Below are 56,118 nucleotides of genomic sequence, written 5' to 3'. Positions count from 1 at the left end.
ATCGGCGCGCTGTTGCTGGCGCTGGCACTGCTTTGCACCGGCATGGCCGGGCGGCTGTTCGGCTTCGCCCGCGCCGACCGCATCACGCTGGTGTTCTGCGGCTCCAAGAAGAGCCTGGCCAGCGGCGTGCCAATGGCGAAGGTCCTGTTCGCCTCACAGGCCGGCGGGCTGGGCGCCTTGCTGCTGCCGTTGATGATTTTCCACCAGGTGCAGTTGATGGTTTGTGCGATGCTGGCGCGGCGGTATGCCGCTCGCACGGTGACGGGGCACCCATCCCCACCCGGACCCTCCCCTTGAAGGGAAGGGCCTGAAGGCGCGATGCCCCGATTTTCGCGCTTTCCTTCAAGCTCAGGGCCGGGGTGGGGATGGGTTTTCATCACCGCAGCAGATCACTGCACCTTGACCGCCACGTCGTCCACCACGAACGAGGTCTGCAGGCTGCCGTCCTCGACACCGTAGAAGTTCACCTGCACCGTCTGGCCCTTGTAGCCGTTCAGGCTGAGGGTGTGGTGCTGGTAACCGCCGGCGGCGTCCTTGTTGGAGTAGGTGGCCAGCGTGATGTACTTGCCGGTGGAGGTGATCACCTGCACCTGCAGCGTGTCGTAGGCGTTGCCGGTGCCTTCGGCGCTGTCGATGTGCAGGTAGAAGTCCAGCGTGGCGCTGCTCACGGTCGAGGGGATGCTTACCTGCTGCCGCACGTAGTCGGTGTGGCTGCTGCCGTAGCCGTCCAGCCACGCCTTCCAGCTGCCCGCGTGGGCTGCCTCGCTGCTGTCGCTGGTGATCACGCCGCTGGTCTGCGTCCAGGCGGTGACGCCGCTCTCGAAGCCGCCGTTGCTCAGCAACTGGCTGCTACCGCCGCCGCTCCCATTGGCGACGCTGAAGCCCACGCCGGTGCTGCTGCCGACGTTGCCGGCCGCGTCGTAGGCCCTGGCGACGAGCGTATGCGAGCCGTCGGCGAGCGTGGTGGAGTCGAGGCTGGCCTGGTAGGGCGAGCTGCTGTCGGTGGCCTTGAGCGCGCCGTCGACGTAGAACTCCACCCGACTGACGCCGACGTTGTCGCTGGCCGTCGCGGCGAGCGTGATCGTACCGGCGCTGCCGCTTTCCGAGGCACTGACCGTCGGCGGCGTGGTATCGCCGCTACCCCCGCCGCTGCCCTGGCTCACCCAGACCGGCGCGGACCACAATCGGTTGCCGTCGGCCTGCGTGATCTTGGCGTAGTAGAAGTGCTCGCCCGCGGTCGGCGTGATCGTGGTGGTCGCGGTTTCGGACAACGACGTCACGGTGCCGTTGCTGCCAGGCACGCCCTGGAACACCTGCACGCGCTGCACGCTGTCGCCGGACGTGCTGGCGTAGTTGACGGTGAGCGTGAGCGGGCCTGAGTTGCTGAAGCGCTCGCCCATGACGTGCCCGTTGGCGGTGAGCACGATCTGGTCGCTCTTGTCCTCGGTCGCGAACACGCGGCGCGCGCGCAGCGCGTCGAGGAAGCTGGCCAGGCTGAGCGCGGTGCCACTGGGGATCAGCACGCCGGTGCGGTTGGTGTAGCTCGCGCCCCAGTTGGCGCAGTGGTTGTCCTGGTCCGAGCTGGGCGCCACGTGGTAACCGCGCTCGAGGATGGTGTTGAAGGCGGTCTCGTAGTTCGGCCGCGAGGTTTCGGTCTCGCTGGTGTTGGCCGAGAAGGCCGAGCTGTTGAGCACCTCGGCCAGCACCATCACCGCGTCGCCGTCGGCGGTGTAGCCGAAGTTGGTGCCGTTGACCACGAACTGGCCGCTGGACGCGGGATGGTTGAACTGCCCGATCCAGCCGTGCTGGCGCATCAGCGTGTACAGCGACGCGTAGTCGCCCTTGGCGATGTAGTAGTCGCCGATCACCTGGCCGGCACTGTTCTTCTCCCACTCGATCAGGCCGTCGGCGTTGATGATGTTCATGTGGCCGCCATTGCTGATCACGCCCCACTCCTGGCCGTACACGGCGAGGAAGTTCGGGTGCGCGGCACGGAACGCGGAGGCCGCCTGCAGGCCGGAGGCAAACAGGTTTTTCGCGGTGGCCGGATCGGCCGAGGTGTTGGTGCCGGTGGAACCGTCGAACATGTGGTTGTGTTCGGAAGTCATGAGCATGTCCAGCCCGCGGTTCATCGCGTACTGGTAGGCGTCGGCCGGACCGTAGGCGCTGCTCTGCGGCGCCTGCTCGCTGTCGCAGGTGCCCAGGTCGCCACCGCCGTCGCTGTGGTTGGTCTGGCTGTGCAGGTTGCCGTAGTAGATCGTGTAGGGCAGCGAGCCGGCACTCACCGATTGCGCCTGCAGCGTGTCGCCATGGCGCGGCAGCGCGCGGAAGGCCGGCACGCGTGCGGGCGCCACGTTACCGACCTGGATGTCGTAGCGCTGTTCCTCGATGCGCCCGGGCGCGCGATCGACGGCCAGGGCCAGCGCGTGGCCAGGCAGGCCGGTACCCAGCTGGCGGATGTTGGCCTCGTCCAGCGCGATCGCGCGCAGGCGCACCGTGTAGTAGCCGGCCGGCAGGGCTTCGCCGTGGCTGTCCTTGCCGTCCCAGCGCAGGCGGGCCGTGGCAGTGCGTGCGTGCAGCGTGCTGTGTCCTTCCCACGCGCGCAGCACACGACCGTCGCGGTCGAGCAGCGCGACCTCCCAGGCGACCGGCGTGCCGGGCGCAGCGCCCGGATAGGCGAAGTGCAGCGCCACGGGCCGTCCGGCGGTCGCCTGGAACGGCACCTGTAGCGACGCCTCGAATTCCTGGTGGTCGGGCAGCGCCGTGGCGGCCCACACGGCCGGCAGGCCGCAGCATCCCAGGCCCGCGAACATCAGTGCGCGAGCCATCAAGAACCTTGCATGCATATGAACCCCTACACGTTGGCAAGGATTCCCCCGACAGGTTTTATAGACCTCGGCCGATGGCGGCGGTATCGCCAAAATTCGTAGGAAAAATTCCCGGATGCTCAGAGCCAGCGGCCGTAGCGCCGGATATACACGCGCTTCACCAGCTGCGTCAGCGCGGCGTAGCAGAGCAGCGTCAACGCCAGCCAGCCGAAGTAGGCCATCGGCAAGCCGGTCATCCCAAGCTTGGCGCCCAGCGGGCTGTAGGGAACGACCAGCCCGATCGCGCCGATCGCGAGCGTCAGCGCAAGCACGGGCGCGGCGGCGATGCTCTGCAGGAAGGGGATCCGCCGCGTGCGGATCATGTGCACGATCAGCGTCTGCGAGAGCAGTCCCTCGACGAACCAGCCGGACTGGAACAGCGCCTGGTGCGCCACGTCGTCTGCGCCGAACAGGTGCCACAACAGCCAGAACGTGGTGAGGTCGAAGATCGAGCTGACCGGCCCCACCCAGGCCATGAAGCGGCCGATGTCGCTGGCATCCCACTGCCGCGGGGACCTCAGGTAATCCTCGTCCATGCGATCGAAAGGAATCGCCAGCTGGGAGATGTCATAGAGCAGGTTCTGCACCAGCAGCTGCAGCGGCAGCATTGGCAGGAACGGCAGGAAGGCGCTGGCCACCAGCACGCTGAACACGTTGCCGAAGTTCGAGCTGGCGGTCATCTTGATGTACTTCATGACGTTGCCGAAGGTGACGCGGCCTTCGATCACGCCCTCCTCCAGCACCATCAGGTTCTTCTCCAGCAGGATGATGTCGGCCGATTCCTTGGCGATGTCGGTGGCGCTGTCCACCGAGATGCCCACGTCGGCCTCGCGCAGGGCGGGCGCGTCGTTGATGCCGTCGCCCAGGAAGCCCACGGTGTGGCCCTGGCGCTGCAGTGACCTGACCACGCGCGCCTTCTGCAGCGGCGACATCTTGGCGAACACGGTGGTGCGCGCGACCAGCGCATCGAGCGCCGGCTCGTCCAGCGGCTCGATGTCGCGGCCCTGCGCGGAGTGCGCCACCTGGAGGCCGACCTCGCGGCAGATCTTGCGCGTCACCGCCTCGTTGTCGCCGGTGATCACCTTCACCGCCACGCCGTGCTCGCGCAAGGCAGCGATCGCGGTGGCGGCCGAATCCTTCGGCGGATCGAGGAAGGCCAGGCAGCCGATGGCGGTCAGGCCCGCCTCGTCGGCCAGGCCATAGGCGCGCCCGCTCGGGTGCTGCCGGCTGATCGCCACCACCAGCACGCGCAGGCCGTCCTCGTTGAGCCGGCGGGTCATGGCGCGGATCTCCGCGCGTCGCGCGTCGTCCAGCGTGGTGTCGATGCCGTCCAGCCGCGCCGCCGTGCAGATGGCGAGCATCTCCTCGACCGCGCCCTTGCACACCAGCAGGTGCTGGCCATCGTCGCCGGCGAGCACCACCGACATGCGGCGGCGCTGGAAATCGAAGGGAATTTCGTCGACCAGCCGGAAGCGCGCGGCCATCGGCTCCAGATCGCGGTGCGTGAGCACCGCCTTGTCCATCAGGTTCTTCAGCCCGGTCTGGAAACGGCTGTTGAGGTAGCCGAATTCGAGCGCCTCGTCGGACGCCTCGCCATCGAGGTCCAGGTGGCGCTCGAGCACGATCCGGTCGAGCGTCAGCGTGCCGGTCTTGTCGGTGCACAGCACGTCCATCGCGCCGAAGTTCTGGATGGCGTTGAGGCGCTTGACCACCACCTTGCGCCGGGACATCGCCATGGCGCCCTTGCCCAGGTTCGCGGTAACGATCAGCGGCAGCATCTCCGGCGTGAGGCCCACCGCCACCGAGAGCGCGAACAGGAAGGCCTGCAGCCAGTCGTGCTTGTCCAGCCCGTTGATGACGAACACCACCGGCACCATCACCGCCATGAAGCGGATCAGCAGCCAGCTGACCGAGCGCACGCCGCGGTCGAAGCTGGTCTGCACACGCTGGCCCGAGAGCGTGTGCGCCAGGGAACCGAGATAGCTGCGCGAGCCGGTCGCCACCACCACCGCGGTCGCGGTGCCGCTGACCACGTTGGTGCCCATGTAGCAGACGCTGGGCAGGTCCAGTGGATTGGCATGGCCCTCGACCAGGTCGCGCGCCATCGGCGCGGCCTTCTCCACCGGCAGCGATTCGCCGGTCAGGATCGCCTGGCTGATGAACAGGTCCTTGGCCGAAAGCAGGCGCAGGTCCGCGGGCACCATGTCGCCGGCGGCCAGGTGCACGATGTCGCCCGCCACCAGTTCGCCCACCGGCACCTCGATGCGCTCGCTGTGGCCGTCGGCCGCACGGCGGGTCACGCTGGCGGTGTTGCGCACCATCGCCTTGAGCTGCTCGGCGGCCCGCGAGGAACGGTATTCCTGGGTGAAGCTGAGCAGCACGCTGATGCCGACCATCACGGCGATGATCAGCGGCCCGGTGAGGTCCTGGCGGTCGGTCGCCAGCTGCACGATCGCCAGCAACACCAGCACCGCGATGAACGGGTTGCGGCAGGCGCGCAGCAGCTGGCGCGACCAGTGCGGCGGCTTCTCGTGCGAGACCTCGTTGGGGCCGTCGCGGTGCAGGCGTGCGGCGATGCGCTCGGCATCCAGGCCTGCGGTGCCGGTGTCGAGACCGGCCAGCAGTTCGTCGTTGCGCAGCCGCGCGTAGCCGGCCGCCACCACGCGCGCCGGCGCCGCGCTCCTGCCGGTCGCCCGGGCCGCGGCGGTCTGGAGAGTCTGCCTGATCATCTGTGCGCTTCCGTCTGTCGCTTCATCGGCCGGCGCTCGCCTTCGACCAGGCGCGACACCGGCTACCGCAGGACCGGCCGCCTGGACGGCCGGATCGGACGCGCTGCTGGCGGAGGCCAGCCCTTGCACGGCGGGCGCAGGTTCATCCGTTCACCACGCGCGGCAGCGGCGCGTGCTGCGTCACCACGACCGGGCGGGACCGCCCGGGCGCGCCGGCATCGCCCAGCGGCGCGGGCACGGTGACGCTGTAGACCGGTCGCGCGGCGCGACGACCCACGCCAACGCAGCGCCACAGGCGCAGCAACGAAAATTCGCGAAGGAGGTTCATGACCCATCTCCTCGTAACGATGCCCATGGCAACGCCGGGAGTGGGCCGGGCGTTCCTAGTCGAGGAAAGCGCCGGCCGACCGCAGGCGGTCGCCGCAGGCGTTCAGCTTGTGATGCGACGCCGGCACCCGATGCAAGCGGATGTCGACGTTGCGACTAGGGTAGACGTCCATATGCCTTGGAAGGTCTTGGGGAATGCCGCAGCGCCTGGCGCGCCGGAGGGCGCGCGCATTCTGGTGCGCGCACGCACGCCTGTCAATCGGGAAACCGCCCGTGCCCTGCCATCCTTCCCATGGCCGTACAGCCAGCGATCAGGCATGCTGCGCACCCCTCTTTCGCCGGACGGGCCAGTGACGGCAACGGCTTCCCCTTCGTTCGAGCATCTGCGCGAACTTGCGCACGCCGCGCTGCGCCAGCGCGATTTCCCCGGCACCTGCGCGCTCGCCGCGCACATGCTCAAGCTGCAGCCCGGGAGCGCCGAGGCCCATTACCTGGCCGGCGTCGGCGCGCTGGAACTGCACCGGACCAGCGTCGCACTGGAGCATCTGCACCGCGCCGCCAGCACCGAGCCGCGGCGGGCCGAATACGCAGTGCAGTTCGCGCGCGCACTGGTGCGCGGCCACCGCCACGGCGACGCGCTGCAGGTGGCCCTTGCCGCCAGTGCGCTGGCGCCCGGCGAACCGCTGCTGCTCGATGCGCTCGGCACCGTGTTCACCCAGTGCCAGGCGCACGAGCGCGCGGCCAACCTGTATCGCCGCGCCGCGGCACTGTTACCGGACAACCCGGTGTGCCGGTTCAACCTCGCCATGTCGCTGGTGTACGCCGGCCGCGCCGACGAGGCCGAGCGCGAACTCGACGCATGCCTCGCGCTGGCGCCCCTGCACTGGGTCGCCCATGGCGTCCTGTCGCGCCTGCGGCGCCAGGAAGCCGGACGCAACCATCTCGATCGGCTCGCCGCGCTGCTGGCGAGCCACGTCGCCGAACCCACGGCCGCGTACCAGCTCAACATGGCGCTGGGCAAGGAGCACGAGGACCTGGGCAACCCTGCGCTGGCATTCGAACACTTCCGCCGCGGCAAGCAGGCCGCCCGCGCGAGGCGCGCCTATGCGCCTGCGCAGGACGCGGCGCTCGTCAACTCCCTCATCGGTGCCTTCCCTGCGCCACCGCCTTCCACCGGCGGCTGCGCGAGCGACGAGCCGATCTTCGTGATGGGCATGCCACGCAGCGGCACCACGCTGGTCGAGCGCATCATCGCCAGCCATCCGCAAGTGCATGCCGCCGGCGAACTGGAAAACTTCAGCGTCTGGCTGCGGCGCCTGGCCGGCGGCACCTCGCCCCTTCCGCTGGATCCTGACGTGGTGGCGCGGGCATCCGGGCTGGACTGGAGCCAGCTGGGCGAGCTTTACCTCGCCAGCACGCGCCCCGCGACGACTTTCAAGCCGCGTTTCGTCGACAAGTTCCCGCACAACTTCCTGTACGCCGGGTTCATCGCCAGGGCGCTGCCGAACGCGAAGCTGATCTGCCTTCGCCGCCATCCGCTGGACACCTGCCTGGGCAATTTCCGCGAGCCGTTCGCCGAGGGTTCGTTCTTCCACGGCTATGCGTTCGACCTGCTCGACATCGGCCGTTACTACGTGCAGTTCGATCGGCTGATGGCGCACTGGCGGCGCGTGCTGCCCGGACGCGTCCTGGAAATCGACTACGAAGCGCTGGTCGAGGCGCCCGAAGCGACCACGCGGCGGCTGCTTGCGCACTGCGAGCTGCCCTGGAACGACGCCTGCCTGCACTTCGAGCGCAACCGCGCCGCCAGCTCGACCGCCAGCGCGCTGCAGGTGCGCGATCCCATCCACAAGGCCGGCGTGGGCCGCTGGAAGCGCTACGCGAGCGAACTTGCCGACCTGCGCGAGTTGCTGCGGGCGGCCGGCATCGAGGCCGTTGGGTGAAGGCGGGCGTCAGGGCCCGACCGGAGCCGCCAGCGGAAGCGCCACGGCGGCGGTCGACTGCAACACCAGCCCCGACCGCTGCGGCGGCGCCATCCAGTGGTCGGCGAGCAGGAAGGCGAAGAGCGCCATCAGGTACACGATCGAGTACTTGAACACGCGCATGGCGAAGAACTCGTCCGGCGGGTTGAGCAGGCGGATCGCGTAATAGAGGAACCCGCCGCCGAGCACCAGCGCGCCGCCGAGGTACACCCCGCCGCTGAACCCCGTCAGCGCCGGCAGCAGGGTCACCAGCACCAGCAGGACGGTATAGAACAGCACCTGCCAGCGGGTGTAGTTCACGCCGTGGGTCACCGGCAACATCGGGATCTGCGCGCGCGCGTAGTCGTCGCGGCGGAAGATCGCGAGCGCCCAGAAGTGCGGTGGCGTCCACACGAAGATGATCAGGCACAGTTGCAGCGCGAACGCATGCAGTTGCCCGGTCACCGCGGTCCAGCCCAGCACCGGCGGGATCGCCCCGGCGAGGCCGCCGATCACGATGTTCTGCGGCGTGGCGCGCTTGAGGTACGCGGTATAGACCAGGGCGTAGCCGATCAGTCCGCCAAAGGTCAGCCACGCGGTCAGCGGGTTGACCAGCAGCGCCAGCACCAGCATCGAGGCGATGCCCAGCAGCACCGCGAAGACCAGCACCTGCCGCGGCTTGAGCTGGCCGGTGGCGAGCGGGCGGCGCTGGGTGCGCGCCATCAGCTTGTCGATGCGTTCGTCGATCAGGTGGTTGAACGCGGCGGCCGATCCCGAGGCCATCCAGATACCCAGCGTGCCGAACACCAGCGCACGCCACGGCGGGATCCCGGGCACGGCCAGGAACATGCCGATGACGGCGCAGAACACCAGCAACGCGACGACGCGTGGCTTGGTCAGTTGGAAGTACTGGGGCAGGTGCAGGGTCACTTGGAAACTTCGCGGGAATGAGTGTGCCTGGCGGCTACGGCGTGTGCTGGGCAAGCTCGCCCACGGCCGTGTCGGCGTAGTCGGCAAACTCCGAATAGGTCAGCCGGTGGTCCCCGTCCAGGTCGAACGTGTCGAAGCGCGAACGCAGGGCCGGCAGGTTCTTGAGCTCCGAACGGCTCAGCCGCAGGTCCTTGTCGTGATCGAGGCTGAGGAACAGGTCGGTGAGCTGCTGCGGCGACAGGGTCGGGCGGGCGTCGTCGCGGCGCTTGAGCTGTTGCTGGACCGAGAGCATGTCCTGGCCGCTGGTCTGGTTCTGGCTGTGCCGTTCCAGTGCACCGACGCTGACGCCTTTCTGCGCTTTTTCCTGCGCGACCGCGGTGCCGGCGGCGAGCGAAGCCACGGCGGCGAGCGCACAACCGAACGAACGGACCGAAGATTTCGCCATGCTCCGACTCCCTGGGTTCAATGTGGGTGGGACGATCCGACAACGACGATCCGCTGGGTCCGCGCCAGCGCGGCCAGCAGGGTGAACAGCAGCAAAGCCGCCACGCCGTTGTGCAAGGTCGCCACCGGCAAGGGTAGCCCGAAATGTACGTTGCTGATGCCGAGCAGCACCTGTGCCACAAGCACCACGCCGATCGCCGCGCCGGCCAGGCGCAGGCCGCGCCTGGCTACGCGGTGGCCGAGCCACATCAGGTAGACGAACACCACCAGCGCGCCAAAGCGGTGCGCGATCTGGATCGCGCTGCGTGCGGCCATGTCCAGGATGCCGCCCTCGTAGTTCACGCCGATGCCGCGCCAAAGCACGAAACCTTCCTTGAAGTCGGTCGGCGGCATCCACTGGCCGAGGCACTTGGGGAAGGCGCCCGGCCCGGTGCCGCAGGCAAGTGCGGCGTAGTTGGAGGAGGTCCAGCCGCCCAGCGCGATCTGGCAGACCAGCAGCACGATGCCGAGCACGATCCACCGGCGCAGCGGCGCGTGGCGCTCGTCCGGGGCGCCGACGCCGGCCAGGCGCAGTGCCGCATAGGCCAGCAGCGCGAACGTCGTGATGCCGCCGAGCAGATGGCCCATCACCACGATCGGCTTGAGCAACAGGGTCACCGTCCACATGCCGAGCATGGCCTGGAAGATGATCACCGCGAGCGCGAGCACGGCGATGCGCCACGCGCCGGGACTGCGCAGGCGGATCGCGGTAGCCAGCGGCAGCGCGATTGCCACCACCGCCAGCAGCGACGACCAGGCGTGCTCGCCGCGCATGTACAGGGTGACGCCAGCGGCCGCGAAGACCGCGCCCAGGATCACCGCCCCACGCGCCCAGCGCGGGCGCCAGGCTGCCAGCAGGGCCAGCACCAGCACCAGCACGCCGAGCGTGCCGGCCAGGAAGCGGTGCACCTGTTCGCGCCAGGCCTTGGTCGCCTCGTAGGGGCGGTCCGGGAAGGCCGCGTCGGCACGCGCCACCGCCTGCTCGTGGTGCGGCCAGGTCACCTGGCCGTAGCAGGTCGGCCAGTCCGGGCACGACAGGCCCGCGTTGGACAGGCGCACGAAGGCACCGAACATCACCACGCCGAAGGCGAACACCGCCGCACACAACGCAAGCCAGCGCATGATCCGCCGCGTCCTGGCCGATGCTTCTCCATCCGCGCGCCGCATGCGGCCGCCGTCCCCACCGTTCATTTGATCACCTTGTGCATGTCACGCAGCAGCCCGGTACCGTCGAAGCCCGCCGGGTAGTACGCCAGCGCCGTGCCGTTGGACTCGACCAGCAGCGCGCTCACGCTGTCGGACGCCTGCGGCCGGAACGCATCGAGCTTGCCGCCCGCGTCGCGACCGAGCGTCCAGAACGACTTCATCGCGTCCAGCCGGCCCGCATCGGCCGGCGGTTCGCCCACGTAAAGCAGGCGCAGGCGCTTCTGGTTGCGGTTGAGCGTGACCCAGGCCTTGGCCATGCCCGTCAGCGTCTCGAAGCATCGCGCGGCACAGTCCGGGCCCGCCAGCGCGACCAGCGTCATGCGCGGCTCTTCGGGGTCACGCCAGGCGTAGTCGTGGCCGTCGGCGAGGGTGACGCGCAGGTGCTCGTCGACGAAATTGCGCTGCGGCTGGATCGGCTGGCCGTAGCCCTTGCCGCTGGGCTGCCAGCCGGTGAAGGTCAGCACGCCGGCGGCGATGATCGGCAGCGCGAAGACCGCCATGATCGCCAGCAGCTTCAGGCGGCTGGCCTTGAGCGAGGGAGGCGTGGGTGTGCTCATCGGTTATCCGTGCGTCGGGGGCGGCGCTTGCGGTGCAGGACCAGGAAGATCGCCACGACCGCGACCGCAAAGCTGAACCACTGGAAGGCGTAGGCCCGGTGCCGCGCGGGCGGCATCGAGGAGAAGTCGAACGCGTGCTCGCGCTGGTAGATCGCGGAGGGGTCCGCGTCGAGCGCGAGTATCCGCGGATACAACGGGCGGCCGAGGTCCTTTGCCACCTGGCCAAGGTCGAGGTAGATGCTGGTCTTGGGCCAGCGCGACTGGCTGGCCAGCGCATCGCCGCCCAGCTCCAGGCCGACGCCCGGCGGCGGCAGGTAGAGCCCGTGCAGGTCGACCTCCCCAGCCGGCAACGGCGGCATGTCTTTGCCGGGGCCGGGCAGGAAGCCGAGGTCTACCAGCAACAGGCGCGGATCGCCGGGCAGCGCCAGCGGCGCGTAGACCTCCACGCCGCCGCGCGCGTCGTGGTGCGGGTTGTCCAGCAGGTAGATGCGGTCCGCCAGCCAGCTGCCGTGCACCGCCACCCGTGGAAAGGCATCCGCAGGCGGCGCCGCCGCCACCTGGCCAAAAGGCACCGGCGGCGCCGAGGCCGCGGCGGCATAACGCCGCACCAGGCTGTCCTTGTAGGCCGCCCGGTCCAGCTGCCACACGCCGAGGCGCACGAACAGCGCCACGGCAGCCACGGTCAGCAGCACGCTCCACCAGGCTGGCCTGCGCCAACGTGTCACGCGGAGGCACCGTCAGCGGTGGCTATACTGCCGGCTCGCAAGTTGATCGGACCGCTCACGTGGAAACCATCTACAAAGTCGCGCTGGTGATCATGTTCCTGGTCGTGGTGTTCAACCTCGGCCAGGCGCTGTACTACATGATGACCGACAAGGACGGCAGCAAACGCACCGCCTGGGCGCTGACCCGGCGCATCGGCCTGTCGATCGTGCTGATCGCCATGATCATGCTGGGCATCTGGATGGGCTGGCTGCAGCCCCACGGCGTCGGCCGCTAATTGTAGCGGTCCCGCGCGAGCGAAGCCCGCAAGCGCGACATTTAGCGCACGCATCGCCCGTATAGAACCCACTTGTGGGCGGTGGTTTGGCCGGAACGCGGAAAAGCATCGCCTGCAAGGGCACTCCCAAAAAAAAGCCCGCCGATCGGCGGGCTTTTCCTTTGTGCGGCTGTCGTCTCAGAGAATGTAGACGAACATGAAAAGACCCAGCCACACCACGTCGACGAAATGCCAGTACCAGGCCACCGCCTCGAAACCGAAGTGGTGCTCGGGGCTGAAGTGGCCCTTGAGCACGCGCAGCCAGATGATCGCCAGCATGATCGTGCCCAGCGTCACGTGCAGGCCGTGGAAGCCGGTCAGCATGAAGAAGGTCGAGCCGTACACGCCCGTGTGCAGCGTGAGGTTGAGCTCCTTGTAGGCCTCCATGTACTCGTGCGCCTGGGCATACACGAAGGTCGCGCCCAGCAGCACGGTCAGGCCCAGGAACACCAGGATCCTGCCGCGGTGGCCGGCCTTCAGCGCGTGGTGCGCGATGGTCACGGTGACGCTCGAGGTGAGCAGGATCAGGGTATTGAGCAGCGGCAGGCCCCAGGGCGCCACCGTCTGGAAATCACCGCCGATGTTGCCCGGCCCGTTGCCGCCGCCGGCACCCCAGGCTGCGGCGTAATCGCTCCACAGGAACTGGTGGGTCAGCACGCCGTGGCCTTCGCCGCCCAGCCAGGGCACGGAGAACATGCGGGTGTAGAAAAGCGCGCCGAAGAACGCGGCGAAGAACATCACCTCGGAGAAGATGAACCACATCATGCCCATGCGGAACGAGCGGTCCACCTGGGCGTCGTACTTGCCGGAGAGCGACTCGTGGATCACCGAGCGGAACCAGCCGAAGAACATCAGCAGGATGCCGATGAAGCCGATCGTGATGACCGTCTTGCCGAAGCCCGCCTCGCCCGGGGGCGCGTTCAGCCAGTGCGCGGCACCAAACACCGTGAGGAACATGACCACCGCGGCCACGATCGGCCATTGGCTTTTGGCCGGTACGAAATACGCTTGCTGCTGACCCATGAGTGATCCCCGTGGATATCTCTTTGTTTGCTTCCATCCCCGCCATGTCGCGCGGGGAACTGCTTGCCGGGCCGCCGCGGCGGACCCGGGGAATACCTGACGCTAGCCGATCTTCACCATACTGAGGATCGAAAGCAGGAACAGCACCACCGCGATCGTCCCGGTGATCCAGAGGGTGCGCCGTACACCCTTCCGGCGTGCCAGCTCCCCATCGTTGCCCTGCCCGTTCATCGCCCGGCGCCCATCCGGCGCACCGGCCAGGGCCGGCGCGCCCGTTGCATCAATCATCCACGTGGCCGTGGGCCAGTTCGTCGTCGTGGATCACCGGCGGCAGCGCGAAGGTGTGGTGGGGCGCCGGCGATGGCACCGTCCACTCCAGGCCGCGTGCGCCTTCCCATACGCGGTCCGCCGCCTTCTTCTTGGAGAAGAACGCGCAATGCACGATCACGCCCAGGAAGATCAGCTGCGAGGCGCCGAACAGGAAGCCGCCGATCGAGCTGATCATGTTGAAGTCGGCGAACGCCACGTTGTAGTCCGGGATACGGCGCGGCATGCCCGCCAGGCCCAGGAAGTGCTGCGGGAAGAACAGCACGTTGACGAACACCACCGAGCACCAGAAGTGCACCTTGCCCCAGAACTCGCTGTACATGCGGCCGGTCCACTTGGGCAGCCAGTAGTACGTGGCGGCCATGATGGCGAACGCCGCGCCGGTCACCAGCACGTAGTGGAAGTGCGCCACCACGAAGTAGGTGTCGTGGTACTGGAAGTCGGCCGGGACGAGCGCCAGCATCAGGCCGGAGAAGCCGCCGATCGTGAACAGGATGATGAACGCGATCGCGAACAGCATCGGTGTCTCGAACGTCAGCGAGCCGCCCCACATCGTGCTCACCCAATTGAACACCTTGATGCCGGTCGGCACCGAGATGAGCATGGTGGCGTACATGAAGAAGATCTCGGCGCCCAGCGGCAGGCCGACCGCGAACATGTGGTGCGCCCAGACGATGAAGGACAGGAACGCGATCGCCGCGATCGCGAACACCATCGCCTTGTAGCCGAAGATCGGCTTGCGCGAGAACGTCGGCACGATCTCCGAGATGATCCCGAACGCCGGCAGGATCATGATGTACACCTCGGGGTGACCGAAGAACCAGAACACGTGCTGGTACAGCACCGGATCGCCGCCGCCGGCGGCGTTGAAGAAGCTGGTGCCGAAATACTTGTCGGTCAGCAGCATGGTCACCGCGCCGGCCAGCACCGGCATCACGGCGATCAGCAGGAACGCGGTGATCAGCCAGCTCCACACGAACACCGGCATCTTGAGCAGGTCCATGCCCGGTGCGCGCATGTTGAGGATGGTCGCGATGATGTTGATCGCGCCCATGATGGAGCTGATACCCATCAGGTGGATGGCGAACACCACGTAGGCGACTGAATCGCTCTGTAGCGACAGCGGCGGATACATGGTCCAGCCGCCGGCCGGGCCGCCGCCAGGCATGAACAGCGTGGACAGCATCAGCGCGAAGGCGAACGGCAGGATCCAGAACGAGAGGTTGTTCATGCGCGGCAGCGCCATGTCCGGCGCGCCGACCATCAACGGGATCATCCAGTTACCCAGGCCCACGAAGGCCGGCATGATCGCGCCGAAGATCATCACCAGCGCATGCATGGTGGTCATCTCGTTGAAGAAGTACGGCTGCACCAGCTGCATGCCGGGCTTGAACAGCTCCGCGCGGATCACCATCGCGAAGCTGCCGCCGATGAAGAACATCAGCAGAGAGAAGACCAGGTACAGCGTGCCGATGTCCTTGTGGTTCGTTGACATGAACCAGCGCGTGAAGAAATTCGACGGCGCGCCGTGGTGGTCGTCGTGGTGATCGTGGGTGGCTGCGTGGGCCATGGCCTTGCACCTCTACCTAATGCGAATACTTGAAAAGCGGATGGGCTGTAGGGACTTCAGCCCTGCTTGCCCGGCGTCTTGGCTGCCGGGGCGGCCGTGGTCGAAGCGGATGCCGGCGCGGCGGCGGTCGACGCCGGCGCGGGCGCCGCCGGGGTGGCAGGCGTGGCCGGCGGCGCCTTGCCGGCCGCCTCCTGCTGCGCCAGCCACTGGGCGAACTCGGCCTTGGAGACCGCCTTCACCACGATCGGCATGAAGCCGTGGTCCTGGCCGCAGAGTTCCGCGCACTGGCCGCGGTAGGTGCCCGGCACCTTGATGTTGGTCCAGGCAGCGTTGACGATGCCCGGGATCGCGTCGATCTTCCAGCCCAGCGCCGGCACCCACCAGGAGTGGATCACGTCGCCGGCGGTGATCACGAAGCGGATCTTGGTGTCGACCGGCACCACCAGCGGCTTGTCGACGTTGAGCAGATAGGTGTTCTCTTCACCGACCTTGACCGACTTCGGATCCAGCCCCGAATCGAGCTGGCGGGTCTCGTTGCTCTGCTCGTCCAGCTTGGACATGAAGCCGACGCCGTCGATCGCCTTGCCCTGGTAGTCGACGTAGTCGTAGCGCCACTTCCACTGGTAGCCGGTGACCTTGACGGTCATCTGCGAGCCGGTGGTGTCGGCGAAGGACACCAGGCCGCCGGTGGACATCCAGGCCAGCACGATCAGGATGATCACCGGGATGGTGGTCCAGACCACTTCGAGCATGGTGTTGTGCGACCACTTCTCGGCGACCGCCCCGCGCGATTTGCGGAAGCGGAACATCGCGATGAACATCGCGCCGAACACGAGTACGCCGATCACGGTGCACACGCCGAGCGCGACGTTGTTGAGGAAGTAGGCCTCGGGCGACCACTCGCTGACGCCGCGCGTCATGTTGAGCTGGCCCGGCTGGGGGTTGGCCCATGCCGCGCCGCTGAACAGCGCAAGGGCCGCTGCCGCCGCCCATGCCTTGATCCTGATGCCGCCAGATGTCATGTCCTGCACCTTTGTTGTAGCTACCTGCGCTGCTGGCCTTGCATGTCCGCCAGCAGCACCTTGAGTTTCCTCGACAGCTCGAGGCGCTCCTCTTCGGCGAGGAACGCCCCGATCTCCAGCTCGCGCCCGTGCGACCCCAGCAGCAGACGTCCGTGCCCGTTGCCGGGCGCCAGCCGCACGCGCACCCAGTAGGACTGGAAGCACGCGCGGCGTCGCCCGGGCAGCGAGCACACCTCCAGCGACGATTCGTCGAGGCGGATGCGTTCGCTGCGGTCGCCCGCGCGCCAGGCCTGCCGCAGGGCAAGGGCCATCGCGCAGGACTCGATCAGGGCAAACAGCGGAGCGAACACATTCCCCTGCCACGCACCCAACCCGGCCGTCGTCAGCGCCAGGGCCGCCAGCACCATGATCAGTCGACGCAGTCCGCGTCGGCTGAGTGCGCGATTGGGCCGGAGCCACATCGTCACGCACGGCAGGCCGGCGCCAGCTGGTCGAAGCACGATCATGGGAATCCGGCGTGCCTGGAACCGGGGAATGATAGGCCGCTGAATCGCCGCGAGGCAAGAATGTCGCACCCCTCTGACCTGGATCATGGGGCGGCAAACCGCGAACCGGACGCTTGAAACGCGCCGTTGGGCGCGTGCCTGCACGTGCTGCGCAGTCCCTGTGGCGTGCGCCCTTCGCTCACGGCACGTGCCAGGGAGCGGCCGATGCGCCCGCGCACGGATGCGTCCGCCCGCGTGCGGGGCGTACAATCGCGTGCTTCGCCGCCGCCCCGGGCGGCCATCAGCCGCAGATCCCCCACGTGACGCAACCTATCCTGAGCCCCGAAATTCCCGCGGTCGCCGACCCTGCGCGCGCCCGCATCACCGCCGCCTGGCTGCGCGACGAAACCGAGGCGGTGCTCGACCTGCTCGACCAGGCCGACCTGCCGCCGGAGGAGCGCGAGGCGGTGGTCGACCGCGCGGCCGCGCTGGTCACCCGCGTACGGGCAAGGGCCAAGGACCAGAGCATGGTCGAGGCGTTCATGCGCCAGTACGACCTGTCCAGCGAGGAGGGCGTGCTGCTGATGTGCGTGGCCGAGGCGCTGCTGCGCATTCCTGACCAGGGCACCGCCGACAAGCTGATCCGCGACAAGCTCGGCGACGCCGACTGGCGCAAGCACCTGGGCCAGAGCGAATCGGCGCTGGTCAACGCCTCGACCTGGGGCCTGCTGCTGACCGGCCGCCTGGTCAACTTGGCCGATACCACCCGCAACGATTTCACCGGCTCGCTGCGCCGGCTGGTCGCGCGCCTGGGCGAGCCGGCCATCCGCGCCGCCGTGCGCCAGGCGATGCGCCTGATGGGCCACCAGTTCGTGATGGGCCGTACCATCGACGAAGCGCTGGACCGTGCAAAAAAGAAAGAGAACGCGGCCTACCGCTACTCGTTCGACATGCTCGGCGAGGCCGCGCTGACCGCCGCCGACGCCGAGCGCTACCAGCAGGCCTACCGCGACGCGATCGCCGCCATTGGCCGCCGTGGCCCGTTCGCCAACCACACCGACGCACCGTCGATCTCGGTCAAGCTCTCGGCGCTCTACCCGCGCTATGAACCAGGCCAGCGCGAGCGTGCGCGCAGGGCGCTGGTGGCACGGCTGCTCGAGCTTTCGCAACTGTCGATGAAGGCCGGCATCGCGCTGTCGGTCGATGCCGAAGAGGCCGATCGCCTGGAGCTCTCCCTCGACATCATTGGCGAAGTGTTCGCGCATCCCTCGCTGGCGGGCTGGAACGGCCTCGGCATCGTGGTGCAGGCCTACTCCAAGCGCACCCCGTTCGTGATCGACTGGCTGGTCGAGATGGCGCTCGCGCACGGCCGACGCTGGTACGTGCGCCTGGTCAAGGGCGCCTACTGGGACGCCGAGGTCAAGCGCGCGCAGGAAGGCGGCCTGGCCGGCTATCCGGTGTACACGCGCAAGCCCAATACCGACGTGTCCTACATCGCCTGTGCGCGGCGCCTGTTCAACGCCGGCCCGACCCTGATCTACCCGCAGTTCGCCACGCACAACGCGCACACGATCGCCGCGGTCCACCACCTGTCGCAGGGCCGGCCGTTCGAATACCAGCGCCTGCACGGCATGGGCGCGGACCTGTACGCCGAAGTGATCGGGCCGAACGGGCTCGGCGCGCCGTGCCGCGTCTATGCGCCGGTCGGCACGCACGAGGACCTGCTGCCCTACCTGGTGCGCCGCCTGCTGGAGAACGGCGCCAATACCAGTTTCGTCAACCGCGTGGTGGACGAAGACGTGCCGGCGCGCGAGCTGGTCGCCGATCCGTGCCAGACGGTGCGCGCGTTCGAGTCGATCCCGCACCCCCGCATCCCGCTGCCGGCCAACCTCTACGGTGAACTACGGAAGAATTCCATGGGCGTGAACTTTGCGAACGACAACGAACTGAAGGCGCTGGCCGACGAAGCCAACGCCCACCAGGGTCCGTGGACCGCAGGTCCCCTCGTGCCCGGCGCCACCAGCCAGGGCCCGACCGTCGAGGTCACCGACCCGTCCGACCGCCGCCGCAAGCTCGGCACGTACGTCGCCGCCGACGAGGCCACCGTGCAGCAGGCGCTGGCCAACGCGCACGCCGCACAGGACCGCTGGAGCAACTTCCCGGTCGCCAACCGCGCGGCCATGCTCGAGTACGCCGCCGAGCAGCTGGAGGCGCGCCGTGGCGAATTCATTGCCCTGTGCGTCCGCGAGGCCGGCAAGAGCCTGCCCGACGCGATCGCCGAGATCCGCGAGGCGGCCGACTTCCTGCGCTACTACGCGACCATGGCGCGCCGCCTGTTCGGCGAGCCGATTGCCCTGCCCGGCCCGACCGGCGAGAGCAACCAGCTGTTCCTGGAGGGCCGCGGCGTGTTCGTCGGCATCAGCCCGTGGAACTTCCCGCTGGCGATCTTCATCGGCCAGGTCAGCGCCGCGCTGGCCGCCGGCAACACGGTGATCGCCAAGCCGGCCGAGCAGACCAGCCTGATCGGCTACGTCGCCACCCAGCTGCTGCACGATGCCGGCATCCCGAAGGACGTGCTGCAGTTCGTCCCGGGCGACGGCCCGACCGTCGGCGCCGCGCTGACCCGCGACCCGCGCGTGGCCGGCGTGGTGTTCACCGGCTCGACCGAAACCGCCTGGGCGATCAACCGCGCGCTGGCCGCACGCAAGGCGCAGATCGCCATCCTGATCGCCGAAACCGGCGGCCAGAACGCGATGATCGCCGACTCCTCGGCGCTGCCGGAGCAGATCGTCAAGGACGTGATGGCCTCGGCCTTCCAGTCGGCCGGCCAGCGCTGCTCGGCCGCGCGCGTGCTGTACGTGCAGGAGGACATCGCCGACAAGGTGATCACCATGCTCACCGGCGCGATGGCCGAGCTGAAGGTCGGCGACCCCGGCCTGCTTTCCACCGACGTCGGCCCGGTGATCGACGAGGACGCCAAGGCGATCCTGGTCGCCCATGCCGAGCGCATGGACAAGGAAGCGAAGAAAATCGCCGAGGCGCCGATGGACCCGGCCGCGACCGCGCACGGCACCTTCTTCGCGCCGCGTGCCTACGAGATCCCCACGCTGTCGATCCTCGAGCGCGAAATCTTCGGGCCGGTGCTGCACGTGCTGCGCTGGAAGGCCAGCGAGCTGCCGCAGGTGATCGAGAAGATCAACGAAACCGGCTACGGCCTGACCCTGGGCGTGCACAGCCGCATCGACGCGACCATCGACTACATCGCCCGCCACACCCGCGTGGGCAACTGCTACGTCAACCGCAACCAGATCGGCGCGGTGGTCGGCGTGCAGCCCTTCGGCGGCGAGGGCCTTTCCGGCACCGGCCCCAAGGCCGGCGGCCCGCACTACCTGTTGCGCTTCGCCAGCGAACGCACGCTCACCATCAACACCACCGCCGCCGGCGGCAACGCTTCACTGCTGACCATCGGCGAGTAGGAAGGCGGCAAGCCACCGATCGCTCCCTCACCCCTCCCCGGGGGTGTGGGCCGCGTCCGGCCTCGGACCGACCAGACGCGGCCGGCGTGGGGCGAGGATCGGCGTGATCCACTGCTGGTCGATCTGCGTAGCGCGCGCATTGGCGCTATGCCACAAGCCGACGAAGAAACCGACCACGCTTGGTCCGGCGTACTCCGGGGCCAAGTCGCCAGGCGGACTGCGGGTGTCGCGCGGGGGGCTCGGGCCCCTCACTCCGGCCCTATCCCGCGGAGAGGCAACAGAGCCCTCATGCCGCAGCGCTTGACGCAACGTCGTGCAACCATGTGCCTGATCTCCATCAGGCGCACGCCATGGTCGATACCGTCGAGCTGACCACTACCCTGCACCGCCTGCGCGCCGCGCAGGCGCGTGATCCGCTGCCGTCCTGGCCAGTGCGCGCCGATCGGCTGCAACGCCTCGCGCGCATGCTGTGCCAGCAGCGTGCGGCGTTCGCCGAAGCGATCGACGCCGATTTCGGCCAGCGTCCGGTCGAGGAAACCGAGCTGCTGGAGCTGTTCCCCTCGCTGTCGGCGGTCCGCCACGCGCTTCGCCACGGCAAGCGCTGGATGCGTCCACGGCGCGCGCCGACGTCGCTGGCTTTCCTGCCCGGGCACAGCCGCCTGCTGCCGCAACCGCGCGGTGTGGTCGGCATCCTCGTGCCGTGGAATTACCCGCTGTTCCTGGCGGTGGGCCCGCTGGTGGACGCGCTGGTCGCGGGCAACCGCGCCATGGTCAAGATGAGCGAGTTCACGCCACGCTTTTCGGCCCTGTTCGCCGAGCAGGTGGCGGCGTACTTCGCCGACGACGAGGTCGTCGTGGTCACCGGCGACGCGGCAGTGGCGCAGGCCTTCTCAGGCTTGGCTTTCGACCATCTGCTGTTCACCGGCTCGACCGCCGTCGGACACCACGTGATGCGGGCCGCCTCGGCCCATCTGACGCCGGTGACGCTGGAGCTCGGCGGCAAGTCGCCGGCGATCATCGGTCCGGGCGCCGACATGGCACAGGCAGTCGAACGCATCCTGGTAGGCAAGCTGGTCAATGCCGGTCAGACCTGCATCGCGCCGGATTACGTGCTGCTGCCGCGCACGCGCGTGGACGAGTTCGTTGCCGCCGCACGCGCCGCGACGGCGCGGCTGTACCCCGACCTGGCGCGTAACCGGCAGTACACCAGCCTCATCTCCGATCGCCATTTCGAACGCATGGCGGCGCTCCGCAACGAAGCGGCCGATGCCGGCGCGCGCATCGAGCCGCTGGACGAGGCGCCGGCGGACCCCGCACGTCGACTGTTCCCGCCGCAACTGCTGCTCGACGTGCCCGACGATGCAAGGGTCATGCGCGAGGAAATTTTCGGCCCGTTGTTGCCGCTGGTCGCCTGCGATTCGGTTGCGCAGGCGATCGACTACGTCAACGCCCGTCCGCACCCGCTGGCGCTGTATCTGTTCGAGCGCGACCGCCCGACCATCGATGCGGTGCTCGCCCGCACACAGGCCGGCGGCATCACCCTCAACGACACGCTCTACCACATTGCCCAACACGGCCTGCCGTTCGGCGGCGTCGGCGCCTCCGGCATGGGCGGTTACCACGGCAAGGCCGGTTTCGAGACGTTTTCGCATCTCAAGCCGGTATTCGCGCAGTCACGCTGGAACGGCGCGGGCCTGCTGCGGCCGCCCTACGGGCCGCGTTTCCGGCGCCTGCTGGAACTGCTGCTGCGACACGGCTGACTTCGCGCAGGAGCCCGCTTGCGGGCGCTGCTCTTTTTCCGGTCGGCCGAGGGCATCGCCGGCAAGCGGGCTGCTACATGCACGTACTGCTTACGGCGTGGCAATGACACTGCATGGAAGCATCGCTTCGCAGGAGTCGCCATGGCCAACCCGAACCTTCCCAACGACGAGCACACCCCCGCGCCCGCCGGCGTCAATGCCGGGCCGCAGAGCGGCGCGGGCGGGGCCGGGGGCGAACCCGAAGGCGCGCGGCTGGAGGCCAAGGCGGACGAGGAAGCCCAAGATCGTCCAACGCAGGACAAACACGGCCGACGTCCGGAACACAGCTCGGACAAGGCGCAAGCCGGTTACCGCGCCCGCCCCGCCGGACAGAGCGGCGTGGGCGAACAGGACGACCGTGCGTCGACCCTCCGCGAACCACAGGGCGAGGGCAACTACGTCGCCACCGACCGCGGCGAGAAGCCGCTGCGCAATGGTTGAGCGGCCCGGCGTCGATCGCAAGGCATAAAAAAAACCTCCCCGCTCGCGCGGGGAGGTTTTCATCGCACAACCGATCAGAACTTGTACTGCGCCGACAAGCTCAGCAGGTTGCCGTAGTCGTCGAAGTTGCCGGTCACGGTGTCACCGGTACCGCTGGTGGCGTTGACGTGGGCCTGGTTGACGAAGATGTGCGCGTACGAGGCGTTGATCTCGAAGTGCTCGCTGGCCTTGTAGCCGATGCCCACCGCGGCGAACTTGCGGGTCGAGTCGGGCACGCGCGGGGTGCGGGTGGCGTTGTAGGTCGGCGTGGTGTCGACCGAGATGCCCGCGCGCAGGGTCAGCTTGTCGTTGACGTAGTAGTCGCCGCCGATCGCCGCGTACCAGGTGTTGCGCCAGTTGTAGGTCTCCACGCTGTCCGGCTGGGTGTTGCCGTAAGTCACGCGCAGTTCCTTGAACACGTCCCACTTGGTCCAGGCCAGATCGACGCCGAGGCCGAACTTCTCGCCCTGGTGCCAGTAGCTGGCGATGGCAGTGGCCGGGGTGGTGAAGTCGGCCCTGCCGGTGGTGTGCTCGAACGGCGGCAGCGAGGCAGCCAGCTGCGGGTTGGACAGCAGCAGCTCGTAACCCGGGGTACGGGTGAAGTTGCCGGTGCCTTCCAGCGTGTGGTCGATCTTGGAGCGGTAGCTGAGCGATAGCTTGTCGTTCGGCGTCAGCTTCCAGTAGGCGGCCAGCTGCCAGCCGTAGGCGGTGTCGTCGCCCTTGATGCGGGCATAGCCATCGACACCCACCGGCGTGGCGGCGGCGACACCGGCGGCGGCGGCCTGGCCCTGGGCCACGGCGGCCTGGATCATGGCGGCAGCCTGCGCCGGCGGGATCAGGCCAGCCGCAGCGGCGGCCTGGATCTGCGCCACGCCGGCGGCGGTCTGCGCCTGGATGCCCTGCTGCACGCTCAGGCCGATCGCGTTGTAGTTGATCGCCGAGGTCAGCTCGGCCGAGGTCTTCTGCGCGATCACGCTGGCGCCCAGCGCGAAGTTGTCGGTCACGTCGAACGAGCCGGACAGGGTCGCGTCGGTCGACTGGAACTTCGACTTCAGGCCGTTGTAGCGGCCGACCCAGTTGTTGTCGTATTCGGTCTGGAAGCCGAACGGCACCGACAGGCCGAAGCCCAGATGCACACGGTCGGAAACCTTGGTGGCGAAGAACAGCGCCGGGACAGGCAAGGTGGTACCGGCGTCGCCGCCGTTGCCGCCGCTGATCGGACGACCCAGCGCGTCGGTCGCGCTGCCGGAGAACTTGGCGCTGAAGTTGATCGCGGTGACGTCGGCCTGGAAATACGTGCCGTCCAGGTCGGTCATCGCGGCCGGGTTGTTGACCACCACCGAGGCGTCACCGCCGGCAGTCGCCGAGCCCGCATAAGCGCGGCCCATGCCCTTGGCACTGTTTTCCTTCAGCTGGAAGGCACTGGCATCGGCGGCCTGCGGCAGCACCAGCGCACCGGCGACGGCAAGGCTCAGCGCGGCCAGCGCCAAAGGCCGGGCACGGCCCGGGATGGAACGAAAAGACATAGGCATCGCTTGCTCCTGCTTATCTTAAGACGCGGCTCGGGGTGGCAACGGAGACCGCCACGGCTGTTTTCATACGCGCGTTTGAGGCCCCCGCGCGACACTCTGCCCAGCCACCCGGGGCCTTGCAAGTGCGACCGCAGCATTTGCGCCGCGCGCTGCTAACCTGCGCGTCTCCCGCCCCACGCCACCGCCGTCGGAGTCGTCCCATGCACTGTTTCGTCTATGCCAGCCAGCGCAAATCCGATACCTACGTGTGGCTCGCCGCGCGCGACGAATTCGGTGCGATCCCGGAGTCGCTGTCGATGCTGCTCGGCGACCTGCGCTTCGTGCTCGAAGTGCAGCTGGACGAGCAGCGCCGCCTGCCGCACGAAGACACCGAAGTCGTGCTCGAACACCTGCGCAGTCAGGGCTGGCACCTGCAGCTGCCACCGCAGGAGACGCTCGCGGTGGCCAACCAGATGCAGCGCAGCATGCCGGACGATCGCGACGAGTGATTTGTGGTGCCGGGGTTAACGTGGCGTTACCGTCTGCGGCGCCCACGCTTCCTATACTCGCGCCATGAACGAGCCCCGATCGCGCCACCGCCCGCCGCCCCTGCTCAAGGGAGCGGCCTGGTTCCTGCCTGGATGGATCGCCGTGGCGATCGCCGCACTCGGCGCGCACCCGCTGGCGCTCATCCCGCTGCTCGCGGCCAACGCGCTGACGATGGCCGCGGTATGCCATGCGATCGGCTTCGATCCCGAGCCGCGCTTCGGCCGCACGGTGCTGCGCCGGGGCGCGGCGCATCTGGTGATGTTCACCGGTTACGTGGCACTGGTGTTCCTGCTGATCGCCTGGCCGATGCTCGAACTGCGCCAGCAGCCGACGCTGGGCGCCGTGCTGCTGCTGGCCGCCGCGCTGGTGGTGGCGCTGGTGTCGCTCTGGCGCGTGTGGCCGGCGTTCGGCCTGGTGTTCGTCTGGGACGACGCCTACCCGGCGCAGAGCGACGGCTCGTGGATCTTCACCGCGACCGCGCGCAGCCTGGCGTTCGGTCGCCACCTGGCGCGCGAGGAGCGCTTCTTCAGCCATTTCCTGCCGGCGGCCTTCGCGCTGCTGGTGCTGGCCTACGGCGCCATTGCACTGACCGGCCTGTACGGCGTGCTCCCGTCGGAACTGCGCACCGCGGCGCTGGCGGTCTACGGGCTGGCAGTGCTGCCGCTGGGCTGCCTGGTCATCGCCAACCGCACCCTGCGCGCGCTGCTGTGCGAGCGCACGCGGCCACGCCGCCGCGCCGAGGATGCACCGCTGCCGTCCGGCTTTCCCGCGCCACCGGGGCCGCGCCCGGTTGCGCTGAGCGAGGAAGAGCGCACCGCTGGCGCGCCCGAGCAGGGGCCCGCGCTGCTTGCGGCCGCACGCGACGGCGACATCGAGCGCGCGCTCGCCCTGCTCGAAGCAGGCGCCGACCCGGACGCGGCACCTGCGCCGGGCGAGCGCGACCAGCGCCCGGTCCTCACCCTGGCCGCCCTGCTGCCGGATACGCGCCTGCTGCGCGCACTGATCGCCAAGGGCGCCGACGTCAACCGTGCCAGCGGCGGCCTCACCGCGCTGCTCGCGGCCACCCGCGACAGCTGGCATGGCCGCGCCGAAGCGGTGATGACCCTGCTCGCCAACGGCGCCAGCCCGCTGGCCACCGACGGCGAGGGCAACACCGCGCTGCACGGCGCGGCACTGAGCGAGGAACCGATCGTCGCGGCGATGCTGCTTGATGCCGCCGCACCGGTGAACGCGCTCAACAAGGCCGGCGTCAGCCCGCTCGCCGCCGCCTGCCATGCGGCCAACTGGCCACTCGCCAAATACCTGCTCGAACACGGTGCCAAGCCGGCGCCCGCCGAGGGCGAACCGGCGCTGGTCGCCGCCGCCGGCATCGCCGACGACGACCCGGCGGGCGTCAAGCTGCTGCTCAAGCACCGCGCGAACGTCAATGCCACCGACGCGCACCACCGCAGCGCCTTGATGGCCGCCGCCACCGAAGGTCACCTGCAGATCGCCCGCGCCCTGCTCGCCGCCGGCGCCGACCCCAACCTGGCCGATCGCCATGGCAGCACCGCGCTGATGGAGGCCGCTCGCTGCGGTGCCAGCGAGCTGGTGCAGGTGCTGGCGGACGCGCACGCGGACGCCCGCGCCCGCGACAGCCACGAACGCGATGCGCTCACCCTCGCCTGCCAGTCGCCCCACGCGCAGGCCGGTACCGTGCGAGCCCTGCTGGCGCTCGGCGCCGAGCCCAAGCGCCCCGGCAGCGATGGCCGCAGCGCACTGGACCATGCCGCGGCCGCCGGTCGCTGGGACCTGGTCGCCCTGCTCGATCCCGAATCGCCGCTCCCCGCCAGCCTGGGTGGCGACGCGCCGGAAGAGGACGACACCCCGGCGCGATTGCTCGAAGCCCTGCGCCTGGGACAGTGGGCGGTGATCGCCACGTTTGCCGAACGCGCACGGCAGTGGCCGCAGGCGCAGCTTGCGCAGCTCTTCCTGGACCTGTCCGCGCCCGGCCTGGGCCCGGCGCGGCGCTGGCTGCTCGAGCACGGGCTCCCCGCCGAAGCGCGTCTGCCCACGGCGTCCACAGACGCCGACCAGGCGTCGCACGCGCTCGGCCGGCGCCTGTTCGATGCGCTGCTGGCGCAACTGCCCGCGTCCACCGAAGCGGTCGACGACCTCCTCAAGGCCGGCGCCACGCCCGCTGGCACCGGCCTGCTCGCGCAGGCGCTGGGCGCTTCGGGCGAGAGCGTCCAGGGCGCGGCCCTGCCGCTCAAGCTGCTCGATGCCGGCGCCGATGCGTTCGGTTGCGACGCGCGGGGACGCACGCCGCTGCACCTGGCGACGATCCACCGCCACGGGGCACTGCTGGAAGCCCTGCTGGCGCGAGGCTGCGATCCCAACGCGCGCGACGGCGCCGGGCGCACGCCGCTGTTCGCCGCGATCGAGCACGGCGAGGGCGGGCTCGGACTGGTGCGCGCGCTGATCGCCCACGGCGCGGACGCCGAGGCCACCGACGCCAACGGCGAGACCCCGCTCGGCCTGGCCCTGGAGCACGATGCCATCCAGCACTGGCTGGACTGGGGCGACTGGGCGCGTCCGCGTCGCACGCTGACCGCCGCGGATCTGCCGGCGGCCACCCGCGCGGGCGGGCTGACCGCCGTCGAACGCCTGCTGGAACTCGGCTTCGATGTCGACACGCGGGACGCGCAGGGCGCCACCGCACTGCTGCACGCCTGCGGCGCTGGCCATCGCGAGATCGCACAACGCCTGCTCGACGCCGGCGCGGACGCCACGCTGGCCGCCGGTACGGGCGTCACGCCGCTCGCCGCGGCCGTGGGCGCGCGCCGCGATGCGCTGGTCGGCCTGCTGCTCGACCACGGCGTGGCCGTGGACCAGCGGCTGCCGGGCGAGACCACCGCGCTGATGGTCGCCGCCGCACTTGGCTATCCCGAGATCGTCGAACACCTGCTTGCCGGCGGGGCCGACATCCACGCCGTCGACATGCGCGGACGCACCGCGCTGCACGCTGCCGCGCAGTTCGGCTTCGAACACAACGACAGCCTGCGCGCTCGGCGCCTGTTCGACGTGCTGTTCAAGCACGGTGCCGACGTCAACCGCGCCGACAGCGAGGGCAAGACGCCGCTGTTGCTCCTGCTCGGCGCACAGTTCAAGCCGGGCACGGCCTGCGACGCTACCCACCTGGCTGCGCTGCTGCCGGTGTTGCTCGACGCCGGCGCACAGCTCGAACACGCCGACCAGCGCGGCGTCAGCGCGCTGCACGCCTGCGCCATGCACGCGCTGCTGCCGGCCGCCCGCGTGCTGCTCGCCCGCGGTGCCGACCGCCAGGCCAACGATGCCTTCGGCCGCACGCCGGCCGACGTTGCTCGCCACCTGGGCCTGATCGACATCGCCCACGAACTGGCCGCGCGCAGCAACGCCGTGCCCAGCGTGCGGCAGATGCTGCGCCAGCCGGCACAGCCAGCGGAATAATCCACGCGCGCATCAGGTTGGAGCCTTCTCCCCGGCGGGGAGAGGGTTCCAGCGGCGGGCGGGACGAGCGTTGTCACTATCGAGCGAAACAGCCCCCTCTCCCCGCCGGGGAGAGGGTTGGGGTGAGGGGCCGGGCTCGCGGGGACCTCACCGATAGCGCAACACAAGGTGCTCTTCCCCAGCCTCGCCGAGGACAACGAGCAGAAGGCTCAAGCAGACGGCGAGGAAGGTGCCGGCCGCTCCCGCTCCGCATCCGCCTCGAACAACTGCTCCAGGTCCGTCAGCGCCTCACGTGTTGTCTGCACGATGCGCGCGTCGTCGTCGTAGACCAGGTACTGCCGCTTGAGGAGCTCGGCATCCTGCTGGCGGAAGCGCTCCACGCGCGCGGCGGCCACGTCGGTCGGCATGCCCAGCGCCTCCAGCGTCATCTGCGTCATCTGCAGGCTGGAGCAGAGCGTCTCGCGCACCGGATCGTCTATGCCCAGGTCCATCAGCCGCCATACGTGCTGGCGGTTGCGCGCACGCGCCACGACCTTCAGGTGCGGATACTGCCGGCGCACCAGCCGCGCCACGCGCAGGCTCGATTCGGGATCGTCGCTGGCCAGCACGAACACCTCGGCCTTGTTCGCCTGCGCCGCGCGCAGCAGTTCGGGCCGCGCCGGGTCGCCGTAGAAGATGTCGTTCCAGCCGCCGAAGCGCTGCACCAGATCGATCTGCTCGACCGAATGGTCCAGCGCCACAAAGCGGATTCCCTGGGCGCGCAGCACGCGCGCGACGATCTGCCCCATGCGCCCGTAGCCGGCGATGATCACCTTCGGTGTTTCGGTCTCGATCGTGTCGTACTCGCGCACCGCCTTCTTCGGCCGTGCGCCGAGCAGCCGCCCGGTGAGTGCGACCAGCAACGGCGTGAGCGCCATCGACAGCGTGATCGCCAGCACCAGGCGGCTGTGCAACGTGCCGTCGAGGATGCGCTGGCCGGCGGCCAGGTTGAGCACCACGAAGGCGAACTCGCCGCCGCTGGCCAGCAACACCGCCAGGCGCAGCGACTCGCCGCGGTCGAGCGCGCCGACCAGGCGCCCGAGCGGCCAAAGCAGCGCGCCCTTGACCAGCAGCAACCCGACGACCAGCGCGAGCACGCGCAGCGGTTCGCTGAGCAGCAGCGAGAGGTCCATCGACATGCCCACGCTGATGAAGAACAGCCCCAGCAGCAGGCCCTTGAACGGCTCCAGGTGGGACTCGAGTTCGTGCCGGTATTCCGAATCCGCCAGCAGCACGCCGGCCAGGAACGCGCCCAGCGTGGAGGACAGACCCACCCGCTCCATCAGCCAGGCCGTGCCCATCACCACCAGCAGTGCAGTCGCGGTCGACACTTCCACCGCATCGGCCTTGGCCACGAAGCGGAACACCGGCCGCAACAGATAGCGCCCACCGACCACCACCGCCACGATCGCGCCCACCGTGCGCAGCACGCTGGCCAGGTCCACGCCTTGCCCGCCGGAACTGGCCAGCAGGGGTACCGCCGCGATCAGCGGGATCGCCGCCAGATCCTGGAACAGCAGGATCGCGAACGCCTGGCGCCCATAGGCCCAGCCCGCTTCCTTGCGCTCGGCCAGGATCTGCAGGCCGAACGCGGTGGACGACAGCGCCAGGCTGCCGCCGACGATCACCGCCGCCGGCACGGTCAGCCCGAACCAGGCAAAACCGATCGCGCCGATCGCGATGCCGCAGGCCAGCACCTGCATCAGGCCGGTGCCGAACACGGCGCGGCGCATCACCCACAGGCGCTGCGGCGAGAGCTCCAGGCCGATCACGAACAGCATCAGCACCACGCCGAACTCGGAGATGGTCGCCACGCCTGCGGTGTCGGCGACCAGCCCCAGCAACTGCGGCCCGATGATCACGCCGGCCAGCAGGTAGCCCAGCACCGAGCCCAGCCGGAATCGCTTGGTCAGCGGGACGGCGATCACGGTGGCCAGCAGGAACACCAGCGCGGTTTGGAGGTAGTGATGGCTTTCCACGCGCGCGACGCCTTGTTGGGGATGCCCGATTATTCCACGGCGCACCCGCGACGATGGCAGGCCCGCGGCCGTGGGATCATGGGCGCCATGAAATCCGCCACGCTCGCCATCGCCCTGCTGCTGTTGCCGTCCCTGGCCATGGCGTCGCCCATCCCGGTCCAGGGCTACGCGGTCGTGCATGCCTTCCCGCACGACCCCTCCGCCTACACCGAAGGCCTGTTCTATCGGGACGGCTATCTCTACGAGGCCACGGGCACCGTCGGCGCGTCCTCGGTGCGCAAGGTGGAACTGGCCAGCGGCAAGGTGCTGCAGCAGACGCCTACGCCGTGGCCGGACTACGGCGAGGGCATCGTGGCGTGGAAGGACCGGCTGATCCAGCTGACCTGGCAGGACCACGAGGGCTTCCTGTACGACCTGGCCACGCTGGCCCCGCGCGCGAAATTCGGCTACCCCGGCGAAGGCTGGAGCCTGACCACCGATGGCACGCACCTGCTGATGAGCGACGGCACGCCGACCATCCGCATCCTCGATCCGGACACCCTGCAGCAGGTCGGCCAGATCGACGTCACCGCCGAGGGCAAGCCGCTGGCGAACCTCAACGAGCTGGAGTGGGTCAAGGGCGAGCTTTACGCCAACGTGTGGCTGACCGACCGCATCGCGCGCATCGATCCGGCGACCGGCCGGGTGGTCGGATGGATCGACCTGGCCGGGCTGGTTCCCGCACCCGGGAAACTCGTGGACCCTGTCAACGACGTACTCAACGGCATCGCCTACGACGCGGCGCACGATCGGCTGTTCGTCACCGGCAAGCGCTGGCCGCGGGTGTACGAGATCCGCCTGGTGCCGCAACCGCGCGATGCAACGGCCAGCCGTGCCCCGGGGAAGGCCCGATCAGGGCGGGCCAACCCTTAGAGGCACCGTCGCCCACGCACGCCGCAGGAACGTTCCCGGCCGGCCGCTTTGCCGGTGATCGGGTCGACCCAGGTGGTCCTGGCTTCCTGCCTCCTCAGGCGGGAACGTGCCGCACGAAGGTGCGCATGGTCAGGCCCGGCACGGTGCGAAAGGTCGTTGGCCGCGGTGCGCCGGCGTCGGCGGCGATGAACACGAAGCGGTCGCCTTGCAGCCGATAGCTGGCCGGCAACGGCTTGCTGGTGTCCGGGCCTACCGCGTCGATCCAGGTGATCGCCTTGGGCGTGACCGAGGCATCCAGCGTGAAGCGGCCTTCCAGCAGGAGTTCGCCCTGCGGCGTGCGCACCGCGAAATGGTGGCCGTCGATGGTGGTCAACGCGTCCGGTGCGCCGGTGCGGTCGATGGCGGCAGGATCACCGTTTTCCTCGAAAGCGACCTGCTGCCAGATGCCCTGCAGCGCGGCCAGGTCGTGGGTGTTCGGGTCGGATGCATCCATGCTCGTGATCCTTGGCTGCAGGAGCGCACCCTTGGCGCGACCCTGCAACTGCACACTACCGGCAGTCGCGCACAGGGGTGCGCGCCGACCTGGACGTCATTCGCCGCGCAGCCAGCGCGCGGCGTCGATCGCGTAGTAGGTGAGGATCGCATCGGCACCGGCGCGCTTGAATGCGGTCAGCGACTCGAGCACGATCGCCCTCTCGTCCAGCCAGCCGTTCTGCGCGGCCGCCTTGAGCATCGCGTACTCGCCGGACACCTGGTAGACGAACGTCGGTGCGCCAAAGGCGTCCTTCACGCGACGCAGCACGTCGAGGTACGGCATGCCCGGCTTGACCATCACCGCGTCGGCGCCTTCGGCCAGGTCGAGCTCCACCTCGCGCAACGCCTCGTCCGAATTGGCCACGTCCATCTGGTATGTGTGCTTGTTGCCCTTGCCCAGGTTTGCCGCCGAGCCGACGGCATCACGGAACGGGCCATAGAAGCTGGAGGCGTACTTGGCCGAATAGGCGAGGATGCGGGTGTGGATATGGCCGGCCGCTTCCAGCGCGTCGCGGATGGTGCCGATGCGGCCGTCCATCATGTCCGAGGGCGCGACGAAGTCCATGCCGGCGTCGGCCTGCGCCAGCGACATCTTCACCAGCGCCTCGACGGTGGGCTCGTTCATGACGTAGCCGTGCGCGTCGATCAGGCCGTCCTGGCCGTGGGTGGTGTAGGGATCGAGCGCCACGTCGCCGATCAGGCCCAGCTCCGGGTACTTCGCCTTCAGCGCGCGGGTGGCCCGGTGCATCAGGTTGTCCGGATTCCACGCCTCGGCGGCATCCTCGCTCTTGACCGACGGGTCCGGCGAAGGGAACAGCGCCAGCGCGGGAATGCCCAGGCGCACGCACTCGCCGGCCAGCTTCAGCAGCTCGTCGATGGAAAGCCGCGCCACGCCGGGCATCGAAGGCACGCTCTCGCGCTGGCCTTCGCCCTCGATCACGAACGCCACCATGATGAGGTCACTCGGCAGCAAGCTGTGCTCCCGCATCAGCGCGCGGGAGAAGGCGTCACGGCGCATGCGGCGCATGCGGATGGCGGGGAAGTTCATGGCGATCCTGCGGTGGTGCGAAAGGCGCCATTGTACGCCGGAGGCCTGAACTCCCTTGCCGGGAAGGCTCCGCGCGTGTCCGTCCGCCGCGAACGCGGGGGCATGGCCGAAGCTCCAAACCCTTGCCTTTCCCCGCAAGCGGGAAAGGACGACGGCTCTGCTCCGCCCACCTCAGGCGTCGCGTATCGCCGCGATCGGATCGAGCGCCGCCGCCTGCCGCGCCGGGTAGAAACTGAACACCAGGCCGATTGCCAGGCAGGCCACCACCGACGCAAGGATCCCGACCGGCTCCCATGCCACCTGCCAGCCGGCGAACAGCGCGATCGCGTACGCCAGTGCCGCGCCGAACAGCAGCCCGATCAACGCCCCCGCCGTGCAGATCACCACCGCCTCGCGCAGGAAGCGCACCACGATGTCGTGCCGGCGCGCGCCGATCGCGCGCAGCAGACCGATCTCCCGGCGTCGCTCGAGCACGTTGGCGAGCATGATGTTCATGATGCCGATGCCGCCGACCAGCAGGCTGACGCCCGCGATCGAACCCATCACGATGGAGAAGATGCGCTGGGTCTGCTGGTTCTGCCGATACAGCTGCTGCGGCACCACCAGCTGGTAGTCGTCCACGCCGGCGTGGCGCTGGTCGAGCACCTGGCCAAGCACGCGCGCGCCGTCGCCCAGCCGGTCCGGCTCGGCCACGCGCAGCAGGAAGCGGTCGATCTCGTCCTCCATCGGCTGGAAGCGGAAGCGTGCACGGGCGCTGGCCAGCGGCACGAAGATGCGGTTGCTGTCGGCGCCCAGCGCCACGCCCTCGAAACGGTCCTTGTCCAGGTCGCGATCGGCCAGCACGCCCACCACACGCAGCCACACCTGGTTGACCTTGACCAGCCGGCCGACCGGCCTGCCGTCGGGGAACAGCTCGTGCGCCGCCTGCGCGCCGAGTACCGCCACCGCGGCCAGGCGGGCGTCGTCCTCCGCACCGAGCGGGCGCCCTTGCGCCATGCGCAGCGAGGCGAGTTCGAAGTAGCCGGGGCTGATGCCGCTCACCTGCGCCTGGCTCGCCCCCGCGTCGCTGAAGACCGCCCAGGTCTTGATGCGCTTCTCCGCCGCGTAGCGCTCGGCGCTCGGCACCACTGACAGCGCCGCGCGCGCGTCGGCCTCGGTCAGGCCCAGGCTGCGCGCGCGGGCTTCCTTCAGGGCATCGCCGTCGGCGCTGTGCGCCTCGACGATCAGGTTGTGCAAACCCAGGCTCTCGACCAGCTTGAGCGCCTCGCGCCGGCTGCCGGCGCCGACGCCCTGCATCGCGACAATCGCCCCGACACCGAAGATCATGCCCAGCAGCGTGAGCAGGGTGCGCAGCTTGCGCCGCGAAAGCTCCTCGATCGCCTCGCGCCAGGGGCCGGCCGTCATGCGCCGGTTCCGTGGCTGCCTGCATCCAGCAGGATGCGGTCGCCTTCGTGCAGGCCATCGAGCACCTGCGTGCGCGTGGCGCCACGCGCACCAAGCTTGAGTTTGCGTAGCACTTCGTTCCCCTCGCTCAGTACGCGCACCGCCGCGCCATCGTCGCCACCCAGGGCGAGGTTGGGCACGCTCATGCCGCGCGCAGTTCGCAGCAGCAGTATCTTGCCGACGAAGCGCTGGCCCGGCGTCCAGCCGTAGCGTCGCGCGGCATCGGCCGGCACGCGCGCCTTCATCAGCAGGTACTTGACCGGATTCTCGCGATCGCGCGGCTGCGCAGCGGCCGCGATCCAGCTCAGCTTCGCCGTCACGTCCTGCTGCGGACGCCCCCACGGATGCAGTTCGACCGCCTGGCCGACGGCAATGCCCTGGGCCTCGATCTGCGGCACGGCAAGCTGCACTTCGAGGGCGTCCAGATCCGGCAGGCTGGCGAAGCTGAAGCCTGCCCACATGCTGCTGCCCACGTGCGGCAGCTCGTCCGACCAGTTGCGTTCGAGCACCAGCACGCCATCGTGCGGCGCGTGCAGCTCCAGCGCGTCCAGGTCGTCCTTCTTCTGCCTGGCCACCGTGGCGTAGGTGTCGTGCTGAGCGTCGAGCACGGCAAGCTCGGCCCTGCCGCGGGCGCTGGACTGCTGCTCGCGCCACTGGAGGATCTGCCGTCGCACGCCCAGGTACGCCGCATCCTGCACCGCGTCGAGGATGTCGTTGCGTGCAATCGCCGCCATCGTGGCGTGCGCATAGCGCTGCGCGATGGCCAGCTGCCCGTCCACCTGGATCAGGTCCACGTCCAGCTGCCCGCGCTTGCCGTCCAGGTCGTCCTGCTTGCCGGCCCGGGCGAGCAGGTTGCGTTCCAGGTCGATGCGCGCCTGCGCCAGGTCCTGCACGCTCTGCGTGGCGGAGAAGCGCGCCACCACTTCGCCCCTGGTGACGTGGCTGCCGTCGGGCAGCATCCACGCCAGCTGCCGTGGCGTCCATTGCTGGCCCGGCACCAGCAGCGGCGTGGCGGTGACTGCGCGCAGTTCGCCCTCGGCCTGCACGCTGAATTCGAGCGGGCCGGCATGGGCCTGTTCGAGCACGGTGTAGTCCGCTTTCGGCGCGTTGCCGCAGGCGGCCAGCGCCAGCAGGGCCGGCAAGAGCGCATGCACGCGGCGCATCAGGCGCCCTCCCCGGCTGGCGCGATCGCCACCTGTACCGATTGCCCCGGCTTGAGACCCGCACGCTGGCCGCCTTGCAGCTGGATCAGCACGTCGACCACCGGGATGGGCTCGACCCGCGACTTGCTGTGCACGTTGTTGCCGATCGACGTCACCGTGCCGTCCAGCCGCTGCCGGCCGCCACCGGCGACGCGCACCTGCACGCCCTGGCCCACGCGCACGCGCGCGAGCTCGCGCTCGGGCAGCGACGCGCGCACGGCCAGCGTCGACAGGTCCGGCATCTCCCCGACCGACTGGCCGCGCCAGATCTGCGAGCCGTTGTCGATCTTCTCGCCGTTCCACTTCGCTTCGTGCAGCAGGATGCCGTCGCGTGGCGCATGGACCGTCAGCGCCCCGAGCGAGGCCTTGAGTTCCGCCACCTCCTCGCTGAGCTGCGCCACCTCCGCATCGGCCAGGCGTTGTTCGGCGGCACGCGCCCGTTCCGCGATGCGCTCGCGCTCGACGGTCAGGCGCAGCTTCCGCTCGGCCCTGGCGCGTGCGACGACCAGCTTGCGGTATTCGATGCCGGCCACGTAGTCCTTCGGCACGCTCGCCTTGCGGCGCGCCTTTTCGGCATCGGCGCGGGCCTGCGCGGTGGCCAGTTCCGCCTCGCGCGTGCGGTCGGCCAGGTCGAGCTTGAGCTGCTCCTGCTTGCGCTGCTTCTCGGCCAGTTCGCTGCGCTTGGCGGTGAGGTTCTTGGTCACCTCACTGCCGTCGAACACCACCAGCGGCTCGCCCTTCTTCACCTTCGCGCCATCGTCGGCCATCTGTGTCACGGTGAGCTGCCACAGGCCGTCGACCGCGGGCGGCGAGATGGCCAGGCTGCTCTGCGCGAAGAGTTCGCCGGCGATGCTCAGCGGCGCGTGTGCCGCCGCGGCCGGCCTGGTGTCGGCGGCTTCCGCGTCGGTGTCGACGCGCACGCTCATGCCCGGGCGCAGCGCAAGGTGGGTGCCCTGGTCGAACGCAATGGCGACCTCGAAGTAGCGCCCATCACCCCACTCCTTGCGTTCGATCGAGGCGCCGGCGATCGCCTGGATGCGCCCCTGCGCGTGGCTGCCCGGCAAGGCATCGATCGCCAGGTGGACGGCCTGGCCGACCTTGAGCCCATCGCGGTCGGGCTCCAGCACCCAGGCGGTCACCGTGAAATCGTCGCCCTGCCCCACCACCTCGCCGACCTTGTTGCCCGGGTAGGAAGACGAACCCTCCTCGAAGCGCCCGCCATTGCCGAACACGTTGTCGAAGCCATGGATGACCGTGCCCGCGCGCGTGGCGCGCACTTCCGCCTGGGTCACCTGGTCCTGGTAGAAGCTGAGCGAGAGACGTTGCTTTTCAAGCTCCAGCTCACTGTCGTGGCGCCGGCGCGCGACCGCATCGGCCGCCTGCGTGGCCGCCTCGCGCTTGAGCGCGAGCGCGCGACCGGTACGCTCCATCTCGCTCTGGTAGCGGTCGTAGTTGAGCGCGGAGATCAGGCTCTTCGGAACGGCTGCGTCCAGCGCCGCGGTATCGCGCTCGGCCTGTGCGTCGGCCAGCGCCAGCTCGGCGTCGGAGTGCTTGAGTTCGAGCTCGGCGATCTCCTTGGCGTTCTTCGCCTCGGTCTGGACCAGCTGCGCCTTGAGCTTGCGCAGCTCGGCCTCCGCCGGGCCGGCATCGATGCGCAGCAGCACGTCGCCCTTGCCCACGTGTGCGCCGTCGGGCACGTAATAGCGCAGCACCACCGGCGAGCTCATCGACGGCGGCGTGTAGATTCCCTGCGCGTTGGCCATCTGCACCTCGCCGCTGAACACGGTGGCCGCGGCGAGTCCCGGCCAGGCCAGCAGCGCGGCGCACAGGTACTTACGCGGCCGAATCAAACTCGACCCTCCCGTCGCGGATGCCGACCTGGCGCTGGGCGCGCGCGGCGACGTCGGCGTCGTGGGTGACCATCACCACGGTCTGTCCCTGCGCATGCACTTCGTCCAGCAGCGAGAGCACGTCGGCAGCGCTCTTCGAATCGAGGTTGCCGGTGGGCTCGTCGGCGAGCAGCAGCGCGGGCTTCATCAGCAGCGCGCGGGCGATCGCCACGCGCTGCATCTGCCCGCCGGAAAGCTGGCCCGGGCGATGCTCCAGGTGCCGATGCAGGCCCATGCGTTCGAGCAGATCGCGCGCACGCCCGGCCAGACCTTCGTCGGACCCGCGCAGGAAGCGCGCCGGCAGCATCGCGTTCTCCAGCACCGAGAGCCGCGGGAGAAGGTGAAAGGACTGGAATACGAAACCGATGCGCCGGTTGCGGAAATCGCTGGCGCGCTCGTCATCGAAGGTGGAGACGTCCACGCCCTCGAGCAGGTAACGCCCGCCATCGGGCCGGTCCAGGCAACCGAGCATGTTCAGCAGGGTCGACTTGCCCGACCCGGACGGTCCGACGATGGCCGTGAACTGGCCCCGCGGCACCGTGAAGCTCACGCCATCCAATGCGGCGATCGTCTGATCGCCGACCCGGTAGTGCCGGGTCACTGCTTCCATGCAGACCATGCATGATTCCCCTTGCATCACACTTCTTCGAGTGTCGCAACCGGAGCGGGCCCCCGCAAGTAGCCAGTCAGGCCGGTTTCCGATACCTTCCCCCGATTGCCGCCGCGCCCGCGACGCTGCGCCCACAGAACGACCCGATGAGCTTCGACACCCGACCCCCGACCCTGCTTGCCGACCTCGGCGGTACCAACGTGCGCTTCGCGCTCGCCGACGTCGGCGCCGACCAGCCGCTGGTGGCCGACAGCGTGCGCCGCTACCGCGTGCGCGACTTCGCCACGCTGGCCGACACCATCCGCCAGTACTTCGCAGACACCGGCCTGACCGCACCGCGCGCGATCATCGCGGCGGCCGGTCGCATCGCCGACGGCGAAACGGTGCAGATCACCAACAACCCCTGGGCGGTCGCCGCGCATGCGCTGCAGGCCGATCTCGCCATGGAATCGGTGCGGCTGGTCAATGACTTCGCCGCGCAGAGCATGGCCGTGCCGCTGCTGCAGCCGGCACACCTCAAGGCCGTCGGCGACCTGCCGCTGCCGCGGCTGGACCGCTGCGACCACCAGACCTTCGTGGTGATGGGCCCGGGCACCGGCCTGGGCGTCGGCGGCCTGCTGCGCCGCGACGGCCATTGCAGCGTGCTGGAAAGCGAAGGCGGCCACGCCGGTTTTGCCGCGCACAGCCGTGAAGACATCGAGATCCTGCACCGGCTCAACGAACGCTTCGGCCGCGTGTCCAACGAGCGGTTGATCTGCGGCAACGGCTTGGTGAACCTGTACGGCGCACTGGCCGACATCGCCGGCGAGCGCGCTCAGGCCTACACCCCGGAAGACATCACCGCGCACGCCGGCGCCGGTACCGACCCGCTGTGCGTGCGCACGGTGGAAACGCTGGCCGGCATCTTCGGCTCGGTCGCCGGCGACCTGGTGCTGACCCTGGGCGGCTGGGACGGCGTCTACCTCACCGGCGGCCTGCTGCCGATCCTGTTGCCGTGGCTGCAGCGCGGCGGCTTCCGCCAGCGTTTCGAGGCCAAGGGCCGCTTCAGCGACACCATGCGTCAGGTGCCCACGATCGCCGTACTGCATCCGGAACCGGGCCTGCTCGGCGCCGCCGCACTGGCGGTGATGGAAGCCGGCCGGCCGCTGCTGCCGAGGCCGTAGACATCGCCTGAGCACCGCGCGGTTATCCTCCACGCAACCCCAGGGAGGATGGCGATGACCCGACAGTCTTTCTTCGGTTTCGCGCTGGCTTGCGCATGGGCGTGGACGCCACTCGCCTGGGCGGCGCAGCCGTTGCCGCCAGCGACCGCCGTCACGCTCGCTCCGCCGCTGCGCTGGCCGGACAAGCCGATCGCCTCGCGTGCCGAGCTCGACGCGTATCGGCATGACACGCCGCCGGCCGCCTCGCCGCTCAGCGCCTTCAGCCCGGCGGGCCAGCGGCGCTTCCTTGCCGGCCTGGTGTTCGGCCCGCGCGGGCTCGGCGGCTTCAGCTTCGACGACCTCACGTACGACCTGACGCGGGAGCACGCGTGGAACGTGTTGCGGTTGTTCGGCGCGGAGCACTACGCCGCCGGGCTGGCCACGCGCACCCGCCTACGCCCGGCCGATGCGCGCGTAACGACGCTCAATGCGGCCTACGACGAGCTGGTCGGCGCCTCGCCGGAGGTGTCTGGCAAAGCCGCCGTGGCGGTCTACGCTCGCGCGTTTGCGCCGGCGCAGGCCAGGTTGCGCACGCTCGGCGACCGAGACGTGGAGTTGCTGTTGCGCGCGGCCGGTCGCCTGGCCCGCATCGATCCCATTCAGACGCGCTACCTGCTCGACATGCAACGCGATGTCGCCGAGCTCGAACGGCGACGCCGGCTCGATCGTCCACACGTCGATGCGCTCTACGATGCATTGCTGGCCGCTCATCGCCCCGATCAAGCGCGTGCCCTGCTCGCCGCCCATCCGATCCTGGATCGCCAACCGCCGCCGACCTTGCACGACGCGAACATCGCGTCCGATTCGGCGAGTCTCTGGATCGCACGCGGTGGGCGCGACCTGTGGCGCCAGCCATTCCACCTGGATGCCGATGCCCAGGTGGTGGTGCTCGGATCCACCGGCTGCCATTTCTCCGAAGCCGCCGCACGCAGCATTGGTGCCGATCCCTTGTTGCGCGAGCTGTTCAGCAAACACGCGCAATGGGTGGCGCCGGCCCACGACATCGTCGCCTTCGACGCGCTCGTGTCATGGAACCGCGCACATCCCGCGCAACCGCTGGCCGTCCTGCACGAGGATGCCGGGCTGCCTTTCGTTTCCCGTTTCGCGACACCGACGTTCTACTTCCTGCGCCAGGGGCGCGTAGTGGACACGGTCGTCGGCTGGCCGGGCGACGCGCAGCGCGCCGCCTTGCGTGCGGGCCTGCAGAAGATCGGGCTGCTGGATGCAACGCCTGCTTTCCGGGAGAGCCCGTGACCCGCCCGCGCACAGCGTTCCTGTTCGACCTCGACGGCACGCTGGTCGACAGCGTCTACCAGCACGTGCTGGCGTGGAAGGAGGCGCTCGACCGCGAGGGGATCGAGCTGGCGGTGTGGCGCATCCATCGCAAGATCGGCATGAGCGGCGGGCTGTTCACACGCATCCTGCTGCGCGAGACCGGCATCGAGATCACCGAGGATCGCGTGGCGCGGCTACGGCGCTGGCACGCCGAAGCGTTCACGCGCCGCGCCGAGGCCGGCAGCGTGCGGCCCTTGCCCGGCGCGCGCGAGCTGCTGGGCTGGCTCACCGAGGCCGGCCTGCCATGGGCGATCGCCACCAGCGGCCGCATGCAGACGGCCGCACACAACCTGGAGGCGCTGGGTGTCGACCCGTCCAGGGTGCCGGTGATCACGCGCGACGACGTACGCCACGCCAAGCCCGATCCGGACCTGTTCCTGGCCGCCGCCGACCGGCTGGGCGTGGATATCCAGCATGCGCTGGTACTGGGCGACAGCATCTGGGACATGCTCGCCGCGCAACGCTGCCGCGCCCTGGGCGTGGGCCTGCTCTGCGGCGGCTACGGCCAGGAGGAGCTGGAGCGTGCGGGCGCCTTCCGCGTGTACGAGGACCCGGCCGATCTGCTGTACCACATCGACGAAGTCGCCGCGCGCGATTGAGCCGGCTCGCGCGGCGTCCCCGGGGTTCCATCGCAGGTGGGTTTCAGCCCGGCATTGCCCATGGAGAGCGGTACGCTGAAGCCACCTTGCGGGGCCGCGCGCTCAACCCGGCGCGAGCAGCGCGTCCAGATCGTCCTGGTCGAAGCTGAGCTTCTCGCGCGCGCCGCCACCTTCGAGCACGGCTTCGGCCAGTTCGGCCTTGCGCGCCTTCAACTCCTCGATGCGTTCCTCGACAGTGTCGGCGGTGATCAGCCGGAACACGAACACCGGCTTGTCCTGGCCGATGCGGTGCGCGCGGTCGGAGGCCTGCGCCTCGGCGGCCGGGTTCCACCACGGATCGTAGTGGATCACCGTGTCGGCGGCGGTGAGGTTCAGACCCACGCCGCCGGCCTTGAGCGAGAGCAGGAACAGCGGCACGTCGCCGTCCTGGAAGCGCTGCACGGGCTCGGCGCGGTCGCGCGTCTCGCCGGTGAGCATGACGTAGCGGATGCGTCGGCGGTCCAGTTCGGCGGCGATCAGCTTGAGCATTTCGGTGAACTGCGAGAACAGCAGCACCTTGCGGCCTTCGGCGAGCAGCGCGGGCAGCATGTCCATCAGCAACTCGAACTTGGCCGACTCGCGCACCCCCCGCGCGGCCTCGAGCTTGACCAGGCGGGGATCGCAGCACACCTGGCGCAGCTTGAGCAGCGCGTCGAGCACGACGATGCCCGAGTGCGCGATGCCGCGCTGGGCGATCACCTCGCGCAGCTCCTCGGCCAGGGTCAGGCGCAGGCTTTCGTACAGCTCGCGCTGGCGGCCGTCGAGCACGACGCGGCGGGTGATCTCGGTCTTGGGCGGCAGCTCCGACGCCACCTGCGCCTTGGTGCGGCGAAGGATGAACGGGGCGAGGCGACGGTTGAGGCGTGCCTGGCACGCCTCGTCGTGCTGCTTCTCGATCGGCACGCGGTAGTGGCGCCGGAACGCGCCCTCGTCGCCGAGCAGGCCGGGCACCGCCAGGTCGATCTGCGACCACAGCTCGCCCAGGTGGTTTTCCAGCGGCGTGCCGGTCAGGCAGATGCAGCGCGGCGCGCGCAGGCTGAGCACGGCACGGCGCGCCTGCGTGCGCGGGTTCTTCACCTGTTGCGCCTCGTCCAGAACGATCAGCGCGAACGGCTGCTTGCGCAGGGTGACCACGTCGCGCGGCAGCAGCGCGTAGCTGGTCAATACGATGTCCTGCGCGCCCAGTTGCGAGAAATCGCCGCTGCGCTGCGGACCGTGCAGGGCGAGCACCGTGAGGCCGGGCGCGAAGCGCGCGATCTCCGATTGCCAGTTCGGGATCAGGCTGGTCGGGACCACCACCAGCGCCGGTTGCGCCAGCGCGCCGTGTTGCTTGAGCGCAAGCAGGTGGGTGATCAGCTGCAGGGTCTTTCCCAGGCCCATGTCGTCGGCTAGCACGCCGCCGACGCCAGCTTCGGCCAGCGCGTTCAACCAGCGCAGGCCTTCGCGCTGGTACGGCCGCAGCTCGACGGTCAGGCCCTCGGGAATGGCGTCGCTCGCGCGCTCCGCGGCATCGCGCAGGCGCGCGGTGAAGCCGCGCAAGGCGTCCGGTGCGCGCAGTTCGCCACCGCTGGGGAGCGCCTCGACCAGCTCCTCCAGGCGGCCGGCCTGCACGCGCGGCAGGTGCAGCTTCTTCTTCGGCCGTTCGAGGTATTCGGCCAGCGGCGCGAGCAGGCCGCGCAGTTCCTTCAGGCGCACCGGTACGCGGCGGCGCTCGTCTACCGGCGCATACCAGACCGCATCTTCCGGCTCGTTCGGCGCGGGGCTCAGGTTCAACTGGTGCTCGGCCAGCGCCTGTGCTACCGCGGGCAGCAGGTTGTGCCGCTTGCCCTCGACCTCGATGCCGATCTCCAGGTCGAAGGCGTGGTCGTCGGCATCCTCGGTGGCGTTGCCGTACCAGCGCACCGGGCCTTCGAGCACCTCGAACGGGAAGCTCGGCGCGTAGTCGAGCTGGAAACCTTCGGCCTCGAGCTTGCCGCGCAGCGCCAGCCAGCGCGCAGGCGTGTTCACTTCCAATGCGCCGGCGTAGCCCTTGCCCGGGAACAGCCAGGCGTCCTCGGGCAGCGTGTCGGCCAGGTCCCAGGGCAGGCCTTCGGTGTCCACGCCCGGCGTGAGGCCGGCGCGTTCGAGCTGCTCCATCGCCGAGAGTTCTTCGGCACGCCGGCGCGTGATCTCGACCAGGTGGCCATTGCGCACGCGGCGCACCAGCGGCTCACCGCCCCGGCCGGGCAGGCGCTCGCCGGCGTAATCGAACGCCAGCCGTGCGTAGGCCAGCGGCGGCGTGCCGGCGGCGAGGCGCGCATGGCGGGTCAGCGCGTGCAGGGTCAGCACCGGTTTGGGAGCCAGCTCCGCGCGGCGCAGTTCGTCGAACACCTGGGGCGCAGGCAGGCGGTGGCCGAGCGGGCTGTTCTTCAGGGCTCTGAGCAGCGGCCGGCCGGCTTCGTGCTTGAGCGGCGGCAGGTCCAGCCAGTGGCTTTCGCGCTTGTCCGCCTCGAGCAGGCCCAGCGTGGCGCGTTCGGCGTCCAGGTACCACAGGCAATCGAGCCGCAGCAGGCGCTGGTTATGCCCGAGCGTGGGCAGCAGGCGCTGGCTGCCGTCCTGTTCCAGCTGCCAGTGCCAGTTGAGCGGATGCGCCTTGCCACGCGAGAGGCGCAAGCCGGCCAGGCCGCCGAGGAAGCACGGCGCGGTATCGAGCATCTGGGCCAGCAGGGCGTCGCCGATGTGGCCAGCCAGGCGCACGTAGGTGCGGCCCTTGCGCACGCTCTGCGGCAGGCCGAGCAGGGCGGCGGCCAGATGCTGTTCGTGCGGTTGCAGCGGCGCCTGGGCGAGGTGGCGGCTGTCCAGCGGGACCGGGCGCACGTAGCGGCCGGCCTCGGCCACGCCCAGCGCCACCGGCGCGACGTCCAGATGGGCCCAGGCGGCGCCGTCCTCGGGCATGACTTCCAGGAAGAAGCCCAGCACCTGGGTTTCGGTGACGGGCGGGGCGACCGGCTTGAACAGGCGGCGCCAGGCCGGCGGCAAGCCGCCTCCGGCCATGTCCTCCGCAGGGGAGGCACGATCGGCAGGCTGCTTTTCGTCCGGTTGCTGCATGCGCGTGCGGTCCGCCTTGCCGGCCAAAACAACGAGCTTAGCAAGGGGATGGGTGGTGTGCGCGTCGAGGGCGCAAGTTCATGCGGGGTGGCTGGCGCGGCGCGCGACGCAGGCGATTCACCCGGCCTGAATGCGGGAAGGGGCTTCGGGCGAATCCCGCCCCTTCCCCCGCTCGTCTCCCCGGAGGGAGAGGAGCAGATAACGGTCAGGCGTTGCCGAACAGGCCCTGCGGGTATTCGGGCTTCTGCTCGCGCGCCATCAGCATGCGCACGCCTTCGACCGGGGTGACCTCGCCGTGCAGCACGGCGCGCACGCCGTTGGCGATGGGCAACTCCAGGCCGTGCTGCTCGGCCAGGCGCGACACCTCGTCGGCGGTGACCACGCTTTCGACCACCTGGCCGATCTGGCGAACCGCCTCGTCCAGCGCGATGCCCTGCCCCAGCGCCAGGCCGAGCCGCCGGTTGCGCGAGAGATCGCCAGTGCAGGTCAGCACCAGGTCGCCCAGGCCGGAAAGGCCCATCAGGGTTTCCGGACGCGCGCCGAGCGCCAGGCCCAGGCGCAGCATCTCGTTCATGCCGCGGGTGATCAGGCCGGCGCGGGCGTTGAGGCCCAGCTGCATGCCGTCGGCGACGCCGGTAGCCACCGCCAGCACGTTCTTCATCGCACCGCCGAGCTCGGCACCCAGCACGTCGTTGCCCGAATAGGCGCGGAAATTGGGCGCGTGAAGCAAGGCAGCCAGCGCCTTGGCGAAAGCCTCGTCGTCCGAATGCACGGTGACCGCACTGGGCAGCCCCGCGGCGACCTCGCGCGCGAACGACGGACCGGTCACCACCGCGGCCGCGCGGCCCGGCAGCTTCTGCGCCACCAGTTCGTGCAGGAAGCGGCCGGTGCCCGGCTCGAACCCCTTGGTTGCCCAGGCGATCGCGGTGTCGGGGCCGAGCAGCGGCGCGAGCTCGTCCAGCATCGCGGCGAAGGCGTGACTGGGCACGACGATGAGCACGATGTCGGCATCGCGCACGGCCACCGCCAGTTCAGGCTCATAGGCGAGCGCGGCCGGCAGCTCGAGGTCGGGCAGGTAACGCTGGTTTCGGCGGCTTTGCGCCATCGCGGCCAGCGCCGCGCGGTCGCGGCCCCACAGGCGCGTGGTGACGCCGTTGCGCGCGGCCAGCGCAGCCAGCGCGGTGCCCCAGGAGCCGGCGCCGAGCACCGCGAGGATCGGTTGGTCCCGCATGGATGGTCGGCGTCAGCTGTTGAGCGTCGGCGCCTCGCCGCCACCGGCCATGCGGCGCTGCTGCTCGGCGAACAGCGCGTCGAAGTTGATCGGCTGCAGCAGGAACGGCGGGAAGCCACCCTCCAGCACCAGCGAGGAGATCACCTGGCGGGCGTACGGGAACAGCAGGTTCGGGCAGTAGCTGCCGATGATGCCGGCGTGGTCCTGCTCATTGAAGCCGGCAATGCCGAACACGCCGGCCTGGTGCACTTCGGCCAGATAGGCGGTGCGCTCGCCGATGGTGCAGGTCAGGGTCAGGCTCAGCACCACCTCGTACAGGCTGTTGCCCAGGTCGGTGGCGCGCTGGCCCAGGTTCAGCTGCACCTGCGGCTGGACCTGGCCGTCCTCGCCAATGTCCTGGAAGATCTGCGGCGCGTTGGGCGCCTCGAAGGACACGTCCTTGACGTAGATCTTCTGCAGCATCAGCTGCGGCATGGCCTGGCCGGCGGCCTGGTCGTTGGCGGGCGTGACTTCAGCCATCGTGGAATCCCTCGAATTCGTGAGTGCGGCGGAGCAAAGAGTGGGATTGTTCCATACATCCGGCCGCCCCGCCATGGGCCGGCAGCCTGGAAGACTTGCGCAGGATGCTGTTTTTCCGGGAGAATACGCGGCTCGATCCAGGGCTGCCCCGACCTCGGGCCTTCCGCGACGCGATGCGGAAACGCAAGCCGGCCCTTCTCGAAGTGCAACACCCTCCAGCATTGCGTGGCGCCGCAAGCGCCGCTGGGCCGATGCCGTCCTGGCCAACGGGCGGTCAAACTACCGATTACGGAGGCCCTCATGGCCCGTGTATGTCAAGTCACCGGAAAGGGTGTGCAGACCGGCAACAACGTCTCGCACGCCAACAACAAGACCCGTCGCCGCTGGTTGCCGAACCTGCATGAGCGCCGCTTCTGGGTCGCCAGCGAGAACCGTTGGGTGAAGCTGCGCGTTTCCAACGCCGCGCTGCGCACCATCGACAAGAATGGCATCGAGGCCGTGATCGCCCAGCTGCGTGCCCGCGGCGAGAAGGTCTGAGGATTGAACCATGGCTAACAAGACCCAAGACAAGATCCGCCTGATCTCCTCGGCCGGCACCGGCCACTTCTACACCACGCAGAAGAACAAGAAGAACACGCCGGAAAAGTTCGAGTTCAAGAAGTACGATCCGGTCGTGCGCAAGCACGTGATCTACAAGGAAGGCAAGATCAAGTGATCTCCGAAGAGAACCCGCCCCACGGCGGGTTTTCTTTTGCGCGCGCGGGAGCTTCCGCCCGCTTATGATGCGCGCCATGGCTGGCGCCCTGTTCCCTGCACTGCTCGGCGAACAATGGCATGCGCTGGCGGCGCCGGTGCGCCAGTTGCATGGCGAGGCGCCGCACGTACGGGCGGTTGCTGGCCGAAGTGAAGGGAGCGACGCACCTGCCGGCGCGGCTCCTGCGCCGGCTGCTGGGACTGCCCGAGCCGGGCCCGTCACAGGCCGTCGAGCTGTTGATCGAATGGCATCGCGCCCATGAAACCTGGACGCGGCGCTTCGCTGGCGGCCGCATGCGCTCGCGCCTGACCGCGGGCCCTCGCGGCGGCCGGCTGCACGAACGGCTCGGCCCGGTGACGCTGCACTTCGAGCTGCGCCGCGCGGACGACGCGATCGACTGGCAACTCTGCGGCGGCAGCCTGCTGGGCTTGCCGCTTCCGCGCGCCTGGTTCGGCTCGGTGCTTTCGTGCAGCGGCACCCAGGCGGGACGCTACGCCTTCGATATCGACGCGCGGTTGCCGCTGGTGGGGCGACTGGTCGCCTACCGCGGTTAGCTGGAGCCGGTCGATGGCTGACCAGCCCGCGATCATCGTCTTCGACGGCGTCTGCGTGCTGTGCAGCCGCTGGGTCGACTTCGTGCTCCGCCACGACCACGCGGGCCGCTTCCGCCTCGCCGCCATGCAGGGCGCGCATGGGCGCGCGCTGCTGCAGGCCCATGGCCTGTCGGCGGACGACCCGGTGTCGTTCCTGCTGGTGCAGGACGGGCGTGGACAGACCGAGACGGACGCCATCGCGCAGGTCCTGCGTGGCTTCGGCGGACGCTGGCGCCTGGCTGCGGCGTTGCTGCAGGCCGTTCCGCGTGCCTGCCGCGATCCGGCCTACCGCTGGATCGCCCGTCACCGGTACCGGCTGTTCGGGCAGCGCGCCAGCTGCCGGCTGCCCGAGCCGGCGCAGGCCTGGCGCTTCCTCGACTAGTGCCACGGAACATCGCATCGGGGAGGCTGTCCACCGTGCCTGCGCCGGTGCGTTTCCACGCAGGCGGGAAACCCCGCGCCGCGCTTGCGTCCCCAGTCCGGCTTCGCATCGCCATCGGAGATACGCCATGTCCAAGCTCCCCCTCTGCCGCACCATCGGCCTGGCCCTTGCCCTCGCGATGTCGACGGCGGCGGCTGCCGCCGGCACCGTCACCGTCCGCTACGACCACCCGGAGAACTTCACCGAAACGAAGGAAGTGCGGGCGTTCGCCCCGTCGCGTGCCGATTCGGACTATCTCGGGACCCTCAAGGCCTACATCGAGAAAAAGGCCGCGACCGAACTGCAACCGGGCCAGACGCTCGACATCGTCGTGACCGACATCGACCGCGCCGGCTCTTACGTACCCTCGATGGGTTCACTGCAACCGGTACGCGTGGTCAAGGAGGTCTACCCGCCGCGCATCACCCTGTACTTCCGCCTGCTCGACGGCCAGGGACAGGTCCTGCGCGAAGGCGAACGCAAACTCACCGACCTGGGCTTCATGTACGACAGCCCGGGCGGGTTCTCCGACACCGATCCGTTGCGCTACGAAAAGCGCACGATCGATCGCTGGCTGGCGCGGGGGCCTGCGAAGCTGTAACGCCGGCGCCGCGCGGGGAGCTTCAGCCCACCGGCCGGTGGCAGAACAAGAGCGGTGGGCTGAAGCCCACCTACGCAGGCGAAAAAAAAAGGCCCGCCATGGAGGCGGGCCTTTTGTCATGCGTCGGGTTGCTCAGGCGTTGGCGACGCGGTAGCCCTTCAGCCGTCCCGCGAACTCCTGCAGCGAGCGGATGCCGCTCTGCTCGGCCTCGGCGATCCACTGCTGCAGGCCCTTGAGGGTCTGCTCGGCGCCACGCTGCTCCATCAGGGCCGCCAGGCGGTTGCGGAAGTCGCACACGGTGAGCAGGGTCGGACGCTTGGCCAGCACGGCCTGCAGGCGCGCACTGCCTTCGCTGTCCAGCCAGCGGCCGCCGTCGGCCAGCGCGCGGCGCATCCGGCGCGGCATCGCCTTGAGGTTGTCGCCGGCGTGGACGGCTTCCTCGCGCAGGGTCGGCATGATCACGCCGCGGTAGTAGTCGGTCATCGCCTGGAAGCGGTGCGTGAGCACGGCCTTCAGCGTCTCGGCGTCGGGCAGGTTCACGTTCGGGCGCACGTCCAGCGCCGGCGCCACGCGCAGCACCTTGGCCAGGCCCACCGCGCGCAGCCCGCAGATCGCCGCCCAACCGATGTCGAACTCCCACTTGCGCAGGGCGAACTTGGCCGAGCTCGGGAACGCATGGTGGTTGTTGTGCAGCTCTTCGCCGCCGATCCAGAAACCCCACGGCAGCAGGTTGCGGGCGGTGTCGGCACTTTCGAAGTTGCGGTAACCGGCCCAGTGGCCGATGCCGTTGACGAACCCGGCCGCCCAGAACGGGATCCAGATCATCTGCACCGCCCACAGCGCCGCGCCGATCACGCCGAAGAGCGCGAGGCTGATGAGCAGCATCAGGGTCGGGCCCCAGTAGGGGTGCGCGCCGTAAAGCTTGTGCTCGACCCAGTCATCGGGCGTGCCGCGACCGTACTGTTCCATGTCCTGCTTCGACTCGCAGGCATCCCGGTACAGCGAAACGCCGTCCCAGAACACCTTCTTGATGCCGTAGATCATCGGGCTGTGCGGATCTTCCTCGGTCTCCACCTTGGCGTGGTGCTTGCGGTGCACCGCCACCCACTCCTTGGTGACCATGCCGGTGGTCAACCAGCCCCAGAAACGGAAGAAATGCGCCAGCACCGGGTGGAAATCCACCCCGCGATGGGTCTGGCTGCGATGCAGGTACAGCGTCACCGTGAAGATGGTGAGCTGGGTCATCACCAGCATGTAGACCAGCATGGCAAGCCAACCGGCGTGGGTCACGCCGTTGGAAAGGAATGTCAGCACCGCATCGAGCATCAGGAAAACACCGGGGAAGTTGAGAGGCAGTCTATCGGAGGGGTTTCCGTACCCGCCAGCATGGCGCTTTGCGCTTCGCGCATGCGTGAAGCGCCCCGCAGGTTGTGCAAACGTGGGGTCGCCGTGACAATCATGCAATGACTCTGCCACAACCGCTGTTAACGCTGGAGAAAGCCAGCCGCCGCCGCGCCGGACGGGCCGCGGTGAGCGACCTCGACCTCACGCTCGATCGCGGCCAGGTGCTGGGCCTGCTGGGCGTCAACGGCGCGGGCAAGTCGACCACGCTGTCGATGATCGCCGGCGCACTGGCGCCCGACAGTGGGCGCATCCTGCTCGACGGCGAGGATCTGGCCGAGCAGCCGGCACTCGCGCGCCGCCTGGTGGGCTGGCTGCCCGAACGTGCCCCGCTGTGGCAGGAACTGACGGTGGGGGAACATCTGGACGCGCACGGTCGCCTGCGTGGACTCAAGGGCGCGGCACTCAGGCAGGCATGCGCGCGCATGGTCGAGCGACTGGAACTCGCCCCGCTGGAACGCCGCCTCGCCGGCGTGCTCTCGCAGGGCCAGCGCCAGCGGCTGGGACTGGCCTGCGCGCTGCTGCACCAGCCGGCGCTGCTGGTGCTGGACGAGCCCGGCAACGCGCTCGATCCGGTGCAGGTCGCCGCGCTGCGCGCGCTGATCCGCGAACAGGCCGCCGCCGGGACCGCGGTGATCCTGTCCACCCACGTGCTGGCGGAGGTCACCGCGGTGTGCGATCGCGTGGCGATCCTGCATGACGGTACGTTGCGCCACGCCGGTACGCTGGACGCCGGCGACCACGCCGCGCTCGAGGAGCGCTTCTTCGCCATCGCCACCGCGAAGGCCGCCGCGTGAGCGCGCTGGCCATGACGCGACTGGAACTGCGCCGGCTGTTCGTGCGCCCGCTCGCCTGGGTGCTCGGGGCGCTCACGCTCGCCTGGCTGGCGTGGAATTTCACTCTGCTGCTGGGCAGCTTCCTCGCCGCGCAGATCCGCCTGGCCGCCCTGCCCGACGGCCCCGGCTACACCGACCTGGTGGCCGTGCCGCTGCTGGCCAAGCTGGCCGAGCTCGCTTTCCTGGTGGTGCCCTTGTTGTCGATGTCGGCCCTGGCCGGCGAACGTCGCGAGGGACGCCTGACGCTGCTGCTCGGCATGGGCCTGTCGCCCTCGCGCATCGTGCTGGGCAAGTACGCAGCACTGCTGGTGTGGTTGCTGGCCTGGCTGGCGCTGGTGCTGGCCATGCCGGCGGCGCTGGCGCACGCGACCGCGATCGACTGGGGCAAGCTCGCCGCCGCCACGCTCGGCATGGCGTTGCTGCTCGCCTCGCTTGCTGCGTTGGGGCTGGCCTGTTCGGCATTCGCCTCGCATCCGGCCCTCGCCGCGGCCGCCGCGCTGGTGCTCACGCTGGGACTGTGGGCGGTGAACATGGGCGCCCAGCTGGCCGGCATGGAAGGCGGCGCGATCAACTGGCTGGCGATGAGCTCGCACCTGCAGCCGCTGCTGCGCGGGCTGGTGACCAGCGTCGACGTGGCGTGGTTCGCGCTGCTGACAGTGGTCTGCCTGGCGCTGGCGATCCGCCGCGTCGCGGCTGAACGGGAGCGCGGCTGATGCGCACGCTATTCGGACGCCTGGACGGCTGGCTCTTCGCGCTGGCCCTGCTCATCGGCGCGGGCGCCGTCGGTTACCTCACCACGCGGCATGTCTTCGTCGCCGACTGGACCGCGGGCGGACGCGCCAGCCTGTCGCCGGAGAGCCGCGCCGTGCTCGACCAGCTCGACGGGCCGGTCGGGATCGTCAGCTATGCGAACCCCCAGGGCGACCTGCGCCCGACGATCGCCGGCTTCCTCGAGCGCTACCGCCGTGCCAAGCCCGATCTGACGCTGCGCTTCGTCGACCCGCAACAGGACCCGGCGAAGATGCGCGAGCTGGGCATCACCGTCGACGGCGCGATCATCGTGCACTACCGCGGCCGCGAGCAGCGGCTGGACGAATTGTCCGAGCGCAGCCTGACCAACGCGCTGGAGCGGCTGGCCCGCGGCGGCGAGCGCATCGTCGCCTTCGTTACCGGAGACGGCGAACGCCGCGCGGACGGCCAGGCCAACGCCGACCTGGGCACCTTCATGGCGCAGCTGGAAAGCCGCGGCATGCGTGCAGTGCCGCTCAACTTCGCGCAGGTCACCGCGGTCCCGCAGCACACCGACCTGGTGGTGCTGGCCAGCCCCTCGCTGGCCCTCGAGCCGGGCGCCGTGCGCGCACTGGTCGATTACCTGGCCAACGGCGGCAACCTGTTGTGGCTCACCGAGCCGGCCAACAGCGACCTCAACCTTGCGCCGCTCGCCGATGCGCTGGGCCTGCGCGTGCTGCCGGGCGTGCTGGTCGACGGCGGCGGCGCGGCTTTGGGCCTGAAGGATCCGCGGCTGATCGCACTGGGCGCCTATCCGCCGCATGCGATCACGCGCGGCTTCATGCTCACCACGCTGTTCCCGCAGGTGGCCGCGCTGGCGCAGGTCAACCGCAACGACTGGGCGGTGCAGGACTTCCTCGAATCGGGGCCGCAGAGCTGGACCGAATTCCAGCCGATCGAAAACGCGTCGAGCTCGACCATCCGCTACGACGCCGCGGCGGGCGAACTGAAGGGGCCGCTGGCCTTCGGCCTGGCCTTGTCGCGCCTGTCGCCGAGTCCGGACAAGAGCCAGCAGCGCGTGGCGGTGATCGGCGACGGCGATTTCCTGTCCAATACGTTCCTGGGCAACGGCGGCAACCGTGCGCTGGGCGAACGCGTGTTCGACTGGCTGCTCGGCGACGACGCGCTGGTGAGCCTGCCGCCGCGCGGCGCACCGGACCGCGTGCTGGAACTCTCGCAGACCGGACTCAACGTGGTCAGCCTGGGCTTCCTGATCGCGCTGCCGCTGCTGCTCCTGGTCATCGGCGGCGTGCTGACCTGGCGCCGGCGCCGGCGTTGATGCGGCGCAAGGCACGCCAGCGCTGGATCGTCGGCGCGATCGCGTTGGCGCTACTGGCGCTGGCCGCCGTGCAGTACCTGCACGACCAGCGCCAGGCGCCCGGCACGCTGCTGGCGCTGGATCCGGCCACGATCACGTCCGTGACGCTCGCCCTGCCTGGCCAGCCGCCGGAGCGCTACCGTCGCCACGACGGCCACTGGTGGCAAGCCAACGGCAAGCGTGCCGATGACGGCCGGCTGCAGGAGCTCACCGAGATCGCGCAGGCACCGGTCGTCAGCTGGCGGCCCGCGGCCGATTTCGATGCGGCGAAACTCGGTTTGGCACCGCCGCTCGCACAGCTCGCGCTGGATGGCCAGGTGCTCGATTTCGGCACCACCGCCGTGACCGGGCCGCTGCGTTACGTGCGCGCGGGTCACCGGATCGCCCTGGTACCGCTGCGTTACACACCCCGCCCGGCCACGCAGAACGCCGAACGCATCCACTGATCCCGTAGGAAGGCGCCGGGCGCTTGTGGCGTGGACGCGGCGGTCCCATATGAAACGGATCGAAGACCGAAGGAGCGCGCGATGAGCGAGCAGGTGATGGGTGTGTTCGGCATGGGCGTGATGGGACGCAGCCTGGCGCTGAACATCGAAAGCCGCGGCCACGCGGTCTCCGTCTACGACCACGACGGCGCCTTCACCGACCATGTCATGGCGACCCATCCCGACCGCCGCCTGGTGCCCTTCCACGAGCTGCCCGCCTTCGTCGCGTCGCTCGAGCGCCCGCGGCGCATCCTGCTGATGATCAAGGCTGGCCCGCCGGTCGATGCGATGCTCAAGGCGCTCAAGCCGCTGCTCGAACCGGGCGACATCGTGATCGACGGCGGCAACAGCTACTACCGCGATACCATCCGCCGCGAACAAACGATGCAGGCGGCCGGCTTCCACTTCATCGGCTGCGGTGTTTCCGGCGGCGAGGAAGGCGCGCTGCTCGGGCCGTCGATCATGCCGGGCGGCCCCCGCGAGGCGTATGCGAAGGTCGAGCCGATCCTGACCCAGATCGCCGCACGCGCACCGGACGGCACGCCCTGCGTGGCCTGGATGGGCCCCAACGGCGCCGGCCACTACGTGAAGATGGTGCACAACGGCATCGAATACGGCGACATGCAGCTGATCGCCGAGAGCTACGCGGTGCTGCGCCAGGTGCTGGGCCTGTCCAATACCGAGCTGGCGCGCGTCTATGCGGACTGGAACCGCGGCGAGCTGGACAGCTACCTGATCGGCATCACCTCGCACATCTTCACCCGCAAGGATCCCGACAGCGGCAACGACCTGGTCGACATGATCATGGACCGCGCGCTGCAGAAGGGCACCGGCCAGTGGACCTGCCAGGACGCGCTGGAGATGCGCGTGCCGCTGCCACTGATCACCGAGGCGGTGTTCGCGCGCGGCCTGTCGGCGCAGAAGGACGAGCGCCTCGCCGCCAGCCGCGTGCTGCACGGTCCCGACGCCACGTTCACCGGCGATCGCACGGCATTCGTCGAGTCGGTGCGCCGCGCGCTGTACCTGGGCAAGCTGGTCTCCTACGCGCAGGGGTTCGCCCAGCTGCGCGCCGCCTCCACGGCGCACGCCTGGGACCTGGACTACGCCACCATCGCCAGCATCTTCCGCGCCGGCTGCATCATCCGCGCCGGCTTCCTGGAACGGATCATGGAGGCCTACACGCGCGATCCGGACCTCGCCAACCTGATGCTCGATCCCTATTTCGCCGACACGGCCACGCGCTACCAGCAGGCCCTGCGCGAGGTGGTCGCCACCGCGGTGGCCTGTGGCGTCGCCACGCCCTGCCTGGCGTCGGCGATCGCCTGGTTCGACGGTTACCGCAGCGAGCACCTGCCGGCGAACCTGCTGCAGGCGCAGCGCGACTATTTCGGTGCGCACACGTTCGAACGCATCGATCGGCCCGGCAGTTTCCATGTGGATTGGGAGGCCTGAGGCAAGGCGTCCCCCATCCGCCCTTCGGGCACCTTCCCCCGCGTGCGGGGGAAGGACCGGGTCAGCCGCAAATTGGCAGACTTGTGGCGAAACCTCCGCATCCCTCCTGCGGTCACCGTCTCGTGCGGGACCGCCGCCAGGGAACAGCCTCCGATCCTTCTCCCGGTGAAGACGGGGGAAGGTGCCCGCAGGGCGGATGGGGGCGACCTTGCCCCAGCCCCACCAAGACATCCCTCACCATGCCCGAACTTCCCGAAGTCGAAACCACCCGCCGCGGCATCGCTCCGCACGTCGAAGGCCGCCGCGTCGCCGGCGTGGTGCTGCGTCGCCCCGACCTGCGCTGGCCGATCCCGCGCGAGGTGCGCGAACTGCTGCCTGGCCAGCGCATCGAGGCTGTCGAGCGCCGCGCCAAGTACCTGCTGTTGCACACGCAGGCCGGCAGCGCGCTGATGCACCTGGGCATGAGCGGCATGCTGCGCGTGCTGCCGCCGGATGCACCGCCGGGCGCACACGACCATGTCGACATCGCGCTCGCCGCCGAAGCAGGCCGGCCCGCGCGCGTGCTGCGCTTCACCGATCCGCGCCGTTTCGGTTGCCTGCTCTGGCAGCCGCCCGGCGAGACCCATGAGCTGCTCGCCGCGCTGGGCCCCGAGCCGCTCACCGACGCCTTCGACGGCGATCTGTTGTGGCACCTGTCGCGGGGCCGCAGCGCCGCGGTCAAGCTGTTCCTGATGGACAACGCGGTGGTGGTCGGGGTGGGCAACATCTACGCCAGCGAGGCGCTGTTCGCCGCCGGCATCGACCCGCGCCGCGCGGCCGGCAGGGTCTCGCGCGAGCGCTACGCGCGGCTCGCCGCGGAGGTGAAGCGCATCCTGGGCTGGGCGATCGAGCGGGGCGGCACCACGTTGCGCGACTTCCTCAATCCCGACGGCGCGCCCGGTTACTTCTTCCGCGAGCTCAACGCCTACGGCCGCGCCGGCGAACCGTGCAAGGCATGCGGCACGCCGATCCGCCAGGCCGTGCTCGGCCAGCGCTCGACGTTCTGGTGCCCGCGCTGCCAGCGCTGATCAGCGGCCTGCGTACAGCTGCTCGGCGCGCTGGAACAGCACCCAGCTGGTGGCGATCACCTTGTCGCCACCGCGCGGCCGGTTGCCGCGGTGGGTATGCGTGAAGGCCGCCGGCGCCAGCAGCAGCGCGCCGGTGCGTGGCGCGACCTTGCGCCGCTGGTGCAGGAACTCGGTTTCGCCCTCGTCGAATGAGTCGTTGAGGTAGATCGTCCACAGCAGGTGCCGGTGCAGCGTCTCGGCGTGGGGATCGCGCGGGTACAGCTCGCAATGCCAGTAGGGGTAGCCGCCGCGGTCGGCGGCATAGCGCTGCAGGTTGATCGGTCCCGGACGGAACACGGTCTCCACCAGCGGCGCGAGCGTCGCATCGTCCATCGCCTGCAGGCGCTCGGGCGTGAGGCGTTCGGGTGCGCCGTCGGCGCCGGGCACCTGCAGCATCAGCGGCGCGACGAGCGCGTGCGGGTAGCGACGCAGATAGGCGAGCAGGCCGGCGAACACCGCCTGGTTGAGCGCTGCCTCGGCGTCCTGCCAGGCGGGCAGGCCGCTGATGCCGAGGTCCTGGCTGTCCTTCAGTTCGGGCAACACGCCCGCGCCGACCCGGCCGGGACGCAGCCCGTCGCTTGCCGCGAGGCGCTCGACCAGTGCGGCGCACGCGGCCGGAGGCAGGGCCTCCGGGTAGAGCTCGATGAAGTCGTCGTCGGGCGAAGAGGAGCGCATGCGGGGCGTCAAGGTTCAGCTTCGGGATAACCATCCTCGCACGCGCCCCGCGCCCGGCAAACGCTTGCCTGGCATGGCTTTCCGGGCTCGCTGCCCGGCAGGCAACCATACGCCGTGGTGTGGAAGCAGACGACCGGTTGTTCACGCGACCCTGCAAATGCTGCCCCGGACCGCCCCATCCCGCGGGCGTCTCGGGGAGCTTACGCATGC

General features: G+C 69.6%; 50 protein-coding genes (2 of these 50 only partly in view). 24 read left to right on the top strand and 26 right to left on the bottom strand.

The window, feature by feature from the left end:
- A protein-coding gene (locus ACFWZU_RS05205; protein WP_439700365.1) for a bile acid:sodium symporter family protein crosses the window boundary here: on the top strand, window positions 1–297 show its end. It extends 717 nt beyond the left edge of the window; only the last 297 of its 1,014 coding nucleotides appear in the window; its start codon lies off the left edge, out of view; its stop codon occupies window positions 295–297.
- Window positions 298–389: 92 nt separating this feature from the next.
- Here ACFWZU_RS05205 and ACFWZU_RS05200 read toward each other — a convergent pair whose 3' ends face one another.
- The 3 genes from ACFWZU_RS05200 to ACFWZU_RS05190 all read right to left on the bottom strand — a co-directional run bounded on the left by ACFWZU_RS05200 (window position 390) and on the right by ACFWZU_RS05190 (window position 5,924).
- Window positions 390–2,828 (bottom strand): CehA/McbA family metallohydrolase, encoded by a 2,439-nt coding sequence (locus ACFWZU_RS05200; RefSeq protein WP_439700364.1) that lies wholly within the window; start codon window positions 2,826–2,828, stop codon window positions 390–392.
- Window positions 2,829–2,947: 119 nt separating this feature from the next.
- Complete coding sequence (mgtA, locus tag ACFWZU_RS05195; protein WP_439700363.1) at window positions 2,948–5,596, bottom strand: magnesium-translocating P-type ATPase; 2,649 nt, start codon at window positions 5,594–5,596, stop codon at window positions 2,948–2,950.
- Between the two features lie 142 nt (window positions 5,597–5,738).
- The gene (locus ACFWZU_RS05190; RefSeq protein WP_439700362.1) at window positions 5,739–5,924 is read right to left on the bottom strand and encodes a hypothetical protein; all 186 of its coding nucleotides are present in this window, start codon (window positions 5,922–5,924) and stop codon (window positions 5,739–5,741) included.
- Window positions 5,925–6,240: 316 nt separating this feature from the next.
- Here ACFWZU_RS05190 and ACFWZU_RS05185 point away from each other — a divergent pair, with 316 nt between their 5' ends.
- Window positions 6,241–7,866 (top strand): sulfotransferase, encoded by a 1,626-nt coding sequence (locus ACFWZU_RS05185; RefSeq protein ID WP_439700361.1) that lies wholly within the window; start codon window positions 6,241–6,243, stop codon window positions 7,864–7,866.
- Window positions 7,867–7,875: 9 nt separating this feature from the next.
- Here the strand turns inward: ACFWZU_RS05185 and cyoE are convergent, their stop codons facing one another.
- The 5 genes from cyoE to ACFWZU_RS05160 form a co-directional block, all read right to left on the bottom strand.
- A complete protein-coding gene (gene cyoE / locus ACFWZU_RS05180; RefSeq protein ID WP_439700360.1) occupies window positions 7,876–8,814 on the bottom strand; it encodes a heme o synthase in 939 nt (312 codons plus the stop codon).
- Between the two features lie 34 nt (window positions 8,815–8,848).
- A complete protein-coding gene (locus ACFWZU_RS05175) occupies window positions 8,849–9,259 on the bottom strand; it encodes an EF-hand domain-containing protein (RefSeq protein ID WP_439700359.1) in 411 nt (136 codons plus the stop codon).
- Window positions 9,260–9,276: 17 nt separating this feature from the next.
- Window positions 9,277–10,419: a COX15/CtaA family protein gene (locus ACFWZU_RS05170; RefSeq protein ID WP_439700358.1), complete on the bottom strand. Its 1,143-nt coding sequence runs from the start codon at window positions 10,417–10,419 to the stop codon at window positions 9,277–9,279.
- A 65-nt stretch (window positions 10,420–10,484) separates the two neighbouring features.
- Window positions 10,485–11,060, bottom strand: coding sequence for a hypothetical protein (locus ACFWZU_RS05165; RefSeq protein ID WP_439700357.1), 576 nt, complete (start codon window positions 11,058–11,060; stop codon window positions 10,485–10,487).
- A complete protein-coding gene (locus ACFWZU_RS05160; RefSeq protein ID WP_439700356.1) occupies window positions 11,057–11,785 on the bottom strand; it encodes an SURF1 family protein in 729 nt (242 codons plus the stop codon). Before ACFWZU_RS05160 ends, ACFWZU_RS05165 begins: the two co-directional genes overlap by 4 nt.
- A gap of 59 nt (window positions 11,786–11,844) precedes the next feature.
- Here ACFWZU_RS05160 and ACFWZU_RS05155 point away from each other — a divergent pair, with 59 nt between their 5' ends.
- Window positions 11,845–12,060 carry a twin transmembrane helix small protein gene (locus ACFWZU_RS05155; RefSeq protein ID WP_209618944.1) on the top strand — a complete coding sequence of 72 codons (216 nt, stop codon included), beginning with the start codon at window positions 11,845–11,847 and terminating at the stop codon, window positions 12,058–12,060.
- 177 nt (window positions 12,061–12,237) lie between these two features.
- Here ACFWZU_RS05155 and ACFWZU_RS05150 read toward each other — a convergent pair whose 3' ends face one another.
- The 5 genes from ACFWZU_RS05150 to ACFWZU_RS05130 form a co-directional block, all read right to left on the bottom strand.
- The gene (locus ACFWZU_RS05150; protein WP_439700355.1) at window positions 12,238–13,122 is read right to left on the bottom strand and encodes a cytochrome c oxidase subunit 3; all 885 of its coding nucleotides are present in this window, start codon (window positions 13,120–13,122) and stop codon (window positions 12,238–12,240) included.
- 102 nt (window positions 13,123–13,224) lie between these two features.
- Window positions 13,225–13,410, bottom strand: a complete 186-nt coding sequence (locus tag ACFWZU_RS05145; protein WP_439700354.1) for a hypothetical protein — start codon at window positions 13,408–13,410, stop codon at window positions 13,225–13,227.
- Window positions 13,403–15,019, bottom strand: a complete 1,617-nt coding sequence (gene ctaD / locus ACFWZU_RS05140; protein ID WP_439700353.1) for a cytochrome c oxidase subunit I — start codon at window positions 15,017–15,019, stop codon at window positions 13,403–13,405. The genes ACFWZU_RS05145 and ctaD overlap by 8 nt, the downstream gene beginning before the upstream one ends.
- Window positions 15,020–15,075: 56 nt before the next feature.
- Window positions 15,076–16,041 carry a cytochrome c oxidase subunit II gene (gene coxB / locus ACFWZU_RS05135; protein ID WP_439700352.1) on the bottom strand — a complete coding sequence of 322 codons (966 nt, stop codon included), beginning with the start codon at window positions 16,039–16,041 and terminating at the stop codon, window positions 15,076–15,078.
- Between the two features lie 20 nt (window positions 16,042–16,061).
- A complete protein-coding gene (locus ACFWZU_RS05130) occupies window positions 16,062–16,502 on the bottom strand; it encodes a DUF2244 domain-containing protein (protein ID WP_439700489.1) in 441 nt (146 codons plus the stop codon).
- Window positions 16,503–16,846: 344 nt separating this feature from the next.
- Here ACFWZU_RS05130 and putA point away from each other — a divergent pair, with 344 nt between their 5' ends.
- The 3 genes from putA (at window position 16,847) to ACFWZU_RS05115 (ending at window position 22,242) form a co-directional block, all read left to right on the top strand.
- Entirely contained in the window at window positions 16,847–20,002 is a 3,156-nt protein-coding gene (putA, locus tag ACFWZU_RS05125; protein ID WP_439700351.1) for a bifunctional proline dehydrogenase/L-glutamate gamma-semialdehyde dehydrogenase PutA, read from the top strand.
- 350 nt (window positions 20,003–20,352) lie between these two features.
- Window positions 20,353–21,762, top strand: coding sequence for a coniferyl aldehyde dehydrogenase (locus ACFWZU_RS05120; RefSeq protein WP_439700350.1), 1,410 nt, complete (start codon window positions 20,353–20,355; stop codon window positions 21,760–21,762).
- 141 nt (window positions 21,763–21,903) lie between these two features.
- A complete protein-coding gene (locus ACFWZU_RS05115; protein ID WP_439700349.1) occupies window positions 21,904–22,242 on the top strand; it encodes a hypothetical protein in 339 nt (112 codons plus the stop codon).
- Window positions 22,243–22,316: 74 nt separating this feature from the next.
- Here the strand turns inward: ACFWZU_RS05115 and ACFWZU_RS05110 are convergent, their stop codons facing one another.
- Complete coding sequence (locus tag ACFWZU_RS05110) at window positions 22,317–23,813, bottom strand: OmpP1/FadL family transporter (protein ID WP_439700348.1); 1,497 nt, start codon at window positions 23,811–23,813, stop codon at window positions 22,317–22,319.
- A 200-nt stretch (window positions 23,814–24,013) separates the two neighbouring features.
- On the opposite strand from ACFWZU_RS05110, the gene ACFWZU_RS05105 reads away from it, so the two are divergent.
- On the top strand, window positions 24,014–24,301 hold the full coding sequence (locus ACFWZU_RS05105) for a YcgL domain-containing protein (RefSeq protein ID WP_439700347.1): 288 nt from the start codon (window positions 24,014–24,016) through the stop codon (window positions 24,299–24,301).
- Window positions 24,302–24,365: 64 nt separating this feature from the next.
- On the top strand, window positions 24,366–27,809 hold the full coding sequence (locus ACFWZU_RS05100) for an ankyrin repeat domain-containing protein (RefSeq protein WP_439700346.1): 3,444 nt from the start codon (window positions 24,366–24,368) through the stop codon (window positions 27,807–27,809).
- A gap of 209 nt (window positions 27,810–28,018) precedes the next feature.
- Here the strand turns inward: ACFWZU_RS05100 and ACFWZU_RS05095 are convergent, their stop codons facing one another.
- Window positions 28,019–29,827 (bottom strand): monovalent cation:proton antiporter-2 (CPA2) family protein, encoded by a 1,809-nt coding sequence (locus ACFWZU_RS05095; RefSeq protein WP_439700345.1) that lies wholly within the window; start codon window positions 29,825–29,827, stop codon window positions 28,019–28,021.
- A gap of 87 nt (window positions 29,828–29,914) precedes the next feature.
- On the opposite strand from ACFWZU_RS05095, the gene ACFWZU_RS05090 reads away from it, so the two are divergent.
- Window positions 29,915–30,739 carry a glutaminyl-peptide cyclotransferase gene (locus ACFWZU_RS05090; protein WP_439700344.1) on the top strand — a complete coding sequence of 275 codons (825 nt, stop codon included), beginning with the start codon at window positions 29,915–29,917 and terminating at the stop codon, window positions 30,737–30,739.
- A gap of 94 nt (window positions 30,740–30,833) precedes the next feature.
- Here ACFWZU_RS05090 and ACFWZU_RS05085 read toward each other — a convergent pair whose 3' ends face one another.
- From ACFWZU_RS05085 to ACFWZU_RS05060, 6 genes are all read right to left on the bottom strand, one after another.
- Window positions 30,834–31,232: a TIGR03067 domain-containing protein gene (locus ACFWZU_RS05085; RefSeq protein ID WP_439700343.1), complete on the bottom strand. Its 399-nt coding sequence runs from the start codon at window positions 31,230–31,232 to the stop codon at window positions 30,834–30,836.
- A gap of 96 nt (window positions 31,233–31,328) precedes the next feature.
- A complete protein-coding gene (hemB, locus tag ACFWZU_RS05080) occupies window positions 31,329–32,321 on the bottom strand; it encodes a porphobilinogen synthase (RefSeq protein ID WP_439700342.1) in 993 nt (330 codons plus the stop codon).
- Window positions 32,322–32,492: 171 nt separating this feature from the next.
- Entirely contained in the window at window positions 32,493–33,725 is a 1,233-nt protein-coding gene (locus tag ACFWZU_RS05075) for an ABC transporter permease (RefSeq protein ID WP_439700341.1), read from the bottom strand.
- Complete coding sequence (locus ACFWZU_RS05070; RefSeq protein ID WP_439700340.1) at window positions 33,722–34,927, bottom strand: efflux RND transporter periplasmic adaptor subunit; 1,206 nt, start codon at window positions 34,925–34,927, stop codon at window positions 33,722–33,724. Before ACFWZU_RS05070 ends, ACFWZU_RS05075 begins: the two co-directional genes overlap by 4 nt.
- Complete coding sequence (locus ACFWZU_RS05065) at window positions 34,927–36,816, bottom strand: HlyD family secretion protein (protein WP_439700339.1); 1,890 nt, start codon at window positions 36,814–36,816, stop codon at window positions 34,927–34,929. Before ACFWZU_RS05065 ends, ACFWZU_RS05070 begins: the two co-directional genes overlap by 1 nt.
- A complete protein-coding gene (locus tag ACFWZU_RS05060) occupies window positions 36,800–37,465 on the bottom strand; it encodes an ABC transporter ATP-binding protein (RefSeq protein ID WP_439700338.1) in 666 nt (221 codons plus the stop codon). The genes ACFWZU_RS05065 and ACFWZU_RS05060 overlap by 17 nt, the downstream gene beginning before the upstream one ends.
- 146 nt (window positions 37,466–37,611) lie before the next feature.
- Here ACFWZU_RS05060 and glk point away from each other — a divergent pair, with 146 nt between their 5' ends.
- The 3 genes from glk to ACFWZU_RS05045 are packed head-to-tail and all read left to right on the top strand — an operon-like array spanning window position 37,612 to window position 40,601.
- The gene (gene glk, locus ACFWZU_RS05055) at window positions 37,612–38,628 is read left to right on the top strand and encodes a glucokinase (RefSeq protein WP_439700337.1); all 1,017 of its coding nucleotides are present in this window, start codon (window positions 37,612–37,614) and stop codon (window positions 38,626–38,628) included.
- Between the two features lie 54 nt (window positions 38,629–38,682).
- Complete coding sequence (locus ACFWZU_RS05050; RefSeq protein ID WP_439700336.1) at window positions 38,683–39,921, top strand: hypothetical protein; 1,239 nt, start codon at window positions 38,683–38,685, stop codon at window positions 39,919–39,921.
- On the top strand, window positions 39,918–40,601 hold the full coding sequence (locus ACFWZU_RS05045; RefSeq protein ID WP_439700335.1) for an HAD family hydrolase: 684 nt from the start codon (window positions 39,918–39,920) through the stop codon (window positions 40,599–40,601). The genes ACFWZU_RS05050 and ACFWZU_RS05045 overlap by 4 nt, the downstream gene beginning before the upstream one ends.
- Window positions 40,602–40,703: 102 nt before the next feature.
- Here the strand turns inward: ACFWZU_RS05045 and ACFWZU_RS05040 are convergent, their stop codons facing one another.
- From ACFWZU_RS05040 to secB, 3 genes are all read right to left on the bottom strand, one after another.
- Window positions 40,704–43,727: a DEAD/DEAH box helicase gene (locus ACFWZU_RS05040; protein ID WP_439700334.1), complete on the bottom strand. Its 3,024-nt coding sequence runs from the start codon at window positions 43,725–43,727 to the stop codon at window positions 40,704–40,706.
- Between the two features lie 205 nt (window positions 43,728–43,932).
- Window positions 43,933–44,958: an NAD(P)H-dependent glycerol-3-phosphate dehydrogenase gene (locus tag ACFWZU_RS05035; RefSeq protein ID WP_439700333.1), complete on the bottom strand. Its 1,026-nt coding sequence runs from the start codon at window positions 44,956–44,958 to the stop codon at window positions 43,933–43,935.
- A gap of 12 nt (window positions 44,959–44,970) precedes the next feature.
- Complete coding sequence (gene secB, locus ACFWZU_RS05030) at window positions 44,971–45,477, bottom strand: protein-export chaperone SecB (protein WP_439700332.1); 507 nt, start codon at window positions 45,475–45,477, stop codon at window positions 44,971–44,973.
- 300 nt (window positions 45,478–45,777) lie between these two features.
- Between secB and rpmB the strand changes: the two genes are divergently transcribed.
- From rpmB to ACFWZU_RS05005, 5 genes are all read left to right on the top strand, one after another.
- Complete coding sequence (gene rpmB / locus ACFWZU_RS05025; RefSeq protein ID WP_209619039.1) at window positions 45,778–46,014, top strand: 50S ribosomal protein L28; 237 nt, start codon at window positions 45,778–45,780, stop codon at window positions 46,012–46,014.
- A gap of 10 nt (window positions 46,015–46,024) precedes the next feature.
- Window positions 46,025–46,192, top strand: a complete 168-nt coding sequence (gene rpmG / locus ACFWZU_RS05020; protein ID WP_017463578.1) for a 50S ribosomal protein L33 — start codon at window positions 46,025–46,027, stop codon at window positions 46,190–46,192.
- A 149-nt stretch (window positions 46,193–46,341) separates the two neighbouring features.
- On the top strand, window positions 46,342–46,785 hold the full coding sequence (locus ACFWZU_RS05015) for a DUF4166 domain-containing protein (protein WP_439700331.1): 444 nt from the start codon (window positions 46,342–46,344) through the stop codon (window positions 46,783–46,785).
- Window positions 46,786–46,798: 13 nt separating this feature from the next.
- Window positions 46,799–47,206, top strand: coding sequence for a thiol-disulfide oxidoreductase DCC family protein (locus ACFWZU_RS05010; RefSeq protein ID WP_439700330.1), 408 nt, complete (start codon window positions 46,799–46,801; stop codon window positions 47,204–47,206).
- A gap of 127 nt (window positions 47,207–47,333) precedes the next feature.
- Complete coding sequence (locus tag ACFWZU_RS05005) at window positions 47,334–47,846, top strand: DUF3016 domain-containing protein (protein WP_439700329.1); 513 nt, start codon at window positions 47,334–47,336, stop codon at window positions 47,844–47,846.
- 132 nt (window positions 47,847–47,978) lie between these two features.
- Here the strand turns inward: ACFWZU_RS05005 and ACFWZU_RS05000 are convergent, their stop codons facing one another.
- Window positions 47,979–49,172: a DesA family fatty acid desaturase gene (locus ACFWZU_RS05000; protein ID WP_439700328.1), complete on the bottom strand. Its 1,194-nt coding sequence runs from the start codon at window positions 49,170–49,172 to the stop codon at window positions 47,979–47,981.
- 137 nt (window positions 49,173–49,309) lie between these two features.
- On the opposite strand from ACFWZU_RS05000, the gene ACFWZU_RS04995 reads away from it, so the two are divergent.
- The 6 genes from ACFWZU_RS04995 to mutM all read left to right on the top strand — a co-directional run bounded on the left by ACFWZU_RS04995 (window position 49,310) and on the right by mutM (window position 55,194).
- A complete protein-coding gene (locus ACFWZU_RS04995) occupies window positions 49,310–50,044 on the top strand; it encodes an ABC transporter ATP-binding protein (protein ID WP_439700327.1) in 735 nt (244 codons plus the stop codon).
- 11 nt (window positions 50,045–50,055) lie between these two features.
- Window positions 50,056–50,796: an ABC transporter permease gene (locus ACFWZU_RS04990; protein ID WP_439700488.1), complete on the top strand. Its 741-nt coding sequence runs from the start codon at window positions 50,056–50,058 to the stop codon at window positions 50,794–50,796.
- Complete coding sequence (locus ACFWZU_RS04985) at window positions 50,796–52,151, top strand: GldG family protein (RefSeq protein ID WP_439700326.1); 1,356 nt, start codon at window positions 50,796–50,798, stop codon at window positions 52,149–52,151. Before ACFWZU_RS04990 ends, ACFWZU_RS04985 begins: the two co-directional genes overlap by 1 nt.
- On the top strand, window positions 52,151–52,636 hold the full coding sequence (locus ACFWZU_RS04980; protein WP_439700325.1) for a hypothetical protein: 486 nt from the start codon (window positions 52,151–52,153) through the stop codon (window positions 52,634–52,636). The genes ACFWZU_RS04985 and ACFWZU_RS04980 overlap by 1 nt, the downstream gene beginning before the upstream one ends.
- An 81-nt stretch (window positions 52,637–52,717) precedes the next feature.
- Window positions 52,718–54,127 carry an NADP-dependent phosphogluconate dehydrogenase gene (gene gndA, locus ACFWZU_RS04975; RefSeq protein WP_439700324.1) on the top strand — a complete coding sequence of 470 codons (1,410 nt, stop codon included), beginning with the start codon at window positions 52,718–52,720 and terminating at the stop codon, window positions 54,125–54,127.
- 239 nt (window positions 54,128–54,366) lie between these two features.
- Window positions 54,367–55,194, top strand: a complete 828-nt coding sequence (gene mutM, locus ACFWZU_RS04970; RefSeq protein ID WP_439700323.1) for a bifunctional DNA-formamidopyrimidine glycosylase/DNA-(apurinic or apyrimidinic site) lyase — start codon at window positions 54,367–54,369, stop codon at window positions 55,192–55,194.
- Here mutM and ACFWZU_RS04965 read toward each other — a convergent pair whose 3' ends face one another.
- A complete protein-coding gene (locus tag ACFWZU_RS04965; RefSeq protein ID WP_439700322.1) occupies window positions 55,195–55,908 on the bottom strand; it encodes a 2OG-Fe(II) oxygenase in 714 nt (237 codons plus the stop codon).
- Between the two features lie 206 nt (window positions 55,909–56,114).
- Between ACFWZU_RS04965 and ACFWZU_RS04960 the strand changes: the two genes are divergently transcribed.
- Window positions 56,115–56,118, top strand: the 5' portion of a protein-coding gene (locus tag ACFWZU_RS04960) for a S8 family serine peptidase (protein ID WP_439700321.1). Its footprint extends 2,492 nt past the window's final position; the window shows 4 of its 2,496 coding nt (coding positions 1–4); the start codon lies at window positions 56,115–56,117; the stop codon falls past the right edge of the window.

Source organism: Frateuria sp. GZRR33 (assembly GCF_051900425.1).
Taxonomy (GTDB): Bacteria; Pseudomonadota; Gammaproteobacteria; order Xanthomonadales; family Rhodanobacteraceae; genus Frateuria_A.
This window is presented reverse-complemented; position numbering and strand designations above follow the sequence as displayed.

Coding starts and splice junctions, on each gene's coding strand:
- ACFWZU_RS05200 (WP_439700364.1), bottom strand. CDS start 2,828: ATGGCTCGCGCACTGATGTTCGCGGGCCTGGGATGCTGCGGCCTGCCG.
- mgtA (WP_439700363.1), bottom strand. CDS start 5,596: ATGATCAGGCAGACTCTCCAGACCGCCGCGGCCCGGGCGACCGGCAGG.
- ACFWZU_RS05190 (WP_439700362.1), bottom strand. CDS start 5,924: ATGAACCTCCTTCGCGAATTTTCGTTGCTGCGCCTGTGGCGCTGCGTT.
- ACFWZU_RS05185 (WP_439700361.1), top strand. CDS start 6,241: ATGCTGCGCACCCCTCTTTCGCCGGACGGGCCAGTGACGGCAACGGCT.
- ACFWZU_RS05175 (WP_439700359.1), bottom strand. CDS start 9,259: ATGGCGAAATCTTCGGTCCGTTCGTTCGGTTGTGCGCTCGCCGCCGTG.
- ACFWZU_RS05170 (WP_439700358.1), bottom strand. CDS start 10,419: ATGCGCTGGCTTGCGTTGTGTGCGGCGGTGTTCGCCTTCGGCGTGGTG.
- ACFWZU_RS05165 (WP_439700357.1), bottom strand. CDS start 11,060: ATGAGCACACCCACGCCTCCCTCGCTCAAGGCCAGCCGCCTGAAGCTG.
- ACFWZU_RS05150 (WP_439700355.1), bottom strand. CDS start 13,122: ATGGGTCAGCAGCAAGCGTATTTCGTACCGGCCAAAAGCCAATGGCCG.
- ACFWZU_RS05145 (WP_439700354.1), bottom strand. CDS start 13,410: ATGATTGATGCAACGGGCGCGCCGGCCCTGGCCGGTGCGCCGGATGGG.
- ctaD (WP_439700353.1), bottom strand. CDS start 15,019: ATGGCCCACGCAGCCACCCACGATCACCACGACGACCACCACGGCGCG.
- coxB (WP_439700352.1), bottom strand. CDS start 16,041: ATGACATCTGGCGGCATCAGGATCAAGGCATGGGCGGCGGCAGCGGCC.
- ACFWZU_RS05130 (WP_439700489.1), bottom strand. CDS start 16,502: ATGTGGCTCCGGCCCAATCGCGCACTCAGCCGACGCGGACTGCGTCGA.
- ACFWZU_RS05120 (WP_439700350.1), top strand. CDS start 20,353: ATGGTCGATACCGTCGAGCTGACCACTACCCTGCACCGCCTGCGCGCC.
- ACFWZU_RS05115 (WP_439700349.1), top strand. CDS start 21,904: ATGGCCAACCCGAACCTTCCCAACGACGAGCACACCCCCGCGCCCGCC.
- ACFWZU_RS05110 (WP_439700348.1), bottom strand. CDS start 23,813: ATGCCTATGTCTTTTCGTTCCATCCCGGGCCGTGCCCGGCCTTTGGCG.
- ACFWZU_RS05105 (WP_439700347.1), top strand. CDS start 24,014: ATGCACTGTTTCGTCTATGCCAGCCAGCGCAAATCCGATACCTACGTG.
- ACFWZU_RS05100 (WP_439700346.1), top strand. CDS start 24,366: ATGAACGAGCCCCGATCGCGCCACCGCCCGCCGCCCCTGCTCAAGGGA.
- ACFWZU_RS05090 (WP_439700344.1), top strand. CDS start 29,915: ATGAAATCCGCCACGCTCGCCATCGCCCTGCTGCTGTTGCCGTCCCTG.
- ACFWZU_RS05085 (WP_439700343.1), bottom strand. CDS start 31,232: ATGGATGCATCCGACCCGAACACCCACGACCTGGCCGCGCTGCAGGGC.
- hemB (WP_439700342.1), bottom strand. CDS start 32,321: ATGAACTTCCCCGCCATCCGCATGCGCCGCATGCGCCGTGACGCCTTC.
- ACFWZU_RS05075 (WP_439700341.1), bottom strand. CDS start 33,725: ATGACGGCCGGCCCCTGGCGCGAGGCGATCGAGGAGCTTTCGCGGCGC.
- ACFWZU_RS05070 (WP_439700340.1), bottom strand. CDS start 34,927: ATGCGCCGCGTGCATGCGCTCTTGCCGGCCCTGCTGGCGCTGGCCGCC.
- ACFWZU_RS05060 (WP_439700338.1), bottom strand. CDS start 37,465: ATGGAAGCAGTGACCCGGCACTACCGGGTCGGCGATCAGACGATCGCC.
- glk (WP_439700337.1), top strand. CDS start 37,612: ATGAGCTTCGACACCCGACCCCCGACCCTGCTTGCCGACCTCGGCGGT.
- ACFWZU_RS05050 (WP_439700336.1), top strand. CDS start 38,683: ATGACCCGACAGTCTTTCTTCGGTTTCGCGCTGGCTTGCGCATGGGCG.
- ACFWZU_RS05040 (WP_439700334.1), bottom strand. CDS start 43,727: ATGCAGCAACCGGACGAAAAGCAGCCTGCCGATCGTGCCTCCCCTGCG.
- ACFWZU_RS05035 (WP_439700333.1), bottom strand. CDS start 44,958: ATGCGGGACCAACCGATCCTCGCGGTGCTCGGCGCCGGCTCCTGGGGC.
- secB (WP_439700332.1), bottom strand. CDS start 45,477: ATGGCTGAAGTCACGCCCGCCAACGACCAGGCCGCCGGCCAGGCCATG.
- rpmB (WP_209619039.1), top strand. CDS start 45,778: ATGGCCCGTGTATGTCAAGTCACCGGAAAGGGTGTGCAGACCGGCAAC.
- rpmG (WP_017463578.1), top strand. CDS start 46,025: ATGGCTAACAAGACCCAAGACAAGATCCGCCTGATCTCCTCGGCCGGC.
- ACFWZU_RS05015 (WP_439700331.1), top strand. CDS start 46,342: ATGGCGAGGCGCCGCACGTACGGGCGGTTGCTGGCCGAAGTGAAGGGA.
- ACFWZU_RS05010 (WP_439700330.1), top strand. CDS start 46,799: ATGGCTGACCAGCCCGCGATCATCGTCTTCGACGGCGTCTGCGTGCTG.
- ACFWZU_RS05005 (WP_439700329.1), top strand. CDS start 47,334: ATGTCCAAGCTCCCCCTCTGCCGCACCATCGGCCTGGCCCTTGCCCTC.
- ACFWZU_RS05000 (WP_439700328.1), bottom strand. CDS start 49,172: ATGCTCGATGCGGTGCTGACATTCCTTTCCAACGGCGTGACCCACGCC.
- ACFWZU_RS04995 (WP_439700327.1), top strand. CDS start 49,310: ATGACTCTGCCACAACCGCTGTTAACGCTGGAGAAAGCCAGCCGCCGC.
- ACFWZU_RS04990 (WP_439700488.1), top strand. CDS start 50,056: ATGACGCGACTGGAACTGCGCCGGCTGTTCGTGCGCCCGCTCGCCTGG.
- ACFWZU_RS04985 (WP_439700326.1), top strand. CDS start 50,796: ATGCGCACGCTATTCGGACGCCTGGACGGCTGGCTCTTCGCGCTGGCC.
- ACFWZU_RS04980 (WP_439700325.1), top strand. CDS start 52,151: ATGCGGCGCAAGGCACGCCAGCGCTGGATCGTCGGCGCGATCGCGTTG.
- gndA (WP_439700324.1), top strand. CDS start 52,718: ATGAGCGAGCAGGTGATGGGTGTGTTCGGCATGGGCGTGATGGGACGC.
- mutM (WP_439700323.1), top strand. CDS start 54,367: ATGCCCGAACTTCCCGAAGTCGAAACCACCCGCCGCGGCATCGCTCCG.
- ACFWZU_RS04965 (WP_439700322.1), bottom strand. CDS start 55,908: ATGCGCTCCTCTTCGCCCGACGACGACTTCATCGAGCTCTACCCGGAG.